Consider the following 57,671-nt stretch of genomic DNA (forward strand, 5'->3'; position numbering starts at 1 on the left):
CTTCATCCTCGGCATCATCACCGTGTCGTTGATCTCCCGGATCTCGCGCACCACCGAGCTGCGCGCCGACCGCATCGTCTTCGACGAAGCCGCCCGCCGGTTCGTCACCGACACCCTCGCCCACGACGAGTCCATCAACGTCATCGCCAATCGCCGCGAGGCCGGCGACGCCGCCGAGTACAGCGCCAAGGAACGCGAACAGCGCGGCACCAACCCGGTACCGGGCCCGGCCGACGTGCTCTTCCTGGAGATCGACGTCGTCGACCCGTCCGACTTCAGTGACACCCTCACCGTCCACGGCGTCGAAGTCGACGGACACCGCATCCTGCGCGCCCAGGCCCCGGCAGCTCCCAACGCCATAGCCGCCATCCTGCTTGCCCTGCGGGACGCCACCGGTGTGCGGCCGCACTGCTACTTCGCCTGGGCCGAAGGCAGCCCCCTGGTGCACATGATCCGCTACTTCCTCCTCGGCCGCGGTGACACCGCCCCCGTCACGCGCGAGATCATCCGCAGCAACGAACCCGACCCCGACCGCCGCCCCGGCATCCACGTCGGCGACTGACACCGCGGCGCGTGGCCGAGGACAGCGACGAGGGAAGAGGGAACCGATGACGCAACCGCACGGCCTCACCCGCGGTCCCTGCGCACCCGGTCCCTCCTCGTTCTCCTCATGGCGGCCCTGGGAACAGCGCCCTGCCACTGGCGGCGGCGCCCCGGTCCGGCGCCGGAGGCGACTCGGCTCGCGGCGCGCACAGCGTGACCACCGTCCCTGGCGGCGCGCACAGCGTGACCACCGTCCCTGGTGGCGCACGGATTGACGCCTGCTGTGCGGGTCCCGAAGCTGGTAGAGGGGCCGGCGGAAGGGACCGTGGTAGTGAGCGGTGGGCAGAGCGGACTTACCCGGCTCCTGACAGCGGCGGAGACTGCGGCGCCGGTGGACGCCGTCGCGGTGGTCGCCGAGGATCTGCGGCGGCGTTTCGGGGCCACGAGAGTGTCGTTCCTCATCGTGGACCTGACGGGGAAGGCGGTGGCGCGGCTGGCTGCTGCCGTCGGAGTGGAGGGTGGGCGGGAAGCGGAGCGGATTCCCATGTTCGGCAGCGTCTACGAGCAGGTGATCCGCACCCAGCGGCTGTATCAGGAGGTGACCGGACAGGGACATCGAGTGATCGCTCCGGTCACCAACCGGGGGGACGCGATCGGACTGCTGGAACTGCTGCTGCCCGCCGATCCCGGGGCCGACGTTCTTGACGAGGTCGGGGAAGCCGCCCACATCCTGGCCTACGTCGTGATCGCCAACGGACGCTTCACCGACCTCTACACCTGGGGCAAACGCTCCCGGCCCCCCACGCTGGCAGCCGAAATCCAGTACCAGCTGCTGCCCCCGTCATTGTCGTGCGAGGCCGCACAGTTCACGCTGTGCGGGAGCTTGGAGCCCTCGGAAGACCTCAGCGGCGACACCTTCGACTACGCGCTGGACCGCGACATCCTGCATGTGTCGGTGACCGATCCCATGGGCCACGACATCGCTTCGGCCCTGGCCGCCACCGTGCTGGTGGGCGCCCTGCGCGGGGCCCGCCGCGCGGGAGCCGGCCTGGCCGAGCAGGCTCAACGGGCGGACCGGGCGCTGGTCGAGCACGGTCACGGTCACGCCACCGGGCAGCTACTGCGCATCAACCTCCACACCGGTCGCGCCCAGTTCGTCAACGCCGGCCACCCATGGCCACTGCGCATGCGGGAGGGGGCCGCGCACGCGATCACATGCCAGGTGGACCATCCCTTCGGGCTGGCGGTGACCGTGCCCCACCCCTATCGGGTGCAGGACCTCGATCTACGCCCTGGGGACCGCTTGCTCATGGTGACCGATGGCATGCTCGAACGCCACGGAGAGGCGGTCGACCTGCTCGCCCTGCTGGAGCGCACCCGCGATCTGCACCCGCGGGAGGCGGCGGCGACACTGACGTCCGCGGTCCGGGACGCAGCCGGGGGCGGGCTCGCGGATGATGCCACCGTGATGTGTCTGGACTGGCACGGCTCCCAACAGACCCAGCGGCACGTCAGCTCTGGCGCCGACACGCGGCAGGCCTCTGCCGGCCGCGTGAAGCAACAGCCCTGACCAGGACGCTGTACCGGACAGTGCCGCGCGCGGGTACGGTTCCCACGCCCTCCGTGGGTGCAGCGAGCCCGTCGGCCGCGGCGGGCTCGCTGCACCCGGCGGTCCCACTTCATGGGCCACCGGTGGTGACGTGAGCGCCGGTCGACCGGTGCCGCCCGCGTGGCCCGGGGCGCCGGTCTCCGCTCGCGGCTCCGGCCGCACCGGGAGGAGCGACAGTGCGGGTTTCGGATGGGCGCTGAGTACCGTGCGCGCCTCCGCGGCCTGATCGTTTTCGGTCAGGGTGCCGGTTCCGCGTCCGCCTGCGAGGCGGTGGACGTCGTCGATCCGGGCCCGAAGGCCCATCGTTTTCCGGCTGCTCCCCTCTGCTTCCCGGGCCCGGTGGGCACGCCGAACGGGGTGGCTGTCCGGTATGGCTTGATCGGATCGCCTGTGCGATAGCGAATCGGCCATCCGTGCGGGCGAGGCCGCCGGCTACCGGGGTGGAATCCGGCCATTACAGGTACCGGGGAGTTTCGCGGTTACCTGATGTAAGGAGCAACGAATTCTGAGAAGCGGTATTCCACCCCGGATTACTCGGTGCGAATTCGCACAACTGATCTCTTGGGCGCTCCACGAAAAGTAAAGAGGATTCCCCGCTTCCGCGCCGTCGAAGCCCCTGACCTCCGGGACGGCTTGAAAACACCAGGGAACCGGTCCAGCCGCTCAGGTATTGTCGTCCAGGCGCTCCGGTGAGGACGGTGGGTGGAGTTCTGGGGGGGACATCCGTGGGCGAGCGGCTCGGTTTCAAGGTCCTGGGACCCCTGTCGGTGACGGCGAACGGCCGTGCGCTCACCGTCGGCGGTGCGCGCCAGCGAACGGTCCTCGCTCTGCTGCTGCTCAACCCTGGCCGGATCGTGCCGGTCGACACCCTCGTCGACGGTGTCTGGAACAGCGGCCCGCCCGCCACCGCCCGCACCCAGATCGCGATCGTGATCGCAGCCCTGCGCAAGACATTCAAGGCCGAGGGCGTCACCGAGGACATCATCGTCACCGCCCACCCCGGATACCTCCTCAGATCCGAGGGCCACGCGGTCGACTCGGTGGACTTCGCCCGGCTGGTCAAGGACGCCGAGACAGCCGTCGAGCAGGGCCGGCACGCCGACGCGGCCGACAACTACGCCCACGCCCTCGCCCTGTGGACGGGCCCCGCCTTCGCCGGCATCGCCAGCCCGGTGGTGGAGGACGAGGCCGCCCGGCTCGAAGGACACCGTCTCAACGCCTACGACGACGCCACCGCCGTCCTGCTGGAACTCGGCAGCCACCAGGACCTCGTACCGGAGTTGGCGGCCGTCGTGCGGGAGCATCCGCTGCGCGAGCGCACCCGGCACCATCTGATGCTCGCGCAATACCGGTCCGGGCGGCGGGCCGAGGCGATGGGCACCTTCCGGGAGGCGCGCGCCCAGTTCATCGAGGAACTCGGCATGGAGCCGGGCCCCGACCTCCAGGAACTGCACGACGCGATCCTGCGCGACGACCCCTCCCTCGCCCCCGCACCGCCGGTCGTCACCACCGACGCGCTGCACTCCGACTCCGTCATCGTCCCTTCCGAACTCCCACCGGACGTCCCCGGCTTCACCGGCCGAGGGCCCGAACTGGCGGTACTGGACCTGCTGGTGGACGGCCGGGACCGGCAACAAGGGCCGGCCTTCGGGCTGATCACCGGCATCGCGGGCGTCGGCAAGACCGGCCTCGCCGTCCGCTGGGCCCACCGGGCCGCCGCCCACTTCCCGGACGGACGGCTCTTCGCCGACCTGCGCGGCTACGACGAGGAACACGAGCCGACCGTCGCCGCCGACGTCATCAGCCGTTTCCTGCGCTCGCTGGGCGTGCCCAGTGACCAGATACCGCCGGAGACGGAGGCGCTCGTCGCGCTGTACCGCAGCGTGCTCGCCGAGCGGCAGGTACTCGTCGTCCTGGACAACGTCCGCTCCTATGCGCAGCTGCGCACCCTGCTGCCCGGCAGCGGGCGCTGTGCCGTGCTGGTCACCAGCCGGGACCAGCTGGAGGAACTGGTCACCTGGCCGCAGGAAGCCCGGGTGCACCTCGGCGTGCTGCCCGAACCGGAGGCCGTGGAACTGCTCGGCCGGATCGTCGGCACCGAACGCATCGCCTCCGCCCGCGCCGACACGGTACGGCTGGCCGAGCTGTGCGACCGGCTGCCGCTGGCACTGCGCATCGCCGCGGCCCGGCTCGCCTCCAAACCGCACTGGACCGTACGCCACCTGGTGACCCGGCTCAACGACGAGGCGCGCCGGCTCGACGAGCTGAGCCAGGGCGCTTCCCGCGTGCGGGCCAGCTTCGCGCTGTCGTACCGCTATCTGCCCGAGGACGCGGCGCTGCTCTACCGGCGGCTCGGCCTGCTCGACGTGCCGGACTTCGCGGCCTGGGTGGGCGGCGCGCTGCTCGACATCGACGTGCTGGACGCCGAGCGGATCATGGAGGACCTCGTCGACGCCCAGTTCCTGGAGGTCGTCGGCGTCGACGCGACCGGCCGGCTGCGCTACCGGCTGCAGAACCTGATGCGTCTCTACGCCCGCGAGCGGGCCTACGCCGAGGAGCCGCCGGACGCCCAGCGGGCCGCCCGCGAGCGCGCTTTCCGCACCTGGCTGACGATCGCGGAGGAGGCCCACCGGCGGGAGTACGGCGGCCATTTCAGCGTTGTGCACAGCGAGGTGGCGCGCCGGCCGGTCGACCCCGTCCACCTCGACGAACTCCTCGACTCGCCGCTGGAGTGGCTGGAGGCGGAACGCCTGCCGCTGGTCGCCGCGGTCGAGCAGACGGCCGCCCTGGGCATGGCCGACCTCGCCTGGGACCTCACGGTCTCGGCGGCGGTGCTCTTCGAGACCCGGCACTACCTGGACGACTGGCGGATCTGCTCCGAGGCGGCGCTGGCCGCGGCCCGCAGGACGGGCAACCTGCGCGGGCAGGCCGCCATGCTCCACCAGCTCGGCGGCGTCGCCCAGTCCTACCGCCGGCTGGAGGAGGCGTACGCCCGCTACAGCGAGGCTCTGGAGTTGTTCGAGCAGGCCGGCGAGGAGCACGGGCAGGCGCTGAACCTGCGCAACCTGTCGATCCTGGACCGGTTCCGCGGCAATCTGGACGTCGCCATGGAGCGGCTGCGGACGGCCCGGGACATCCTGCGCCGGGTCGGCGACACCTCCTCCGAGGCGCACACGCTCGACAACATGGCGCAGATCGAACTGGACCGCGGCGCCACCGAGCCGGCGATGAAGCTGAGCCTCGAAGCGGTACAGCTCATGGAGTCGATCGGCGGTGGCAGCCGGCGCGGCGCCGCCCAGACCCTGCACCGGCTGGGCCGGGTGCATCTGGCCCGGTCGGACTTCGACCTGGCGGAAAAAGCGTTCCGGCAGGTGGTCACGCTGGTCACCGACAAGTCCGACCGGGTGGGGCTCGCCTACGCCCTGCTGGGACTCGGGGAGAGCCGCCTGGGCGCGGACGAGGTGGAGGCCGCCGCGACCACCCTGACGGAGGCGCTGGAGATCGTCGAACACATCGACGCCCCCCTCGTCGACGGCCGGATCAACCTCGCCCTCGGCGACACACTGCGCCGCCTGGGCCGCCACGACGCGGCGCGTGAACGGCTGACCGCCGCCCAGGACGTCTTCGTCCGCGCCGACGCCCCGCAATGGCGCGCGGAGGCGGAACGCGCGCTGGCCCGGCTGGAGAACGAGGAAGGCTGACGCCGGGCGGCAGAGGGGCGGGGAGGGCCGGAGAACCCGGGTCCCCCCAAGTGCCGTTGTAGACGACCGATACCCCACCGATAAGCGGGCTGCCTACGTTCGGCCGGTACCACTGTCAGCCGAAACGTGGAGTACACGATGCCGCCTGTCGCCAAGGCGCCCACCTTCGCCGTGATCTCCGGGGCCCAGGTCCACCGGGTCCTGGCCGGCCGGCACCAGGAGGTGGTGCGTCTGATCGAAACGGCGTACCGCGTCCACGGTGCCGGTGACACCGTCAATCCGCCGTCCTACTTCCTGCGCTTTCCCGACCGGCCGGCCTCCCGCATCATCGCGCTCCCCGCGTCGATCGGCGGCGACATCGGCGTGGACGGCCTGAAATGGATCTCCAGCTTCCCCGACAATGTGGCGGCGGGCCTCCCGCGCGCCTCCGCCGTGCTCATCCTCAACGACCCGGACACCGGCTATCCGCTGGCCTGCCTGGAGAGTTCGATCATCAGCGCGGCTCGTACGGCCGCCTCCGCGGCACTGGCCGCCGAGACCCTCGGCCGGGCCCGCGGGGACCGGCCGCGCCGCGTCGGCTTCTTCGGCACCGGTCTCATCGCCCGGTACATCCACCAGTACCTGGCGGGCACCGGCTGGGAATTCGACGAGATCGGTGTGCACGACCTGTCGGCGGAGCACGCCGCCGGGTTCGCCGGACACCTCGACCGCTCCGGGGCCGGCGGCCGGGTCACCGTGCACGGGTCGGCCGAGGACCTCGTCCGCGGCAGCGACCTCGTCGTCTTCGCCACCGTCGCCGGCACCCCGCACGTCACCGACCCCGGCTGGTTCGGCCACCACCCGCTGGTGCTGCACGTGTCGCTGCGCGACCTGGCGCCCGAGGTGATCCTCTCCGGCGCCAACTTCGTCGACGACGTCGAGCACTGCCTGAAGGCCGACACTTCCCCGCATCTGGCCGAACGGCTGAGCGGAGGAAGGGAGTTCATCGACGGCACCCTCTACGACGTGCTGACCGGCGCGGCCGGTGTGCCCGCCGACCGGCCCGTGTTCTTCTCGCCGTTCGGACTCGGCGTCCTCGACCTCGCCGTCGGCAAGCACGTCTACGACCGGCTGCTCGACTCCGGTGAACTCGCCGTCGAGCAGGACTTCTTCCACGAGCTGCGCCGCTACGGCTGACCATCGCCCGCCACCTTTCGAGGATGGGGTTCACCTGTGACCACACTGCTCGACTCACCGCCCCGAGCGGCCGGTGCACCACGCCGGTCCCTCACCGTCCGCGTCGACGAGACCGTCCTGCCCCCGCACGACCCGCTGGACCTGTACTCAGCCCTGCGTGCCCGCGCCGGCGACGAGGTGTTCCTGCTGGAGAGCCTCGCCGCCCCCGAGGAGGACGGCAACGGCGCCGTCGTCGGCCACGGCCGGCTCGCCGAACTCCAGGTGCACGCCGACCGCGTCACCTTCGACGGAGCCCCCGCCGTCACCGAGGCGCTGCGCGCCGCCGCCGCCGGCCTGAGGCTGGCCGAACTGCCGGACGGGGCCCGCGCCCTGGCCGACGCCGACCAGGTGTGGGAGCTGCTGCGGGCCGCCCAGCGGACGTTCACCGTGGAGACCTCGGCGCCCGCGGACGGATACGCCTTCGGCTTCCTGGCCACCGTCGGCTACGGCGCCGCCTGGCACATGGAACGGCTGCCCGAGCGCACCGTCGACGGCGGGCCCGACCTCGTCCTGACCCTCTTCCGCGAGGTCGTGAGCTACGACCTCGACGCGGGCACCGCCCGCCTGCTCACCGCCCGCTGCCCGGACTTCCCACCCGCCGCGGTCCCCGGACTCATCACCGCCGTCGCCGCCGGGCTGCGCCCGACCGCGCCCGAGCCCGCCCCGCTGCCCGTGGCGCCCACCCCGCGCACGGTCCGTGACAGCACCGACGAGCGGACCTTCCTCGCCCAGGTGGAACGCTGCCTGGCGCACATCGGCGTCGGGGACATCTACCAGATCCAGATCGGTCACCGCATCGACGTGGACACCGAGTTGACGCCGCTGGACGTCTACCGGCGGTTGCGGCACCGCAACCCGTCGCCGTACATGTACCTCGTCCCGCGCGACGGCTCCACGCTCATCGGCGCCAGCCCCGAGGTGCTGTTCCGCACCGAGGGCGACCGGATCGTCATGCGGCCCATCGCCGGCACCACCCCGCGCAGCGGCGACCCGGCGGTCGACGGGCCGCGCATCGAGGCACTGCGGGACAGCGAGAAGGAACGTGCCGAGCACGTCATGCTGGTCGACCTGTGCCGCAACGACATCGGCCGGGTCAGTGCGCCGGGCACGCTGGACGTGCAGCGGCTGATGACCGTGGAGACGTACTCGCACGTCTTCCACCTGGTCTCCACCGTCGAGGGGGTCCTCGCGCCCGGCGAGGACACCTGGTCGGTGCTGCGCGCCACCTTCCCGGCCGGCACGGTCACCGGCGCCCCGAAGATCCGGGCCATGGAGATCATCGAGGAGCTGGAGAGCGAGCCCCGGCGGATGTACGCGGGCGCGGTCGGCCTGGTCGACGTGCGCGGCTGGTCCCGGCTCGCCCTGTGCATCCGCACCATCACCCACGACGGGACGGCGTACTCCACCCAGAGCTGCGCCGGCATCGTCGCCGACTCCGAGCCGCTCGCCGAGTGGCACGAGACGCTGCACAAGATGGGCGCCGCCTATTGGGCGCTGACCGGTGAGGAGCTGCTGCCGTGAAGGTCCTGCTCGTCGACGCCTACGACAGCTTCACCCACATCATCGACCAGTACCTGCGCACGCTGGGCGCCGAGACCGACGTGGTGCGGTCGGGCACCCGCACCCCGGCGCAGCTCGAAGACCGGGGGGCGCAGGCGGTGGTGCTGGGGCCCGGGCCGGGTCATCCGGCCGACTCGGGGCACGTGGAGCTGGTGCACGCCTTCGCCGGGCGGGTCCCGCTGCTCGGCATCTGCCTCGGCCACCAGGCGATCGCCCTCGCCCACGGGGCACGGATCGCCGTCGCCGCCCGGCTCAAGCACGGCAAGACCAGCCCCGTCGCGCACGACGGCGCCGGGGTCTTCACCGGCCTCGGGGACGAGATGACCGCCACGCGGTACCACTCGCTCGTCGTCGAGGAGCCGCTGCCGCGGGAGCTGACCGTGACGGCACGGGCTGCCGACGACGGCTATGTCATGGGTCTGCGGCACCGCGCGCTGGCGATGGAAGGGGTGCAGTTCCATCCCGAGTCCATCACCACGGTGGGAGGAATGCGGCTGCTGGAGAATTTCCTGCGGATGTCCGAACGGGCTGCCGTACCGGTTCCCTGAGGAATTGGATTTATTTCGTGTATGGCCCGTGCGGGCTGTGGGGAGGGTATCCGCAACCCCCGCACGACCCCTGGAATCTATGAGTCCGAATTTCTCACCAACCCATTGTGAACTGCGAGTATATCGTCGTTATTGCTCCGGCAGAGATCGGTGAAGCGCCTCCGATAATCAACTGAAGCCGTAGCTCCGTAATTTTCTCGGTGTCGGGACGGAACGGGTCGGACCGAAACCAGGGAAAACAAATGACGGGGAGACGGAAAATGCAGCTCACGCAGATCAAGAAGTCCGGGATCCAGGCCTTCGTCGTCGCCGCCTTCACGGCCGGCGCCCTGTTCACCAGCGCGGCGGTGGCCGACCAGGCGCACGCGGCTCCGAACAGCGTGGCGGCCGTCACCGAGAGTGTGGACCCGTGGAGCGGCGTGGCGGCAGGCGGCGACGTGGACCCGTGGAGCGGTGTGGCGGCAGGCGGCGATGTGGACCCGTGGAGCGGTGTGGCGGCAGGCGGCGATGTGGACCCGTGGAGCGGTGTGGCGGCAGGCGGCGACGTGGACCCGTGGAGCGGTGTGGCGGCCGGTGGCGATGTGGACCCGTGGAGCTGACGCCCGCGTGGCGCTGGTCCCGGACCGGATGACTGAAGGAGAACCGGAGTGAACGCAAGGACCGCACCGGGTGGGCCGCAACGGTCCTGGCCCGGGCTGCTCGGCTCCGTCCTGAACGGTCGCGACCTGTCCGAGCCGGACACCGCGTGGGTGATGGACCAGGTGATGCGGGGCAACGCCTCCGACGCCCTGATCGCCGGCTTCCTGGTGGCGCTGCGCGCCAAGGGGGAGACGACCGGCGAACTGGAGGGGCTGGTGCGGGGCATGATGGCGCACGCAGTACGCATCGACGTGCCGGGGAGGACCGTCGATGTGGTGGGCACCGGAGGGGACGGGGCGAAGACCGTCAACATCTCCACGATGTCCGCGGTCGTGGCGGCGGGCGCGGGGGCGCGCATCGTCAAACACGGCAACCGCGCCTCCAGCTCCGCCTCGGGCTCGGCCGACGTACTGGAGAAGCTCGGGGTGAGCCTGCGACTGCCTCCGGAACAGGTGGCGGCACTGGCGGAGGAGGTCGGGATCACGTTCTGCTTCGCCCCCGACTTCCATCCCGCGATGCGGCACGCGGCGGTCGCCCGGCGCGCGCTCGGCATCCCCACCGTCTTCAACGCCCTCGGGCCGCTGACCAATCCGGCGGCGCCCGCCGCCCAGGCGGTCGGCGTCGCCGACGCCCGGCTGCTGCCGCTCGTCGCCGGGGTGCTGGCGCGCCGGGGGGTCGACGCGCTGGTGTTCCGGGGCGACGACGGGCTGGACGAACTGACCGTCACCACCACTTCCACCGTCCTCACGGTGGCAGGCGGCACGGTCCGCCGGGAGTCGTTCGACCCACGGGCCCTCGGCTTCGGGTACGCCCCGGTCGAGGCGCTGCGCGGGGCGGACGCCGGATACAACGCGGACGTGGCGCGGCGGGTGCTCGGCGGTGAGCGGGGGCCGGTGCGGGACGCCGTCCTGCTCTCGGCCGCCGCCGCCCTGGCCGCGCTGGAGCCGGCCGGCGGACGGACGGTCACCGAACGCCTTGCCCCGGCCGTCGGCCGGGCCGCCGAGGCGATCGACTCGGGCGCCGCCCGGTACACCCTCGAACGCTGGGCCCTGGCCAGCGGCACCTACGCCCTGACCCCGGCGGCCTGACCGTGGGTCTCCGTACGACCATGTCGCCCCCGGGTCCCGCCGTCACGGCGGGAACCGGGGGCGCGGGGGCCGGGCGGTGCGCGGGGCCGCGGGTCCGGACCGGAGTGCGGCGGGGGCCGTGGCACGCGTCCGGACGGACCCGCACGGGTCCGGTCCGGAGCGGCTGGGGCGGCCTGTCGGGCGGAGCCGCCCGCGGCGGGCCGCGTCACGCGGCTGTGACCCGCTGGGCGACGGGGGTGGACGGTTCCGGGGCCGGTGTGCGGCGGAACCAGGTGAGGGCGGGGGAGGTCATGGCCGTGGTGATCAGGGCCATCAGGACCAGGATGGTGAACAGGTCCGGGCCGATGACGCCCAGTTCCAGGCCGAGGTTGAGGACGACAAGCTCGGTCAGGCCGCGGCAGTTCATCAGCGCGCCGATTGACAACGCGTCCCGCCAGGAACGGCCCGACAGCCGCGCCGCCGCCGTACTGCCGCCGAACTTGCCGAGCAGGGCCACCGCCAGGACCGCGCCGGCCCACAGCCACTGGGTGGCGTCACCGGTGAGCAGCGAGACATCGGTGCGCAGTCCGGTGCTGACGAAGAACAGCGGCAGCAGCACCGGGACGGTGAACGCCCGCAGCCGGGCGGCGGACAGCTCGACCGCCCGGGAACCGCGCGGCATGGCCACGCCGAAGAGGAACGCGCCGAACAGGGCGTGGATGCCGATGCCGTCCGTGACGAAGGCCGACACGCACAGGCCGGCGAAGACGAACACCAGGACCGAGCTCTCCGCGACCTTGCCGGCCTGCCGGGTCAGCCGGGCCAGCACCGGCCGGACCAGGCACATCATGCAGGCCACGAAGACCAGTGACCAGGCAGCCGTGACGGCCGCCTGCTCCACCGAACCGCTGGTGCTGACCGCCGCGACCAGCGCCAGCAGGCACCACGCGCTGACGTCGTCCACGGCCGCGCACGCCATCGCCAGCGACCCGAGGGGAGTGGTGTAGAGGCCGCGGTCGGTGAGGATCCGGGCCAGCACCGGGAACGCGGTGATGCTCATCGCCACGGCGACGAACAGGACGAACGGCAGCCGGTCCACCCCGGCCGGAGCGAACGGGCCGTACATCCCGAGCGCCAGCAGCGCGCCCATCAGCAGGGGCAGCGCGATGCCGACGTAGGAGACGGTGACCGCTGTACGGCTGTGGCCGCGCAGGGCCGACAGGTCCAGCTCCAGGCCGACCAGGAACATGAAGGCGAGCAGGCCGAGATTGCCCAGCACCAGCAGGTGCGGGAGGATCTCCGCCGGGAACAGCCAGTGCTGGGCGGCGGGGGAGATCCAGCCGAGCAACGACGGGCCGAGCAGGATGCCGAGGGTGATCTCGCCGATGACCGGGGGCTGCCCGATCCGGCGGAAGAGCAGCGCGCCGACACGGCACACGCCGATCACCACGGGCACGGCGACGAGCAGGCCGGGCAACGGGTCAGGAGCCGACACGGGCTTCTCCTTCCAGGGGTGGCCGCACGGCGAGCTCGGGTGCGGGCACGGCGGAGGCCGGCGCGGGCCGTGCCTCCGGCGCCGGGGCCGACGCGGCCGCCGACCAGCGGGCGTACCGGCGCCTGCCGTAGAGCAGCGGTGGCCTGCCGTCGGTGTGGGTGACGCGGGTGACCCGGCCGAAGACGGCCGTGTGGTCGCCGACCTCCACGGCGTGCACCACCGTGCAGTCCGCGACGGCGAGCGCGGCCTCCGTCAGGTGCGGCCCCGCGGCACCCAGCGGGAGCCGCCACTCGGCGTGCGCGAACCGGTCGGTGCCGCCGGAGGCGAACAGGTCGGAGACGGTCCGCGCGTCCTCGTGCAGCAGGTTCAGGGCGAAGTGCCCGCTGTCCAGGGCGGCGCGCAGGGTCGGGCCGGCGGTGCGCAGGCAGACCACCAGGGTCGCCGGGTCCAGCGCCACACTCGCCAGCGAGCTGCACGTCATCCCGCGCGGCGCGGAGTCGGTGCCGAGCGCGGTCACCACGCTGACCCCGGAGGGAAAGGACGCCATCAGGGGGCGTATGTCGGTGGAGTCCGGCGCGGCGGCCGGCGCCGCCGAAGGGGTCGAAGTCGTTGAGGGGGTGGTGGTCGAGGGGGTGGTCGTGGTCGTCTCAGCTGTACCAGTCATGCGGTCGGCTCCTGTCGGAAGCAGGATCGGGCCCGGAATCGGGACAGGGATCTGCACGGTGCGGGTCTGGCCCGGCGGGCTGGGGGGTTCGGCGCCGCCGGGCTGATCCGTGGCCGGGGACTACTTGCCGTGCAGGCGGCGCAGGTAGTCGTAGGCGCTGGGCAGCGTGTCCAGCAGGTGCTGCTGCTCCTGCCTGACCTTGTCGAACAGCGGCTGGGCGCCCGCGACGGACTCCGGCTTGTGGGCGAGCGCCGGCAGCGGCGTGTCCGGCTCCAGACCGAGGCCGGCGAAGATGCAGTAATAGCTGCCGTTGGTCCAGAAGTTGCGGAACTCCGCCTCGAAGTTCCCGTAGTACGTGGACTCGTCGGCGACCGGCGAATTGACCGGGAGCCCCGCCTTGTACGCCTCGATCTTCCGCTGGATGTTCTCCGGCAGCTTCAGCTCCTTCTGGGCCTGCCAGAACGGCGAGTCGTTGCGCGGCGCGTAGTAGAAATGCGCCTGGATGAAGTCACGGGTGTCGTCGAACATCACCTCGATCTCCTGGTTGAAGCTGTCCACCAGGGCCGGGTTGAAGGTGCGGTCGGGGAAGTGCTTGGCGAGCTGGTAGATCGCGGCGGTGATGAAGTAGATGCCGGTCGACTCCAGCGGCTCCAGGAAGCACGAGGAAAGGCCTATGCTCACCACGTTGTTGACCCAGGCGCGGCGGTTTCGGCCGACCCGGAAACGAACGTGGTTGAACTGCGTCTTTGCGGGGTCGAGCCCCCACAGTTCACAGAACTCCGTGGTCGCCTCGTCCTGCGACGTGAATCTGCTGGAATAGACGTAGCCGGACCCGAAACGGCCCAGCATCGGAATCTTCCAGGCCCAGCCGGAGGACATCGCGATGGCCGAGGTGTACGGCTCGACCCCGTTCGCCTCGTCGTCGTGCGGCACGGCGGTGGCCACCGCGCTGTCGCACATCAGGTGGTCGCTCATGTCGACGAACGGCTCGCCCAGCGCCTTGTTGATCAGCAGCCCGCGGAAGCCCGAGCAGTCCACGAACAGGTCGGCGTCGAGCACCCGGCCGGACTTGGTGTGCAGGGCCGTGACGTAGCCGCGCCCGTCCTGCTCGACCCGCACCATCTCGTCCTGGACGTGCTCCACGCCCTGCTTGTCGGTGGCGAAGCGGCGCAGGAAGTCGGCGACCAGGGCGGCGTCGAAGTGCCAGGCGTACCGGGTGGACTCGGTGCCGTCGAGCCACTTCGGTGACTTGTTCGCGTCCATCACCGGCGGCTCGCGGAAGCAGGCGTAGTCGAACGGCTCGTCGGTGCGGCCCTCGTGCTTGTTCTTGTACCAGTAGTGGGACAGCGGCGTGTTGTCGTGGTCGGGCAGGATGCCGAACGGGTGGTAGAAGTGGTCCGGCCGGCCGTTGTCCAGCGTGCGCGCCCCGGGCTCACCGCGGCCCGGGGTGCGCCAGTTGACGAAGCGCACGGCCATCTTGAAGCTGGCGTTGCACTCGCGCATCCACTCCTCCTCGGGTATGCCGAGGTAGTCGAAGAGAACGCGGTGCAGATTCGGCACGGTGGCTTCGCCCACGCCGATCCGGGGAATGGTCGGGGCCTCCAGTACCTGGATGTCGACGGTGCCCTGGAGCGCCTTGCCGAGATAGGCGGCGGTCATCCAGCCGGCCGTGCCACCGCCGAGGATGACGACTTTGCGGACGCGGGAGTCGGTGTCGGTCGTACCGATGTCGGTCATAGGGGAGCTCATTTCTCCGGTCGGGTGCGTCTGTGCGCCGTTGTGTGCAGTGACTTTTCATGCTGTCGAGTGCGTTTAATCGCCAGAATCGGCTGGCCCGCTATGCGGCATCTATAGGTGGCCGGAATTGCCGCTTGAGCAGGTTCGTATGGGTGAGGTATAGGCGGCTCGGCGAATCTCGGGTGGTGTCGAAAACCGCCCCGCAACTCCCAGCAGAGGATGGCTGCATCAGATGCCGTACGAAGACGGGAAGGCCGTTGCCCAGGGACCGGGCGGACTTCCCGGCATGCCGCTTGCCGAACTCCGGGGAATCCTCGCCGTGGTGGGGAACACTCCGCTCATAGAGCTGGAACGGCTCGCACCGGACCTACCGGTACGGCTGTTCGCCAAGGCCGAGCGGTTCAATCCCGGCGGCAGCGTCAAGGACCGGTCGGCGCTGTCGATGGTGCTGACCCGGATCCGCTCCGGGGAGCTCGTGCCCGGTCGTTCCACCGTGATCGAGTCCAGTTCCGGGAACCTCGCGATCGGACTCGCCCAGATCTGTGCGTACTTCGGACTGCGCTTCGTGTGCGTGGTCGACGCGCGCACCACCCAGCAGAACCTCGCGATCCTGCGGGCCTACGGTGCCCGGGTCGAGGTCGTCACCGACCCGGACCCGGTCACCGGGGAGCTGCTGCCCATGCGGCTGCGCAGGGTGGCCGAACTGCTGGCCTCGACACCCGACTCGTACTGGCCCGACCAGTACGCCAACCCGCTCAACCGGCAGGCGCACCTGACCACGATGCGCGAGATCGCCGAGGCGCTGGACGGCAAGGTCGACCACCTGATCCTGGCGGCCGGCACCGGCGGCACCCTGGGCGGTTGCGCCGAGTACATCCGGCAGAGCGGCCTGACGACGACCGTGCACGCGGTGGACGCCGTCGGCAGCGTGCTGTTCGGCCGGAGCGCCGGCTGCACCCGGCTGGTGCCGGGCCACGGCGCGTCGATCCGGCCCAAGCTGCTGCGGCCCTCGGACGCCGACCACGTCGTCCACGTCACCGACCTGGACTGTGTGGTGGGTTGCCGCCGGCTCGTACGGCGCGAGGCGATCCTCGCGGGCGGCTCCTCGGGAGCCGTGGTCTCCGCGCTGGACCGCATCGCACCGGGCCTCGAACCCGGCTCCAACGTCGTGCTGATCCTGCCCGACGGCGGAGACCGCTACCTCGACACGATCTACGACGACGCCTGGGTGCGCCGCCACTTCGGCGAGGTCGCCGAGCTGTCGCAGGACACTGACCTGCCGCCCCAACCCGTGGCCGAATCACAGGAGTTGGCGGATATAGGGCACCGATAGCGGCCCCCGCCACCATGAACGCATCCCCGAACACCACCACCCGAGGCCCGCGCGGCCGACACCGATGCACGGAGGCACCCGATGACCACTCAGCTCCCTGCCCTGGACGACGGGCAGCAGGCGGAGATCAAGGAGATCGTCTGCGACATCCTCGAGCTGGAACTCGACGAGGTCACCGACGTCAGTCTGTTCAAGGAGGAGCACGACGCCGACTCGCTGCGCACCATCGAGATCCTCTCCTCCCTGGAGCGGACCTTCGGCATCGCCCTGACGCAGTCCGAGCTCAGCCGGATGGTCAACCTCGCCGGCGTCTACGCCGTGGTCGCCGAGGCGCAGGTCAAGTGAGCGGGGTCGCGACGCCGGGCCGCGGCGGGCGCGGCGCCCGGCACCGGGTGGTCGTCACCGGCCTCGGCGTGGTGACGAGCATCGGTACCGGTGTCGACGCCTTCGCCGCCGGCCTGCGGGCCGGCCGCAGCGGCGCGAAACCGATCGGTGCCTTCGACACCACCGGCTTCGCGTACTCCAACGCCTGCGAGATCACCGACTTCGACGCGGCGGCCTGGCTGGCCGCCCAGTCCCCGGACGACCTGGGCCGGGCCGCGCAGTTCGCGGTCGCCGCGAGCCGGATGGCGGTCGCCGACGCGGGCCTGACCGCACAGCAGGTGCGCGAGGTGCGCTCGCTGGTCTCGGTCGGCACCACCGACGGCGAGTCCCGCGACCTCGACCACCTCACCGCGCTCCAGGTCGCCGAGGGCGAGGACGCCCTCGACGAGGCGGCGGCCCGTCGGGTGTGGCCCGGCCGGCTGTCGGCCGGCATCGTCCGCGAACTCGGCCTGGAGGACGTGGAGACCGTCACGGTGCCCACCGCCTGCGCGGCCGGCAACTACGCGGTCGGCTACGGCTACGACGCGATCAGCTCCGGAGACGTCGAGATGGCGCTGTGCGGCGGCGCGGACGCGCTGTGCCGCAAGACCTTCACCGGCTTCTACCGGCTCGGCACCATCGCACCCGACGTGTGCCGTCCCTTCGACGCCGACCGGCAGGGCATCCTGACCGGCGAGGGCTCCGGAATCCTGCTGATGGAGTCGCTGGAGTCCGCGCTCGCCCGCGGCGCCCGGATCTACGCCGAGGTACTCGGCTACGGCCTGTCCTGCGACGCCAGCCACCCGGTCGCCCCGGACCGGGACTCCATCGCCCGCTGCATCACCGCGGCGCACCGCAACGCCGGCATCGAGGCCACGGACGTCGACTTCATCTCCGCGCACGGCACCGGCACCAGGGCCAACGACGTGACCGAGGTCGGCGCGATCCGGCAGGTGTTCGGCGACACCCTGCCGCGCACGGTCTCCATCAAGTCGATGATCGGCCACACCATGGGCGCCGCCAGCGCCCTCGCCTCCGCGGCCTGCGCGCTGGCACTGCGGGACGGCTTCATCCCCCCGACGATCAACCACCGCTCGACCGACCCCGAGTGCGCGGTCGACTGCGTGCCCAACGAGGCGGTCGAGGCGGAGCTGAGGGTCGTGCAGAACAACGGACTCGCCTTCGGCGGCAACAACGCCGTCCTGGTCCTCGGCAAGTGGGAGCAGGCGGCGTGAGAGCCGGCGGCCGCAATCGTGAGAGGAGTTGACGAGCATGGCGCTCCAGGCCAACGCAGCCGCGCCCCGGCTGGCGATATCCGGCTGGGCCGTGTCCTCGCCGTACGGACTGGGCAGGAAGGGCTTCACCGAGGGCCTCAAATCCGGGCTGCGGGCTGTCGCGCCGGTGGACGCGGCCACCTGGCCGGTCCCCTACCCGGAGGCCGGGCTGATCCCCGGCTTCGACGTCAGGGCCGTCCTCGGCCGCAAGGGCACCCGTTCCATGGACCGGGTCACCGGCATCGCGGCCACCACGGTCGGCATGCTCCTCGACGAGTACGGCACCCGCCTCGCCGCCGACCCGGAGCGCACCGGCCTGGTGCTCGGCACCTCCGGCAGCGTCCAGTCGATCATGGATTTCACCCGGGACGCGCTCACCGGCGACAAGCCCTACCTCGTCGACCCGGCACGCTTCCCCAACACCGTCATGAACTGCCCCGCCGGGGCCAGTGCCATCCGGCACACCCTCAAGGGCCCCAACGTCACCGTCTCCGGCGGCGCCACCACCGCCCTCCTCGCCCTCCAGTACGCCTCCCGGCTGCTGCGGGGCGGACACGGCACGGCGCTGCTGGCCGGCGCGGCCGAGGAGTTCTCCGTACAGCGGGCCCGGCTGGAACGGGTCGCCGACCACGACGGCGCCGAACCGCAGCCGCTCGGCGAGGGCGCCGCGCTCTTCCTCCTGGAGGAGGCGTCGTCCGCCCACGAGGGGGGCCGGCCCGTGCTCGCCTCGGTCCTCGGCTCCCGTTTCCGTGCCTTCCAGGACAAGGGCCGGGCCGGAGCGGCGCTGGAACGCTGCGTCGCCGACGTCCTGGCCGACGCGGACGCCGCCCCCGACGACGTCGAACTGATCGTGCCCGGCAACCCGCCCGGCCAGCTCGGCAAGCAGGAGGAGTCCGCCCTCGACGGGCTGACCGGCAACCGGCTCCCGGTGCGCTCCCTGGTCGGCGACGCCGGCGCGGCCTCCGCCGCCTTCCAGCTCGCCGCCGCGCTGGCCGAGGCGGAGAGCGACCCGAGCCTGGGGGACAGACTCGCCCTGATCACCGCGGCCGACCGCGACGGCACCGTCGGCGCACTGCTGCTGCGGCTCGCCTGAGACACCCGCGGCCGACCGCGACGGCACCCTCGGCGCGCTGCTGCTGCGGCTCGCCTGAGACACCACCCGCGGCCACCCGTCCCGTCACCGAGGAAAGAGGCACGTCACATGTCCGACACACCGAGGCCGGTCGCCCTGGTCACCGGCGGTTCGCGCGGGATCGGGCGGGCCGTCGTGGAGACCCTCGCCCGCGACGGTCATGACGTCGCGCTGTGCTACCAGTCGAACGAGGAGGCGGCCGCGCTCGCCGCCAAGTCCGCCGCCGCGCACGGCGCCCGCACCCTCGCCCGCCGCGTCGACGTGACGGACCGGGCCGCCGTGGCCGCGTTCGCTGCCGAGACCGAGGAGCTGCTCGGACCGGTCGACGTGGTGGTCACCGCGGCCGGGATCGTCCGCGACGGCCACCTGGCGATGATGGCCGACGAGGACTGGGACGCCGTGCTGCGCACCAACCTCGACGGCACCTACAACGTCGTCCGCACGCTCGCCTTCCCCATGCTCAAGCGCCGCCGCGGCACCGTCGTCACGCTCTCCTCGGTCGCCGCCGCGGGGCACGCCACCCAGACCAACTACTCCGCGTCCAAGGCCGGGATCATCGGCTTTACCGCGGCCTTCGCCAAGGAGGCCGGACGCTCCGGCATCCGCGCCAACGCCGTCGCCCCCGGCTTCATCAGCACCGACATGACCGGCGGCCTCTCCGAGAAGCACACCAAGGAGATGACCCGCCGCATCCCGCTGGGCCGCTTCGGCGAACCCCAGGAGGTCGCGGAACTGGTGTCCTTCCTGGCCGGCGACCGCGCCGCCTACATCACCGGACAGGTCTTCGCCGTCGACGGCGGACTGGTCGTCTGAGAACCTCATCCGCCCAAGGGAGTCAGCCATGCCACGCGCCGCCCGGCCGCCGCGGTTCTACTTCAGCCTGCGCAGCCCCTACAACTTCTTCGCGTTGCGCGAGCTGCGCGAGAACCACCCCGGCCTGCTCGACCGGCTGGAGTGGCGGCCCTTCTGGGAGCCCGACGAGACCAGCCGGAAGCTGCTGGCCGAGGCGGGCGCCGAGTTCCCCTACGTCCCGATGTCCCGCGCCAAGCAGTTCTACATCCTGCGGGACGTGCGCCGGCTCGCCGCGGCCCGCGGGCTCACCCTGACCTGGCCGGTGGACGCCGACCCGTGGTGGGAGCCCGCGCACCTGACGTGGTTCCTCGCCGAGCGCCGGGGCCTGGGCCGGGCGTGGGTGGAGCGGGCGGGCCGGGCCCGCTGGCTGGAGGGCCGTGACCTCTGCGACCCGGCCACCGTGCGTGAACTGGCCGTCTCCATCGGCCTGGACGCCGAGGAGGCCGGCGCCGTCACCGACGACCCGGAGATCCGGGCGCAGGGCGTCAAGGCCCTGGTGGACGTGGACCGCGACGGTGTGTTCGGGGTGCCGTACTTCATCCACGGCTCGGAGCCGTTCTGGGGCCTGGACCGGGTCGCCGACTTCGCGGCGACCTTCCCCGAGCACGCCCCGGCACCCCCCGCGGAGAACCGCGAGCCCGCCGAGCCCGGCACCGCCCTCGTCGGCGGCCCCGCCTCCGACCTGAGCCACGCGGGAGGCTGCGGATGACTTCCGCCGTGCGGGCCCTGCCGCTGACCTCGATCCAGGAGGCGATGTGGACCGCGTACCGCATCGCCCCGGACAGCGCCGCCTACAACATCGTGATGCCGCTGCGGCTGAGCGGCCGGGTCGACCCCGCCGCCATGGACGCCGCTGTCACCTCGGTCGGCGAACGCCAGGAACTGCTGCGCTCCGTCTTCGCCGAACACGGCGGACGCCCGGTCCGTATCGCCTCCGACGCACCCGTCGTACGGCTGGAACTGCGGGACCTCGCCGGAATCGACGAGGACGGGCTGCTGCGCGCCGTCGAGGAGGCCGGGGCCCGGCCGTTCCGGCTGGAGTCGGGGACCTTCCGGGTGGTGCTGCTGCGCCGCGCCGACGACGACTGGGCGCTGGTCACCTCCGCCCACCACATCGTCAGCGACTTCACCTCCCGGTGGCTGCTGGTCCGTGACGTCCTCGTCGCCTATGCGGCCCACGCCGCCGGCACCGCCCCCGACTGGCGCCCGTTGAAGGGCTCGTACACCGAGCACGCGGAGGCGGAGCTGGCCCACACCGCCTCCGAGGCCGGGTTGCGGGCCGCCGCCGCCTGGCGGGAGTCGGTCGCCGGATCGGCCCCGGCCGAACTGCCGCTGGACCGGCCACGCCCCCGGGTGCGCTCGCTGCGCGGCGACACCGTCGTCCGGCGGCTCGCCCCCGAGGCCGCCGACGGGATCGGCGCGGCGGCGGGCGCGGCGGGCGTGACACCCTTCGCGTACCTGCTCGCCGTGTTCCAGTCGCTGACCCACCGCTGGACCGGGCAGGACGACTTCCTGCTCGGGGTGCCCGCCTCCAGCCGCTCCGGCCGCGGTCAGCGGGACGTGATCGGCTGCTTCCTCAACACCATCCCGGTGCGAGCCGAGTTCGGGCCCGGCGTCACCTTCCGGGACGCCGCCGCGCAGGCCGGCGAGCGGATCATGCGGGGCATGCTGGGCGTGCGCTACCCGTGCGGCCTGGCCTTCCCGCAGGCCACCCTGTTCCGCGCCGCGCTGTTCCTGGTCCACATGGACCGCATGGAACCGCCGGTGCCCAACGTGCCCCCGGGCCAGGCGGTCGGCCGTGCCATCCCGTACGCCGGGCTCGACATCGCCCTGATCGACGTGCCGCAGCAGGAGGGCCAGCTGGACCTGCTGCTGCGGATCGAGCAGACCCCCGAGGGCGTGACCGCGGTCTTCTCCTACGACACCGACGTCCTGGACCGGACGACCGTCGAGCGGTTCGCGGACGGCTACGAGCGGATGCTCACGGCCGCCGTACGGGACCCGGACGCCCGGATCACCGATGTCGAACTGGCCGCCGACGCCGACCTGGACGCCGTGCTCGCCCTCGGCTCCGGCGAGACCGGCGCCTTCGACGACTTCAACTCCTTCAACTCCTTCAACTCCTTCGACTCCTTCGAGAAGGCATGGGACCACCGATGACCACCACCACGATCGCGGTGATCGGCGCGGGCATCGGCGGACTCGCCGCCGCCGCAGCCCTGCACCGCCGCGGCATCGACGTCCACGTCTACGAGCGGGGCGACACCCTGCGCGAACAGGGCGTCGGCATGCACCTCGGCCCCAACGGCACCCGGCTGCTGACCCGCATGGGCCTGGCCGGGCAGCTCGCCCGGAAGGCGGTGCGGCCCGAGGCGCTGGAGGTCCGCGCCTTCCACGACGGCTCCACGGTGGCGCGGCAGGAGATGGGCGCCGCCTGGGAGGAGCGGTTCGGAGCCCCCTACCTGACGGTGCACCGCGGCGACCTGCACCGGATGCTGGCCTCGCTGCTGCCCGCCGAACGTGTGCACACCGGGCGCGAGCTGACCGGCTACGAGGAGGGCGCCAAGGGCGTCACGCTCCGGTTCGCGGGCGGCGCGGTCACCCGGGCTTCCGCGCTGATCGGCGCGGACGGCGTGCACTCCCTGGTCCGCCGTCGGCTGGCCGGGCCCGAGCGGCCCGTGTACTCCGGCAACTGCGCGCTGCGGGGCCTGGTGGACGCGGCCGCGCTCCCGGACCTCGACCCCGCGCTGATGTACATGTTCGCGGGCCCCGCCGGGCGCGTACTGCTCTACCCGGTCCGTGGCGGACGGCAGTTCACCTATGTCGCCGTCGCCCCGGCGCCCGAGGGGCTCGACGAGTCCTGGACGAGCGCGGCCGGGCCCGCCGACCTCGACGCGACGCTGGCCGGATGGGCGCCGCAGGTGCGGGCCCTCGTCGGCGCGGCGCGGGAGGTGCGCCGCTGGGCGCTGTACGACCGGGCGCCGCTGGAGCGGTGGAGCACCGCGCGCACCACGCTGCTCGGCGACGCGGCCCACCCGATGCTCCCGCACCACGGACAGGGAGCCAACCAGGCCATCGAGGACGCGGTGGCCCTCGCGATCTGCCTCAAGGAGGAGGCATCGGGAGCCGCGGGCATCGCCGCCGCGCTCCGCCGCTATGAAGCGACCCGCCGGCCGCACACGACCCGTGTGCAGTTGGGTTCACGGGACGGACGGCCCACCACAGAGAAGAGGAACCCCTCCATGAACAACAACCGCGACAACACCGGCAACAACAACCGCAACGTCAACAACCAGGCCGCGGACGTGGCGTGGATCCTCGCCAACGACGTCGAGGCCAACCTGAACGACAACAACGTCAACAACGACAACTGGCACAGCAACGCCGCCTGATCGCTGGTCAGCGAAGAATCGACGGCATCCACGAGCCCCCGGCGTCCCTCGGCGCCGGGGGCTCGCCCCTGTCCACGGCGTCTCAGCGGAGCGTATAGGCGGCCGATAAATGCCCGATAGCGCTGCGTTCAACCATGGGCCCACATCTCACCGCGCAGAAGGGACACCTCCATGGCTGAACACATGAGCGACGAAAGTGTGTACCGCGTCGTGCTCAACGACGAGGAGCAGTACTCGATCTGGTGGGCCGACCGCGCCCTGCCCGCCGGCTGGCACGCCGAGGGCACCGAGGGCAGCCGCGCGGAGTGCCTGGAGCGCATCAACACCCTGTGGACCGACATGCGCCCGCTGAGCCTGCGCCGCCGTATGGCCGAGGCCGGCGCCGGCAGCTGATCCGCACCGCCGATCCCGATGGAGGAGAGATCGTGAACGAGCCTGCGAAGTCGGGACGCGTCCCCGGCCATCTGCTGATACTCCCGCTGTTCCGGGCCCAGGCCGCCCGCACCCCGGCCGCACCCGCCGTCGTCCGCGCCGACGGCACCGCCGTCACCTATGCCGAACTGGCCGCGCTCGCGGACCGGTTCGCGGCCGGGCTGCGGTCGGCAGGGGTGCGTCCCGGCGACTTCGTCGGGGTGTGCCTGCGCCGCGGCCCGGAGCTGGTCGCCGCGTTCCTCGGCGTCTGGCTCGCGGGCGCCGCGTACGTGCCGATGGACCCGCGCCACCCGGCGGCCCGCCTGGCGGCGGTCCTCGCGGACACCGGGGACCCGGTCGTCCTCGCCGAGCGGGCCACCGCGGACAGCCTGCCCGGCACCGTCCGCACGCTGACCGTCGAGGGCATCCAGGACATCCAGGGCACCGAGAGCGCCGAGGGCGAACTGCATCACGAGGGAGTGCAGTTCGCGGTCGACGCCGACCGGCCCGCCTACGTTCTGCACACCTCCGGCTCCACCGGCCGTCCCAAGGGCGTGCTCGTTCCGCACGGCGGAATCGCCAACCGGGTGCGCTGGCTGGCACACCGGCACCGGGTGGGCGCGGACGACCGGATGCTGCTGAAGACGACCGTCGGCTTCGACGCCGCCGGCCTCGAACTGTTCTCCCCGCTGATCGCGGGCGGCTCCGTGGTGCTCGCCCCCGAGGGCGCCGAGCGCGACCCGGCCGCCCTGCTGCGGGCCGTCATCGACGGCGGCGTGACGATCCTGCAGGGCGTGCCGTCCGTCTACCGTCGCCTCGTCGAGGAACCCGGCTGGGAACGCGCCGGCGCCCTGCGCCTGCTCTTCAGCGCCGGAGAGCCGCTCCACGCAGAGCTGTGCCGTGCCCTGCACGACCGGGTGCCCGGGGCGGAGATCTGGAACACCTACGGGCCCACCGAGGCGTCCGTCGACATCACCGAGCACCGCTGGGACCCGGCGCAGGACACCGGCGCCGTGCCGATCGGGCGGCCCATCGGCAACATGCGCGTCCTCGTCCTGGACCGGGCCGGGCGCCCGGTGCCCGTCGGCGTCCCCGGCGAACTGCACGCGGGCGGCGTCGGTCTCGCCCTCGGCTACCTCGGCCGCCCCGACCAGAGCGCCGAACGCTTCGTGCCCGACCCGCACCGGGCGGGCGCCCGCCTCTACCGCACCGGCGACCGGGCGCGCTGGCGGGCCGACGGCGTCCTGGAGTACCTCGGCCGCCTGGACCACCAGGTCAAGGTCAACGGCGTCCGGATCGAGCCCGGCGAAGTCGAGGCCGCGCTCGCCGCCCACCCGTGGGTGCGGGCCGCCGTCGCCGCCGGTGTGCCCGACGGCCGCGGAGGACAACGGCTGGTCGCCTGGGTGCAGTCGCGCGGAGAGCCGCTCGGCCCGCAGGAGCTGCGCGCCTTCCTGCGCCACTCGCTGCCGGAGCCGCTGGTGCCGACCGCCTACGTGCCGGTCACCGAGTTCCCGCTCACCCCCAACGGCAAGATCGACCGCTCCGCGCTGCCCGACCCGGCAGACGCCGCCGCCGAGACCCCGCACATCCCGGTCCGCACCCCCGCCGAGCGGGTCGTCGCCGAGGAGTGGATGCGGCTGACCGGCACCCCGGCCGCCGAGATCGGCGCCAACCACGACTTCTTCCAGCTCGGCGGGTCCTCGCTGATGCTCAACCGGCTCGCGGCCGGCCTGTCCCGGGCCGCCGGACGGCACCTCCCGGCGACCGCGCTGCTGACCGCCACCACCGTGGAGCAGCAGGCCGCGCTGCTCACCGCCGGTCGGGCGGCGGACGACACCGCCCTGCCCACGGCGCAGTCCGTGACCCCGGTCGTCCGCGACCCGCACGGCCTGCCGCTTTCACCCGGCCAGCAGAGCATGTGGCTGCTGGACCGGCTGCGCCCCGGCAGCGCCGAGTGGAACGCGCCGGTCTTCCTCACCCTGCCCGCCGAGTACGACGACACGGTCGTACGCGAGGCGCTCAGCGCGCTCGCCGCCCGCCACGAGATCCTGCGCACCCGCTACCTGCTGCGCGGCACCGAGCCGGTGCAGCTCGCCGACCTGCCGGCCGAGTGGGACGTCCGCTTCGCCCGCGCCGACACCGCGGACGAGCTGAACGCGCTGGTGGAGGCCGAGTTCGCCGTCCCCTTCGACCTGGTGCGGGGCCCGGTGCGCCGGGCCCTCGCGGTGCGCGGCCGGGGCACGCTGACCCTGCTGCTGAGCATTCACCACATCGCCTGCGACGGCTGGACCTCCGTGGTCCTGGAGCGCGACCTCAAGGCGCTCGCCGAGGCCTTGCACACCGGCACCGACGCGCACCTGCCCGCCCTGCCCGTCCAGTACGCCGACCACGCCGTCCACCGGCGCGCCCGGCTGACCGACACCTTCCTCATGTCCGAACTCGCCCACTGGAAGGACACCCTGGACGGCATCACGCCGGTCGACCTGCCCGCCGACCGGCCCCGCCCGGCCACCCGGGACGCGGCCGGCGCCGCGCACGTCTTCACCGTGCCGGCCCCGCTCGCCGAGCGGGTCGCCGCGCTCGGCCGCAGCTGCGGGGCCACCTTGCAGCAGACCCTGCTGACCGCGTTCGCCGCGCTGGTGGCCCGGTTCAGCGGCAGCTGGGACGTCCCGGTCGGGGTGCCGGTCGCCGGACGGCACGGCGACGAGGTCGCCGAGGTGGCGGGCTACTTCCTCAACACGCTGGTGCTGCGCTGCGACGCGCCTGCCGGTACACCGTTCAGGGAGGCGCTGGTCCGGGTCCGCGACACCGCCCGTACGGCCTTCGCCCACCAGGAGCTGCCGTTCGACCGGCTGGTGGCGGAGCTGGACGACACCCGCGACCCGGCCCGGACCCCGCTCTACCAGGTGATGTTCGACGTCCACGAGGAGGGCCGCACCGGCACCGCGGTCGACGCCGGTGACGTGGCCGCCTTCCGTGGGGCCTGGCGCACCGCCCGCACCGACCTGACCTTCGTGCTCCAGCGCTGCGCCGACGGCTCGCTGCTCGGCCTCGCCGAGTACGCCACCGCCCTGTTCGACGCGGCCACCGTCGAGCGGCTGGCCGACTGCTGGATCCGGCTGCTGGAGTCGGTCACCGCCGACCCGGACCGCCGGCTGGCCGACGTCGACCTGCTGCCCCCGCCGCTCCGCGCCGAGCTGCTGGGCCGCGGTCCCGGCCGGCCGGAGCCCGGCACGGTCACCGGACCCGAGCAGACCGTCGACGCGGCGATCGCCGCGGCGGCCCGGCGCGCACCGCAGGACACCGCGATCGTGTGCGGCGGCGAGAGGTGGACGTACGAGCGGCTGGAGCGCCGGGCAGAGGCGTTCGCCGCCCGGCTGCGGGCCGCGGGCGCCGGCGAGGGCTCGGTGGTCGCCGTACTGCTCGGCCGCACCCCCGACCTGGTCGCCGCGTTCCTCGGCGCCTGGCGGGCGGGCGCCGCCTACGTGCCGCTGGACCCGGCCGCCCCGGACGAGCGCACCGCGCACGTCCTGGCGGACGCGGCGGCGACGGTCCTGGTCACCGACGGCACGCACGCCGCGCGGCTCACGGGCCGCTTCGAAGGCCGGGTCCTGGACGTGGGCGCGGTCGCGGTCGCGGAGACCACGGCGACCGCCGCCGGTACGCGGCCCGCGCAGCCCGTCCCGGCCGTCGCCGCCGGTACGCGGCCCGCGCAGCCCGTCCCGGCCGTCGCCGACGATCCCTCCCGCCTCGCCTACCTCATGTACACCTCGGGCTCCACCGGGCGGCCCAAGGGCGTCGCCGTCGAGCACGGCTCGCTGCTCACCATGCTGCGCGCCTCCCAGGCCCATCTGGACTTCGGCCAGGGCCCGGACGACGCCTGGCTGGCGCTGGCCCAGGTCACCTTCGACATCTCCTGCACCGAACTGTTCATGCCGCTCATCGCCGGGGGCCGCCTGGTGCTCGCCCGGGAACAGGAGCAACGCGACCACGCGGCCCAGCTGCGGCTGATCGACGAACACGAGGTCAGCCACCTCCAGGTCGCCCCGACCCACTGGCAGCTGCTGCTGGACGCGGGGCTCGGCCGCCGTCCGATCGTCGGCCAGACCGGCGGCGAACCCTGCCCGCCCGCGCTGGCCCGCGAACTCTCGCGCCGCCTGATGCGGTTCATCAACGAGTACGGGCTGACCGAGACCACCATCGCCGCCACCCGCTGGGACGCCGACGACACCGCCACCGGTGTGCCCGTCGGCCGCCCCTACCCGCACGTGACGGCGTACGTCCTCGACGACCGTCTCCAGCCCGTGCCGTACGGCGTCACCGGCGAACTGTGCGTCGGCGGCGACGGACTCGCCCGCGGCTACCACGGCCGGCCCGGCCTGACCGCCGCCGCCTTCGTGCCCGACCCGTACGGCCCCGCCGGGGCACGGCTGTACCGCACCGGCGACCGGGCCCGGATGCGGCCCGACGGCACCCTGGAGTTCGCGGGCCGCGCCGACGGCCAGGTCAAGATCCGTGGTCGCAGGGTGGAGACCGGCGAGGTGCAGGGCGTTCTCGCCGAGCACCCGGCCGTCGCCCAGGCGTACGTCACCGTGCACGGCTCCGGGCCCGAGGCCGCCCTGGTCGGCTACTGGACGCCCGCCTCGGACGCCGAGCCGGCCACCGACGGCCAACTGCTCGACCACTGCGCCCGTCGGCTGCCCGACTACATGCTGCCCGCCTTGCTGGTGGGCCTGGAACGGCTGCCGCTGACCCGGCACAACAAGGTCGACACCGCCGCGCTGCCCGTGCCCGACCTGGCCGCCGCGCTCGCCGACGAGCCGTACAGCGCGCCCGAGGGACCGGTCGAGGAGGCCCTCGCCGCGATCTGGTCCGAGGTGCTGTTCGGCGACCGGGCCGCCCGGCCGGTCGGGGCCCGCCAGGGCTTCTTCCGCATCGGCGGCAACTCGGTCCGCGCGACCCGGGTGATCGCCCGGGTCCAGGAGGAGTTCGACGTCGAGCTGCCGCTGAGCGCCGTCTTCGAGCGGCCCACCGTGCGGGGCCTCGCCACCGCCGTGGAAGAGGCCGTACGCGCCGAGATCGAATCGCTCACCGAGGCCGAACTGGCCCTCGCCCACCGGGAGTACCAGCCGTGACCGCACCCACCGCACCGAACCGGGAAGAGCTGGCGGCCGAACTGCTGCGCCGCCGGCTGGCCGCCCGCGCCGGAGGCCGCCGCGCGGTCCCGGCCGCAATACCCCGCGCCGACCGCTCAAAGCCCCTCGTCCTCTCCGCCGGACAGCGCAGCCTGTGGTTCCTGCACCAGCTCGACCCGGACAGCCCCGAGTACCTGCTGCCGATGGTGTACCGGCTGCGCGGCGCCCTCGACACCGGCGCCCTGCGCCGCGCCTTCGACACGCTGGCCGCCCGCCACGAGATCCTGCGCACCCGGTACGTCCTCGACGGCACCGACCCCCGCCAGGTGATCGACCCGGCCGGCCCGGCGGACTTCGCCGTCGTCCAGGGCGGCGACGGCGAAGGCGACGCCGACGGCCGAGCCGTCGCCTTCGCGGAGGAACAGGCCTCCCGGCCCATCGACCTCGCGGCCGAACAGCCGCTGCGCGTAAGGCTGCTGCGGCTCGCCGCCGACGACCACGTGCTGGTCGCGGTGGTGCACCACATCGCCTGCGACGCGATGACCAGACCGCTGCTGCTGTCCGACCTCTCGGCCCTCTACACGGCCGCCGTCGAGGGCCGCGACCCGGAGGGTGCACTGCCCGAGCCGGCCATCCAGTACGCCGACTACGCGGCGTGGTCCACCGAGCGGGACAGCTCACCGGCCGCGGCCGCCGACCTGGCCTGGTGGCGACAGCGGCTGGCCGGGCTGGCCCCGCTCGGGCTGCCCACCGACCGGCCCCGGCCCGCCGTCCGCGACGGCGGCGGCGCCATGACGCGCTTCGAGGTGCCCGCACCGGTCGCGGAGAGCCTGCGCGGACTCGCCCGGGACGAGGGCGCCACGACTTTCATGGTCCTGCTCGGTGCCTGGCAGCTGCTGCTCGGCCGCTACGCCGGCACCACCGACGTGTGCGTCGGCACCGCCTCCTCCGGCCGTACCCGGCCCGAGCTGCGCCAGATGGCCGGCTACGTCTACAACACCCTGGCGCTGCGCGCCGCCTGGCGGCCCGGGACGCCGTTCCGCCGCTTCCTCGCCGACATCCGTACGGCCGTACCGGCCGCCTTCGACCACCAGGGCACCCCCTTCGACCGGATCGCCGACGAGGTGGAGCCGGAGCGGGACCTGTCCACCACCCCCGTTTTCCAGGTCATGTTCGACCTCGTTTCCGGCGAGGGCGGCCCCGAGGCCCCCGAGCTGCCCGGCGTGACCGTCGCGCCCGTACCGGCCGAGAGCCGCGTCTCCCGCTTCGACCTCACCCTGCACCTGGCCGAACGGCCGGACGGCACCCTGCACGGCAGCCTGGAGTACGCCACCGCGCTCTTCGACGCGTCCACCGCCGAGCGGATCACCCGCCACTACCGGACCCTGCTCGCGGCGATCGCCCGGGCCCCCGGCACCCCCGTCGCCGACCTCGACCTCCTGGACGCCGCCGAGCGCGCCCTGCTCCTCGACGGCCCGGCCGCCCCCGTGGGCACCGGCCGCCCGCTCGAGCTCGCCACCTTGCGCCCGGTCTTCGAGACGATCGCCGCGCAGATGGCGGCCACGCCGGAGGCGCCCGCACTGCGGCACGCCGGCACCACCGTCACCTACGCCGAACTCGACGCCCGAGCCGACCGGTTCGCCCGCCGCCTCACCGAGCTGGGGGCCGGTCCCGAGGCCGTCGTCGCCGTCCTCCTCGACCGCGGCCCCGACCTGGTCGCCGCGCTGCTGGGCATCTGGCGGGCGGGCGCCGCCTACCTCCCGGTCGATCCGGCCCACCCGGACGACCGCGTCGCCCACATGCTGGCGGAGACCGCGACCGCCCTGGCCGTCACCGAGACCCGGTACACCGGCCGCCTGACCGGCGTCCGCACGGTCGTCGTCGACGACCCCGCCGAACGGGCCGCGCTGGAGACGGCCGTCGCCGAACTGCCCGCCGCCCACGACCTGGACCGGCTCGCCTACGTCATCTACACCTCCGGCTCCACCGGGCGACCCAAGGGCGTCCTGATCAGCCACCGCGGCCTCGCCAACTACCTGGGCTGGACGGTCCAGGCGTACGCGAGCGCGGGCACCGGGGGAGCGCCGCTGTTCTCCTCCATCGCCTTCGACCTGGGCGTGCCCGACCTGTACACGCCGCTGATGACCGGGCAGCCGGTGCACCTGCTGCCGCAGGACTTCGACACCGCCGACCTCGGCGACCTGCTCGCGGCAGACGGGCCGTACGCCTTCATCAAGCTCACGCCCGGTCATCTCAACCTGCTGACAGAGCAGTTGAGTCCGAAACAGGTGCGCGGCCTGGCCGGACTCGTCATCGCCGCCGGTGACTCCTTCACCGCCCGGCTCGCCGAGCGGTGGGCGACGGCGGCGGGTGAGGGCGGCACCCGGCTGGCCGCCGAGTACGGGCCCACCGAGATCACCGTCGGCAACTCCGCCTATTTCCTCGAAGGACCGGTACCCACCGAGCTGGTCCCCATCGGCCGGGCCGTCCCGCACACCACGATGTACGTCCTGGACGACCGGCTGCGCCCGCTTCCCACCGGCGTCCCCGGCGAGGTGTGGATCGGCGGCACCGGACTGGCACGCGGGTACGCCGGCCGGCCCGACCTGACCGCCGAGCGGTTCGTGCCCGACCCCTACGGCCCGCCCGGCAGCCGCCTCTACCGCTCCGGCGACCTGGCCCGGGTGCTGCCCGACGGCAACCTCGACTTCCTCGCCCGCGTCGACCACCAGGTCAAACTACGCGGCTACCGCATCGAGTTGGGAGAGATAGAGACCGCGCTCACCGCGCACCCGGCCGTCGCCGAGGCCGTCGCGATCGTCCGCGAGGACACCCCCGGCGACAAGCAGCTCGTCGCCTACCTCGTACCGGCCCCCGGCACCGGCGCCGATGACCTCGACCCGGCCGGCCTGCGCGGACACCTCGGTGCGTCGCTGCCGCCGTACATGCTGCCCTCCGCCTACCTCACCCTGGACGCGCTGCCGCTGACCGGCAACGGCAAGCTCGACCGGCGCGCGCTGCCCGCCCCCGGCCGCGCCGCCAGGGCCGTCGGCGCGCACGTCGAGGCCCGCACCGAGGCCGAGCGGGCCATGACCGCCGTATGGGCGCGGGTGCTCGGCCTGGACACCGTCGGGGTGCGCGACAACTTCTTCGACCTGGGCGGCGACTCGCTGCGCGCGGTCGGACTGGTCGGGGCGCTGCGCGCGGCCGGCTGGGAGACCAGCGTCCGGGACGTCTTCGAGCACCGGACCGTCGAACGCCTGGCAGCGGCCGTCGCCCGCACCGGCGCCCCGGCCCCCGGCGCACCCCGGACCGTCGCACGGTTCGCGCTGATCGACGCCGCCGACCGGGCCGATCTGCCCGCCGACGTCACCGACGCCTACCCGGTCTCGCGCATCCAGGCCGGGATGCTCGTCGAGATGCACGGCGGCAGCGGCGAGAACCGTTACCACAACATCACCTCCTTCCGGATCCGCGACGAACTCCCCTTCGACCCGGCCGCGTTCCAGCGGGCCGCCGACCTGATCGTCGAGCGGCACGAGGTGATGCGCACCTCCTTCGCCCTGGCCGGGTACTCCCAGCCGCTCCAGCTGGTGCACGCCGCCGCCCGCATGCCCGTCGTCCACGAGGACCTGCGTCACCTCCCCGAGGACGCCCGGCAGCAGGCGCTGTGGGACTTCGCCGACCGGGACCGGGCCGAGCTGTTCGACCTGACCCGGGCACCGCTGATGCGGATGGCCGTGCACCTCCTGGACGACGAGAGCTGGTGGCTGTCGATCACCGAGTGCCACCCCGTCATCGAGGGCTGGAGCTACCACTCCCAGCTGATGGAGATGCTCCGCGCCTACCGCGCCCTGCGCACCGGCGGCGAGCCCGACCCCGCGCCGCCCGCGCCCGCCGTCCGCTACGCCGACTTCATCGCCGGTGAGCTGCGCGCCCTCGACGACCCGGCCGACCAGGAGTTCTGGCGCGGGATCGTCGAGGGACACGACAAGTTCACCGTGCCGCCCGGCTGGGCGGGCGACCCCGCGGGACCCGACGAGCGCTACCGCATCGACCTGCCGCTGACCGACCTGGAACCCGGCCTGCGCGCCCTGGCGACCGCCGCCGAGGTGCCGTACAAGAGCGTGCTGCACGCCGCGCACAGCAAGGTGCTGTCGCTGCTGACCCGCTCCGCCGCCTTCCGCGGCGGTATGGTCGCCGACGCCCGGCCCGAGGAGGCCGGCGCCGAGACCGTCTCCGGCATGTACCTCAACTCGGTGCCCTTCCCCTACGAGCGGACCGCCCGCACCTGGGGCGAACTGGCCCGGCAGGTCTTCGCGCACGAGGTCGCGCTGTGGCCGCACCGCCGCTACCCGATGCCCGCGATGCGGGTGCCCGGCGGCGAGACCCACCTGATCGACGTGCTCTTCCACTACCTGGACTTCCACCAGGTCGACACCGAGCTGATCGACATCATGGCCAGCCGCGACGACAGCCCCAACGAGTTCCCCGTCGTCGTCGGCACCCCCGTCCGCGGTCACCTCTCCCTCGCGTCCCGCACCCGCACCCTCTCCCGGTCCGCCGCCGACCGGCTGGCCGGGCTGTACCGCGCGGTGCTCACCGAGATGGCCCGCGCGGGCGCCGACGGCGACAGCACGGGCGCCTTCCCCGACCGTTACGAAAGCGCCCGCCTCAAGGCGCCCGCCCTGCCGCACCCCGAAACCCCGGCCGACGTCCTCGGCGCCTTCGAGGCGCAGGCCGCCCGCACACCGGCGGCCACCGCCCTGCACGGAGAGGACTTCCGCCTCTCCTACGGCGAGCTCGACGCCCGCGCCAACCGGATCGCCCGCCGGCTGCTCGCCCTCGGGGCCGGCGCCGAGACCCGGGTGGCGGTGCTGCTCGACCGCGGCCCGGACCTCGTCGCCGCCCTGCTCGGCGTGTGGAAGGCGGGCGCCGTGCAGGTGCCCCTCGACCCGTGCGCGCCGGACGCCCGGCACGCCGGGACCGCGCCGCGGATCGCCGTCACCCAGCGCTCGTACCTCTCCCGGCTGCCCGCCGCGGACGTGCTGCTCGCCGAGGAAGCCGCCCGCGAGGGCGACGGCTCGCCGCTCGGCCTGCGGCACGACCCGGACCGGCTCGCCTACGTCCTGCACACCTCCGGCTCCACCGGCACCCCCAAGGCCGTCGAGGTCTCCCACCGGGCTCTCGCGCACTACCTCGACTGGGCCGTACGGCAGTACACCGAGGCCGGCCACGGCGGAGCGCCCTGGTTCACCCCGGCCGGCTTCGACCTCGGGATGCCCGCGCTGTACGCGCCGCTGATGACCGGGCAGCCGGTACGGGTGCTGCCGCAGAAGTACGGCACGGCCGAGTTCGGGCCGCTGCTGCTGCGCGGGGCGCCGTACGCGTTCGTCGGCCTGACGCCGGGCCATCTGGCGCTGCTGGAACACCAGCTGACCGACCGGGAACTGGCCGGGCTGGCCGGGCTCGCGGTCTGCGCCGGGGACGCCTACCCCACCGCGCAGGCCGACCGGGTCGCCGCCCGGATCCGCGCCGGCGGCGGGGGCATGGCCCTCGGCGCCGAGTACGGGCCCACCGAGGCCACCGTCGCCGCCACCTACGGCCCCGTGCGCGCCCGGTCCGCGCGGGCCCTGGTCCCGCTCGGCGCCCCGCTGCCCGGCGTCCTGGTCCGCGTCCTCGACGCGGAGCTGCGGCCCGTGCCCGACGGCGTCACCGGCGAGGTGTTCCTCGGCGGCGACGGACTCGCCCGCGGCTACGGCGGCCGTCCCGACCTGACCGCGCTCGCCTTCGGGCCCGACCCGTACGGACTGCCCGGCAGCCGCCTCTACCGCACCGGCGACCTGGCCCGGCGACTGCCGGGCGGACTCCTGGAGTTCGCGGGCCGCACCGACGGCCAGGTCAAGATCCGCGGCCACCGGGTGGAGCCCGGCGAGGCCGAGGCCGCCCTCACCGCCGACCCGGCCGTACGGGAAGCGCTGGTCACGGCCGTCCCGGCCGCCGACGGCGGGAAGCGGCTCGCCGCCTGGGTGGTGCCCGCCGAGGGCCGCACCGTTGAGGTCGCCGCGCTCCGGGACCGGCTGCGCACCCTCCTGCCCGCCGCGCTGGTCCCGGCCGTCGTCGGTGTCGTCGCCGCCCTGCCGCTCACCCCCCACGGCAAACGCGACCGGGCCGCCGTCGTGGCCCGCGAGGCGACCGGCGCGGGCGCGGCACCGTACGCGCCACCGCGCACCGCCACCGAACGGCGGCTCGCCGCGGTCTGGGCCGAAGTGCTCGGCCTCGAACGGGTCGGCGTCGACGACGACTTCCGGGAACTGGGCGGCGACTCGCTGCTCGTGCCGCCGCTGCTGGTCGCCGCCCGCCGCGCGGGCCTCGCCCTCGACCTGGCCACGGTCCTGCGCCACCACACCGTCGCGCGGCTCGCCGCCGCCCTGGACCACTCCGCAACCAGCTAGGGAAGGCTGAACCATGGAAGTCCCCCGCCACGTGCGCCACCTCATCTCCGTCGACGACCTCACCGACCACGAACTGCACCGCGTCGTCGCACGCGGCGCCGCGTTCTCCGCCGGCCTCGCCGACCCGGCCCGCCCGCTGGACGGCCTGGTCACCGGCGTCTACTTCGCCAAGACCTCCACCCGCACCCGGACCGCCTTCTCCTCCGGCGCGCTGCGCCTGGGCGCATCCCTCGTCTCCTACGGGCCCGGCGACCTCCAGCTCAACACCGGCGAGACCACCGAGGACACCGGCCGGGTGCTGTCCGGCATGCTCGACGTGCTGGTGGCCCGCACCGCGGGACCGGAGGAGGAACTGCGCGGCTGGGCGAGCCAGCACCGGATGGCCGTCGTCAACGCCATGAGCTCCGAGGAACACCCCACCCAGGCGCTGACCGACCTGACCACCCTGCTGCGGCACTTCGGCCGCATCGACGGCCTGCGCATCCTCTACGCAGGCGAGGGCAACAACACCGCGGCGGCCCTCGCCCTGGCCCTCAGCCGCTACCCGGGCGTCCACCTCGACCTGCGCACCCCGCCCGGCTACGGGCTCACCTCGTCCGTCACCGCGCGGGCCGCGGCCCACGCCGCGCGCAGCGGCGCCCGGATCACCGAGCGGCACGACATGGCCGCCCTCCCGGGGGCGTACGACGTCATCTACACCACCCGCTGGCAGACCACCGGCACCAGCAAGCCGGACGCGGACTGGCGGGAGATCTTCGCGCCGTTCCAGGTCGGCCCCTGGCTGTGGGACGGCTCGCCCCGCGCCGTCTTCATGCACGACCTGCCGGCCCACCGCGGCGAGGAGGTCACGGCGGACGTCCTGGACGGCCCGGCGAGCATCGCCTTCGCGCAGGCCACCAACAAGATGCACAGCGCCATGGCGGTCCTGGAGCACGCGTGCGCCCCACTGACGGCCCGGGTGCCCCAAAGCGCAGCCGCCCGGTGAGCGGCACCACGGGTCCGGCCACGGACCCCTCGGAGGTGCCGTGGCTGATGACGGAGGAGACGCGCGACGGGAGCGGGAGCGGGGTGGGTACGGTCGACGAGGTGCCCGAGCCGACACCGGGGACCGCACCGGAGCCGGCGCCCGCCGAGTCCGCGCCCCGCCTGCCGCTGCGCCGCAACCGGGACTTCACCCTGCTGTGGGGCGGCGCCGGGCTGTCGCTGCTGGCCGGGCGGGCGACCGCCGTGGCGTATCCGCTGACCGTGCTGTGGGCCACCGGATCGCCGGGGGACGCCGGACTGGTCGGTACCGCGCTGCTGCTGCCCATGCTGCTGATGCAGCTGCCGGGCGGGGTGCTCGTCGACCGCTACGACCGGCGTCGCATCATGATCGGCGCCGGGCTCGGCCAGGCGCTGATCGCCGTCGTGGTGACCACGCTGCTGCTCAGCGGACGCACCTGGCTGTGGGCGCTGCTGGTCGCCGCGTTCGCCGAGGGCGCCCTCGGCGTGCTGCACCAGCTCGCCGAACGGGCGGCCGTGCCGGCCGTCGTCCCCCGCGAGCAGCTGCCCGCCGCGCTCACCGGCAACGAGGCCCGCACGCGCGGTGCCGCCATCGCCGGACAGCCGCTGGGCAGCGGACTCGTCGCGCTCGGCGCCTCGCTGCCCTACGCGGCCGCCGCCGTCAGCCAACTGGCCTCCGTCATCTGCCTGTTCGGAGTGCGAGGCAAGCTCCAGCAGAAACGCACCGGACAGCCGGCCCGGCTCGGCACCGAGATCCGCGAGGGCCTGGTGTGGATGTGGCGGCAGCCCTTCCTGCGGGCCGTGATGACCGCCGTCGCCGTCACCAACGTCCTCTTCCAGGGCCTCAACCTGGCCGTGATGGCGGGCATCCAGGAACGGCACGGCACCCCCTTCGAAGTCGGCCTGGTGCTCTCGCTCAGCGGCGCCGGCGGGCTTGTCGGCGCGATCACCGGCGGCTGGTGGAGCACCCGGTTCCCGCTGCGCACCCTGGTCCTGGGCGGACTGCTCGCCTGGACCGCCTTCATGGTCCCGGTGGCCGCCGCCTTGAACACCCCCGTCCTGCTCGGCGCCCTGTTCGCGGCGAGCGGCTACGTCGGCGGCGTCTTCAACGTCGCCGGCGGGGTCCTCCTCGTCCGGGCCGCGCCCGACCAGCTGCGCGGTCGCGCCAACTCCCTCGCCAACCTGGTGGGTTCGGGCGCCATGGCGGCCGGGCCGGTCGCCGCCGGCTTCCTCCTGGAGTCCACGGACGCCCTGCGCACCGCCCTCGCCCTCAGTGCCGTCATGGCGCTCACGGCACTGGTGGCGCTGGCCTCGCCCGGCCTGCGCAAGGCGCCGTTCCCCGAGCCGGGGGACACCCCCGCCGACGGCCCCGGGAACACCGCCCGAAAGCGCCCCTGAAACCGCCCGGAAACCGGCCCTGACCTGCCGGTTTCCGGTATAGGTCGCCGATAGGGACGTACGCGAGAGTCGTAGCACGCAAAGCAACCGGGCCACCGGCGCGCGATGTGGCCCGACACACCCCGTGAATCCGCCCCTTCCGCCCCGTGTAAGGAGAACGCGCATGACGCTCAACACCCTGGACCGCAGGAGCGCGCTGCGGGCCGCCCTCGGCGTCGCCGGAGCAGCCGCCACGGCGTCTCTCGTCGGCGCCACGCCCGCCGAGGCCCACGGCCGCCGTCGCCACCCGTCCCTGCCGGAGGTCCCGGGCATGGTCGGCGACCGCTGGGCGAACGAGTTCTGGTACCAGTACGACGAGATGTCGTACTACACCCCGTCCCAGGAGATGAAGGACGCGGTCTACGCCATCGTCGAGCCGTTCGGCGGCTTCACCAAGACCTACGACGCCTGGGTCGAGACCCGCAAGAGCGGCCGCTACCCGCGCAGCTTCATGGAGCTGATCAAGCCCAACAAGGCCGCCTTCGAGGTCATCTCGCGCGAGCAGATCAAGGTCTACGACCAGTTCTACGGCCGTGACCCGCGCGGACTGCTCTTCGCCTTCCAGGAGTACGGCCAGGGCACGCTGTTCGACCCGCGCCGCCCGGACGGCCAGAAGGTCCACATGATGAACTACACGCCGCCGTCGCCCACCCACGCCTACCACCGCTGGCACCCGTTCCTGGCCGGCTTCGCGCTCCTCGGCATCAAGCCGCACTACTGGACCCACATCAACCGGCTCGTGGGCGTCGCCTGGGAGCTGCAGTCGCTGGCCCAGCCGATCACGGACCGCAACGACAACCCGCACCTGCCGAAGCGCACCGTCCGCCGCGTCACCGCCAAGTGGATGTGCCGCGACCGCGCCGAGCTGGACAAGGCCTTCGACGTCTGGCCCTTCCCGGTCGACCTCGGCAAGTAGCGGCAAGCAACGGCAAACCCAGACACAACCGGGCAGGGGCGCCCCGTGCGGCGCCCCCACCGGCCCTCATCCCGACTCGGCTCAGTGCATCTCGACCCGGCTCAGCCCCGTCCCAGCGCAGGAGGCACGCTCACCATGCAGGACACTGCCGGCTCCCTCGGATCCTCTCCCCGTATCGGCGTCTGGCTGGTCGGCGCCCGAGGCTCGGTCGCGACCACCGCCGTCGCGGGCGTGGCCGCCATCGCAGCGGGCCTCGCCTCCGCCACCGGATGCGTCACCGAGTCCGCCGACTTCGCGGGCGCCGGCCTGCCGGACCTCGACGACCTCGTCTTCGGCGGCCACGACGTCGTCGACGTGCCGCTGACGGTGAGGGCGGGCGAACTGGCCCACGCGGGCGTCCTGCCCGCCCCGCTCGTCGCCGCGGTGCGCCCCGCCCTGGAGGCCGCCGACGCCGGGATCCGCGACGGCTCGCCGCTGCCCGGCGAGCCCCAGTACACCACCGCGCGCCGCCTCGCGGCCGACATCGACGACTTCCGCACGCGGCACGGCCTGGAACAGGTCGTCGTCGTCAACGTCTCCTCCACCGAGCCGCTGCCCGAGCCCGACCCCGCCTTCCTCGCCCTCGCCGACCTCGACAAGGCCCTCGCCGCGAGCACGGACCTGCTGCCGCCGAGCGCGCTGTACGCGTACGCCGCGTTCCACGCCGGCTGTGCCTACGTCAACTTCACCCCCTCCGCCGGTGCCGCGCTGCCCGCCCTGGAGGAACTCGCCCGGCTGCGCGGACTCCCGCACGCCGGCCGGGACGGCAAGACCGGCGAGACCCTGGTCAAGAGCGCCCTGGCGCCGATGTTCACGCAGCGCGCGCTCCGGCTGCGCTCCTGGTCCGGCACCAACCTGCTCGGCGGCGGCGACGGCGCCACCCTCGCCGACCCCGCCGCCGCGCGCAGCAAGACCGAGTCCAAGCAGCGCGCCCTGGAGGAGACCGTCGGACACGCCGTCGAAGGCGTCGTGCACATCGACAACGTGCCGGAGCTGGGGGAGTGGAAGACCGCCTGGGACCACATCACCTTCGAGGGATTCCTCGGCGTGCGCATGACCCTGCAGTTCACCTGGCAGGGCTGCGACTCGGCGCTGGCCGCGCCGCTCGTCCTCGACCTGGTCCGGCTCGCCGCGCTGGCCCGTCGGCGCGGGGAGAGCGGGGCGCTGCCCGCGCTCGGCTTCTTCTTCAAGGACCCGGCGGCCTCCGCGGAGCACAACCTGACCCTGCAGTACGGAGCCCTGACCGAGTGGGCGGCCACCTCCGCCGAGCCCGCGCGCCGGTCCGAGGTGGCGCGATGACCACCGCCACCGCTCCGCCGCCGGCCGCCGACGCTTCCGGCGCCCCGGCACCCCGGCAGCCGGGCCCCCGCCGCCGAACCCTGCGCGAACTGACCCGTGGCGCCCGCGACACGCTCACGGCGTGCCGCGCGGCGGCCCGGGCGGCGTCGACGGCGTTCCGGACCGCACGGAAGACCGAGACCCCCTCCGTTCCACCCCGCCCCCGGTACGACACCGGGTACCGGCCCCGTTCCGTCGCGGTCCGGCAGCACGCCACCGCGGTCGCCGAGCTGGTACGGGCGCCCGCCGCGCTCACCGTCCCCGGCGACGTACTGGCCGGTGCGCTCAGCGCCGGCCGCCCGGCGGGCGGGCGAACCCTGCTCCTCGTCGCCTCCTCCGTCAGCCTGTACTGGGCCGGCATGGCTCTCAACGACTGGGCCGACCGCGAGGAGGACGCCCGCGAACGCCCCGAACGCCCGGTGCCGTCCGGGCGGATCAGCGCCGGGGCCGCCCTGGGCATCGCCGGCGGGCTCACCGCCGCCGGCCTCGGCCTGGGCGCGCTCGCCGGCGGCCGCCGCGTCCTGCTGCGCCGTACCCTGCCGCTCGCAGCCACAGTGTGGGCGTACGACCTCGGGCTGAAGCACACCCCGCTGGGACCCGTCGCGATGGCGGCGGCCCGTGCCCTCGACGTGCTGCACGGCACCGGCCCCTCACCTGCCGGTCCCGCGCTGCGCGCCGCGGCCACGGTCGGCGCCCACACCTGGGCGCTGACCCGCCTCAGCCGCCACGAGGTGAACGGCACGCCGGGCCGCGAGCCCCTGCTGTCCCTGGCGGTGACGGCGGCGGTGACCCTGGCGGCGACGGCCGGCACCCTACGTGCTCCCGAGCGTCGGCGCCCGAACACGGCGTCCGCCGCGGCGCGGCAGGCGTCGAGCGGCCCGTCGGCCACCGCGTCCGCAGCGGTGCGGCAGGCGTCGAGCGGCCCGTCGGCCACCGCGTCCGCAGTGGTGCGTCACCTCGTCGGCTCCGCTGCGCGGTCGGCCCCCGGCATCGGAACCGACGTGCCACGGCTGCCCGGACGCTCCATCGCCGTGACCGTCCTGACCGCCGCCGTCTACGCGGTCACCTGCGCCCGCGCCCAGTCGGCCGCCCTGCGCGACCCGGACGCCGCGCGGACCCGGGCCGCGGTCGGCGCCGGCATCCACGCCCTCCTGCCCCTCCAGGCCGCCTTCGTCTCCCGCACCGGCTCTCCGAAACTCGCCGCCCTGCTTGCCGCGGTCCTCCCCCAGGCAGCCCGCCTCGCCAGGAAGGTGTCCTCGACATGACGGCCGACCAGGGCCCCGAGCCCGGCACCCGCCCGGCTCCCGCGGATCCCCACCCGGCTCCCGCGGATCCCCACCCGGCTCCCGCGGATCCCCACCCGGCTCCCGTGGATCGCCGTCCGGCTCCCGCGGATCCGGCTCCCGCCGATCCACATCCGGCCCAAGCGGAGCCACACGCGGCCCAAGCAGAGCCACACCCGGCCCAAGCGGAGCCCCTCCGCTTCGCCTACGGCACCAACGGCTTCGCCGATCACCGGCTCACCGACGCTCTCGCGGTCCTCGCCGACCTCGGGTACGACGGGGTCTCGCTCACCCTCGACCACCAGCACCTCGATCCGTACGCTCCTGGCCTGGCGGCCCGCGTCCGGGACGCGGGGCGGGCGATCCGGCGGGCCGGGCTGGCCGTGGTCGTGGAGACCGGGGCGCGCTATCTGCTCGACCCGATGCGCAAGCACCGGCCGACGCTGCTGAGCGCCGAGCCCGAGGGGCGGGCCGCCCGGCAGGAGCTGCTGCGGCGCGCGATGGTCATCGGGGCCGAACTGGGCGCCGAGGCCGTGCACTTCTGGAGCGGTACGCCCGACCCCGGCACCACCCGGGACGAGGCGTGGCAGCGGCTGGAGGAGGGCTGTGCGACGGCCCTCGCCGACGCCGAGCGGGCCGGGGTCCGGCTGGCGTTCGAGCCGGAGCCGGGCATGCTCGTCGCCGACCTGGCCGGGTACCGCAGGCTGTGGCGGGCGCTGGGCGCACCGGACCGGCTCGGGCTGACCCTGGACATCGGGCACTGCCGGTGCCTGGAGCCGTATCCGGAGCAGAGGTGCGTCGAGCTGGCCGCCGACCGGCTGGCCCACGTGCAGATCGAGGACATGCGGCGGGGTGTGCACGAGCACCTGCCGTTCGGGGCGGGGGAGATCGACTTCCCGCCGGTCCTCGACGCGCTGCGCGCGGCCCGGTACCGCGGCCTGGTCTCCGTGGAGCTGCCCCGGCACAGCCACGCCGCGACGGCGACGGCCCGCCACAGCATCGAGTTCCTGCGCGCCGCGGCGGCCCGGACCGCCGTACCCGCGCCCCGCACTCCGCGTGCGCCCGCACACCTCTCGAAGGAGGTCACACCGACATGACCGCACCCACACTGACGCAGGCGCCCGGGGCCGTCCACGACGCCCTGACCGTGCGCACGCTGAAGGAGTCCCTCCTCTCCGTCCTCTCCTCGGACCAGCGGAACCGTTTCGCCCGGGACACCGCCGCCGTCGCCGAACAGGGTGCCGCCGCCCTGGACACCCGCTTTCCCGCGGCCGGCCGCTACTACGGACGCGGCCCGCTGCCCGGCTGGGCCGGCTGGAGCGTGGAGGACGGCATCCGTACCGTCCTGCTGCTGCGGCTGCCGGCGCAGGGCGGCGACCTGGCCGCGGAGGCGGCCGCCCGGTACCACGGCGGCGACGCCGCCGAGCGCCGGGGCGTCCTGCGCGCCTTGCCGTTCCTGCGCATCGGCGCCGCCGGGCTGACGCTCACCGACGACGCTCTGCGCACCAACGACACCCGGCTGATCTCGGCAGCGCTGGGCCCGTACGCGCGCGTCCACCTGGACCAGTACCGCTGGCGCCAGGCAGTACTGAAGTGCCTGTTCACCGGTATCCCGCTGCACCGGGTCGCAGGACTGCACGAACGCCGTGACGCCGAACTCGCCCGCATGGCGCAGGGGTTCGCCGCCGAACGGCGGGCCGCCGGCCGGACCGTACCGGCCGACCTGTGGCTCGTCGCGACGCAGGAAGCCGCGTATGTCACCGCGGACCAAGCCCCGTACGACGCCTGACCTCACCCACCCCGAGCGGAAGCCACGGCCATGCGCATCTTCGATCCCCACATCCACATGACGTCCCGTACGACGGACGACTACAAGGCGATGCACGCCGCGGGCGTCCGGGCCCTGGTGGAGCCCGCGTTCTGGCTCGGCCAGCCCCGCACCCACCCGGCGAGCTTCACCGACTACTTCGACTCGCTGCTGGGCTGGGAGCCCTACCGGGCCGCCCAGTTCGGCATCCGCCACTACTGCACGATCGGCCTGAACCCCAAGGAGGCCAACGACCCGCGCTGCCTGCCGGTCCTCGACCTGCTGCCGCGCTACCTCGCCAAGGACGGCGTGGTCGCGGTCGGCGAGATCGGCTACGACACCGTCACCGACGCCGAGGAATTCGCCTTCGCCCGGCAGCTGGAACTCGCCGCGGAGCACGGACTGCCCGCTCTGGTGCACACCCCGCACCGCGACAAGGCGGGCGGTACCCGGCGTTCCCTCGACGTGGTCCGCGCCTCGGGCATCGACCCGGCCCTGGTCGTCCTGGACCACCTCAACGAGATCACCGTCGGCGAGGTCGCCGACAGCGGCTGCTGGATGGGTTTCTCCATCTACCCCGACACCAAGATGACCGCCGAGCGCATGGTCGCCGTCCTGAAGCGGTTCGGCACCGAGCGCGTGCTCGTCAACTCGGCGGCCGACTGGGGCCACAGCGACCCGTTGCTGACGCGCGCCACCGCCGACGCGATGCTCGCCGCCGGCTTCGACGAGGACGACGTGGACCGGGTCCTGTGGCGCAACCCCGTCAACTTCTACGGGCAGTCGGGCCGCCTGGATCTCGACGGATACAACGAGACCCAGGCCGCCGGCCTGTTCGCGGGCAACTCCGTCGCCCGCGGTGGGAGCTGAGGTCCCCTCATGCGCTTTCGACACCCTGACGGCAGCACCGTCCACCTGGCGTACTGCACCAACGTGCACCCCGCCGAGACCCTCGACGGCATCGTCGGCCAGCTCGCCGCGTACGCCGAACCGGTGCGCGTCGCCGCCGGTGCCCGGCTGATCGGCATCGGCCTGTGGCTGCCCGCCGAGACGGCCGGCGCGCTCGCCGCCGACCCGGCCGGCGTGGCCCGGCTGCGCCGCGAGCTGAGCACCCGCGGCCTGGAGACGGTCACCCTCAACGGCTTTCCCTACCGGGGCTTCCACGCCCCCGTCGTCAAACGGGCCGTGTACTACCCGGACTGGTCGGAACCGGCCCGCCTGGAGTACACGCTGAACCTCGCCCGGGTGCTCGCCGGACTGCTGCCCGACGGCACTTCCCGCGGCTCGATCTCCACCCTGCCGCTGGCCTGGCGCACCGTGTGGACCTCGGCGCAGCGCACCACCGCCGCTCGGCAACTGGACGCGCTGGCAGAGGGCCTGAAGCAGATCGCCGCCGACACCGGCAAGACCGTACGGGTCGGCATCGAACCGGAGCCCGGCTGTGTGGCGGAGACCACCGAGCAGGCCGTGGAAGTGCTGGCCGGCACCGACCCGCAGTGGATCGGCGTCTGCCTCGACGCCTGCCACCTCGCCGTCGCCCACGAGGAACCGGCCGCCGCGCTGGCCCGGCTGCGTGAGGCGGGCATCCCGGTGGTCAAGCTCCAGGCGTCCACCGCGCTGGAGGTCCCCGACCCGGCGGAGACCTCCGTACGCGAGGTGCTGGCACCCTTCGCGGAGCGGCGGTTCCTGCACCAGACCAGGGAGGCGGGCCCGGGCGGGGCGCTGCTGGCCTGTGACGACCTCGGAGGCGCGCTCGCCGGCGCGCTGCCGGGCCGGGCGCCCTGGCGCGTCCACTACCACGTGCCCCTGCACGAGGAGCCCCCGCCGCCGCTGGCCGGCACCCGCGAGGTGCTGCGCGCGACCCTGCGGACGCTGTTCGCGGGGGAGCGGGCGGTCACCGACCACGTCGAGGTGGAGACCTACACCTGGTCCGTGCTGCCCGGCCACCACGACGACGCCCTCGTGACCGGACTGGCCGCCGAAATGACATGGATGCGTGACGAGTTGCTGGCTCTGGGTCTCACGCGGGTGACGTCGTGACCGGCGACCGGACGGGCCGGCAGGTCGCCGTACTGTGCACGGTCGGCCTGACCCGGCGGCTGCTCGACGAGATGCCGCACGTGCGCGCGGTCGGCGAACAGGGCTTCACCGCCCGCCTGGACACCGTCTTCCCGGCCGTCACCGCGACCGTGCAGGCCACCCTGACCACGGGATCGCTGCCGCGCGAGCACGGGGCGGTGGCCAACGGCTGGTACCACCGCGACCAGGGCGAGGTCATGATGTGGCGCCAGCACAACGGGCTGGTGCACGGCGAGAAGGTCTGGCAGGCGGCCCGCCGCCGCGACCCGGAGCACTCCACCGCCTACCTGTGCTGGTGGTGGGCGATGGGCGCCGACGTCGACACCGTCCTCACCCCCCGCCCCGTCTACCATCACGACGGCCGCAAGTCCCCGGACTGCTACACCGTCCCGGCCTCCCTGCGCGACGAACTCACCGTCGCTCAGGGCGACTTCCCGCTCTTCCAGTACTGGGGCCCGACCGCGTCGATCGCTTCCACCCGCTGGGTCGCGGGCGCCGCCCGGTACGTCGTCGACCGCCGCCGCCCCGACCTCACCTTCGTCTACGTCCCGCACCTCGACTACGACCTCCAGCGGTACGGCCCGGACAGCCCGCAGGCCGTCCGCGCCGCGCGGGAGACCGACGCGGCCCTCGCCCCGCTCCTTGCCGACCTGCGGGAGCGCGGCACGACGGTGGTCGCGCTGAGCGAGTACGGCATCACCGCGGTGAGCCGGCCCGTCGACATCAACCGCGCCCTGCGCCGTGAGGGACTGCTCTCGGTTCACACCCAGCGCGGCATGGAGTACCTCGACCCGCACACCTCGCGGGCGTTCGCCGTCGCCGACCACCAGGCCGCGCACGTCTACGTGGCCGACCCCGCCGACGTTCCGCGGGTACGGGACGTGCTGAAGGCACTGGACGGTGTCGACGAGATCTGGGACCGCACCCAGCAGGCCGACCACGGCATCGACCACCCCAACTCCGGGGAGCTGGTGGCGGTCTCGGAACCGGACGCCTGGTTCACCTACTACTACTGGCTCGACGACGCCCGCGCACCCGACTTCGCGCGCGGCGTCGACATCCACCGCAAGCCGGGCTACGACCCCGCCGAGCTCTTCTTCGACCCGTCGATCCCGGCGGTGAGGGCGAAGGCGGCACTGACCGTGCTGCGGAAGAAGGCCGGGATGCGCGCACCGCTGACCGTGGTGCCGCTCGATCCCGGCCTGGTCAGGGGCAGCCACGGACGGCTGCCCTCCGACGACCGGGACGGGCCGCTGCTGCTGTGCTCCGACCCGGTCCAGGAACGGGACCGCTACCACGCCACCGAGGTGAAGGAACTCCTCCTGCGCCTCAACGGACTGGCCTGAGACCGGCCGTGACGAGAAGAGAGGAGGAGAGATGGCATCACTATCGGCCCCGGCCGCCGCGCACATCGATCACGCGGCGGACATCAGCGACGTGTACGTGCCGGAGACGGCACGCACGGTGGTGGCCCGGCTGGGGGAGAACGGTGCGGCACACGTGTGGTGGTGGCCGCTGAACGAGGCCGTGGACCCGGTCGACTTCGCGCTGCTGGACGAGGCGGAACGGGCCCGTGCCCGCCGCTTCCACGCGGCGCGGGACGCGGCGGCCTTCACGACCACCCGGGCGGGCGCGCGCCGGGCGGTGGCGGAACTGCTGGGCGTGGCCCCGCAGTCCGTCCGCTTCGGCCGGCGCATCTGCCCCGGCTGCGGCGACGCCGAACACGGTCCGCCCGCGGTCGTACGGCCGCCCGTCCCGCTCGCGGTCAGCCTGTCCCGCACCACCGGCTGCGGTGTGCTGGCGGTCCGGGCGGGCGACTGGGTGGGCGTCGATGTGGAGGCGTACCGCACGGTGGAGTCCGCGGCACTGGCGGAACTGGTCCTGACGCCGAACGAGCGCGAACAGCTCTTGTCCTTCGCCGAGGGCCCGGAGCGCACCAGGACCTTCCACCGGGCCTGGACCCGGAAGGAGGCGGTCGTCAAGGCGGTCGGCCTGGGCCTGATGGGCATGCCGCTGAACACCCTGGACGTGAACCCGTCCACGGACGGCCCGCTGACCGTGCGTCACGTGCACCGCGAGCGCACCACGACCTGGCACGTCGAGGACCTGCACCTGCCGGGCCCCTGGTCGGCCTCCCTGTCCCGCCCGTCCGCCGGCCCGCTGGGCCCGGTCCACGTCCACCCGCCCGCCTGACCCCCGTATCGACCCGTCGGTACGGCCCAGCCCCCCGGGGAGCGTCCCCCGGCTCCCGGGGCACCACGGTTCCCGGCCCCCGGCCCTCCCCGGCGGAGGCCGGGAACCGTCCCGGTCGGCATCCCCGCGAGGGAGAAACGATGACCCACACCATCGGCACCGGCAGCCCGGTCCTGACCCCGCCCCCCGAACCCCCGCCGGCCCGCAAGGGCCCCCCGCACACCCCGCCCCCCGGTGCCGCTCTGATCGGCGGCGGACTCGCCGCGGCCGGTGCCGCACTGCTGGCCGGCGTGCTCGCCGCGGGCGCCCTGCGCGACTTCCTGGACCGGATGGCCGGCGTCATCGCCCTGGTCGCCCTTTCCGCGGCCGTCGTACTCGGCCTGGCCACCGCCCTGCGCGGACTGCTGCCGCCCTCGGTCCGCTCGCCCGCGCAGCGTCTGCACCGCGCGGTCGGCGCGGTGGGCGTCGGTGCGCTGCTGACCCACATCGGAGTGAAGGTGGCGGGCGGCCGGGTGGACGCCGCGGCCGCCGCGCTCGGCTGGGGCAGCGGCGACGCCCTGGTCGGCCTGGGCACCCTCGCCTGCCACCTCTTCCTGCTCGTCCTCGCCACCGGCATCTGGCGCGGCGTCTTCGCACGACGCCGCTGGATCCGCCCGTTCCGCATCCTCCACGGAGCCTCCTACGCCGCCTGGGCCGCCGCCATGGCCCACGGCCTCACAGCAGGCCGCCCCCCGGCCCCCTGGGTCATAGCCGCCTACACGACCAGCGCGGCGGCAGTGACAGCGACGCTGATCCTCCGCTGGACCCGGGGCCGCACCTGACGGGAACGCAGCCGACCCCGACAACGGGCGCCCCGCCGGTCCGGCCGAAGGCCGCCACCGGCGGGGCGCCGTTGCCGGGGGCGCCGTTGCCGGGAGCGCCGTTGCCGGTCCGGACAGGCCGCCGGCCGCCCGGACCGGCTGCGGCGCCCATGTCCCGGCCGGGGTCACCGGTGAGGCGCACGGCCCGGGGGCGTGGGACCGGACCCCGCCCCGCCCCTGTCCGAGCCACCGCACCCGCCCACTTTCGGACGATCCTCCGCTTCATCGGCTGGAACCCATGCCCCGGTCCACCCGTTCGGCCCCTTCCCATAGGGCAGATATAGATCGGAGGGCCAGATTCGATCCGATGCACTTCCGCTGTCGGCGGAGGCGCTCACGCCCCACGCGACGATGGATGGAGAGGACTGGTCACGCATGATGACCGAGAGGACCAACACCGAGCCGCGCAGCGGCACCGTCACCCGGAGCCACGCCCTGCGGCTGGACGAGGTCAGCAAGGTCTACGGCAGGAACGGCCGTGGCGTCCGGGCCCTCGACGGCGTTTCCGTGGGCATCGAGCGCGGCTCGTTCACCGCGGTCATGGGCCCGTCCGGCTCCGGCAAGTCGACCTTCCTGCACTGCGCGGCCGGCCTCGACAAACCGACCACCGGCCGCGCCTGGATCGGTGACACAGAGCTCGGAGGGATGAACGAGACCCAGCTGACCAAGCTGCGCCGCCAGCGCATCGGCTTCGTCTTCCAGGCGTTCAACCTGATCTCGTCCCTCTCCGTGCGCCAGAACGTCGAGCTGCCCCTGCGGCTGGCCGGCGAGCGCTTGGACAAGCGGTGGCTGGAGGAGATCCTGGCCCGCGTCGGCCTCGGCGGCCGGGCCGGCCACCGCCCCGCCGAACTCTCCGGCGGCCAGCAGCAGCGCGTGGCCATCGCCCGCGCCCTGATCACCCGCCCCGACGTCATCTTCGGCGACGAGCCGACCGGCGCCCTGGACACCGTCACGGCGAAGGAGATCCTCTCGCTGCTGCGGTCCTGCGTGGACGACACCGGCCAGACCGTCGTCATGGTCACCCACGACCCCATCGCCGCCTCGTACGCCGACACCGTCCTGTTCCTCGCCGACGGCCGCCTGGCCGACCGTATGCACGCCCCGACCGCCGAGCGCGTCGCGGACCGGATGACACACCTGGGAGCGTGGGCCTGATGCTGCGTTACGCCTTCCAGACCCTCAGGGCCCGCAAGGGCGGGTTCATCGGCGCGTTCCTGGCGCTGATGTGCGCCGCGGCCCTGGTCACCGCGTGCGGCATCCTCCTGGAGACCGGCCTGCGGGGCACCATCGGCACCGAGCGGTACGCCGCCGCCCCGGTGATCGTCGGCGGCGACCAGAACGTCCACCAGACCACCGTCAAGAAGAAGAAGGGCAAGACCAAGACCAAGCACAAGGCGAAGCCGCTCGCCGAACGTGTCTGGCTGCCCGGCTCCACCGTCACCGCGCTGGAGAAGGTGCCCGGCGCCCGGGCCGTCGTACCCGAGATCACCTTCCCCGCGTACGCGGTCGGCCCCGAAGGCCGCGTCGTCGAGGGCGTCGACGGCAAGCCCTCGTACGGGCATGCCTGGGCCTCGGCCGCCCTCACCCCGTTCACGCTGGTCGACGGCGCCGCGCCGACGTCCGCCGCCGACGTCGTCGTGGACCGCGAACTCGCCGGCCGCACCGGCCTGAAGACCGGCTCGAAGCTCACCGTGCAGTCGACCGACGCCCCCCGCACCTACACCGTCAGCGGCATCGCGGCACCCACCGGCGGCGACCTGAAGCAGCAGACCTCGCTCTTCTTCTCCACCGCCGAGGCCCAGCGGCTCTCCGGCCGCGACGGACAGATCACCGCGATCGGTGTGCTGCCCGCGAAGGGCGTCGGCACCGCCGAACTGGCGGCCCAGGTGAAGAAGGCACTGGACGGCACCACCGCCCAGGTCGTCACCGGCGGCGACCGCGGCCCGGTCGAGTTCCTGGACGCGGCGAAGGCCCGCATCAAGCTCGTCTCCATGGGCGGCGCCATCGGCGGCACCTCGCTGCTGGTCGCGATCCTCGTGGTCGTGGGCACCTTCGCCCTGTCCATCCAGCAGCGCTACCGCGAACTCGCCCTTCTGCGCGCCATCGCCGCCACCCCCAAGCAGGTACGGCAGCTCATCGGCCGCGAGGCCTTGATCGTCGGTCTGCTCGCCGGGGTGCTCGGCGCCGCCGCCGGACTGCCGATCGCGTACTGGCTGCACCACAAGTTCGTCGGCTTCGGCACCATCCCCGACACCCTGGAAGTCACCTTCAGCTTCTTCCCGTTCGCCGCCGCCGTCGGCGCCGCCCTGCTGGGCGCCTGGGCCGCGGCCCGCATCTCCGCCCGCCGTACCGCTCGTATCCGGCCCGCCGAGGCACTCGCCGAATCCGCCATGGAGCGGACCGGCTTCGCCTGGGGCCGCTTCCTCGCCGGAGCGCTCACCCTGGCCGGCGGGATCGTGCTGCTGGCCGTACTGAGCGTGCTGAAGACCGAGCCGGCGTCCACGCCGGTGACCTTCCTGACCGTCGTGGTGCTGGCGGTCGCGGTCTCCCTGCTCGGCCCGGTCATCGCCCGGCTCGCCGTCGCGGTCCTGGGCGTCCCGCTGCGCGCCTCGCGCGTCGCCGGCCACCTCGCCACGGCCAACGTCCGCGCCAACACCAAACGGATGGCGTCCGCGATCACCCCCCTCGCCCTGCTCATCGGCATGGCCTGCACGGTGCTGTTCGTGCAGACCACGATGGGCGACGCCGCCTCGGCCCAGGCCGAGGACGGCAACCGGGCCGACTGGGTCGTCGCCTCCTCCGGCCCCGGCGTGCCCGAACAGGCCGCCGACGCGCTGCGCGCCACCCCCGGCGTCACCGCGATCACCGAGGTGGTCCGTACGACCGTCCGCGTCGGACTCGACAAGTACCCCTCGCAGGGCCTGTCCACGGACGGCCTGCGCAAGAACTGGGACCCGGACGTCAGCGAGGGAACACTGGCCGGCTTCGGCACCGGCAGCGTCGCGCTCAGCGAGGTCGCCGCCGACCACCTCGGCAAGAAGCCCGGCGACTCCCTCAAGATCACCCTCGGCGACGGCACCGTCGTCACCTTGAAGGTGGCCGCCGTCTACGCCCGCGGACTCGGCTTCGGCGACCTGACCATGGCCCACGACCTGGTCGCGCGGCACGTCGACAACCCGCTCGCCTCCTCCGTCCTCGTCCAGACCGCCGACGACGGCACGGCGGGCCGCGAGCAGCTGCAGAAGGCCGTCGGCGCGTTCCCGGGCGTCGGCGTCCTGGACCGCGGCCAGGTCGAGGACCTCCAGGCCGAGGTGCAGCAGAACAACGCCGAGGTCAACTACGTGGCCATGGGGCTGATCATCGCGTTCACCGCGATCGCCGTGGTCAACACGCTCGCCATGTCGGTCTCCGACCGCTTCCGTGAGTTCGCCCTGCTGCGCCTGGTCGGCACCACCCGCCGGCAGGTCATGGGCATGCTGCGCATCGAGTCGCTGGTCGTGGTGCTCATCGCCGCGGCGCTCGGCAGCGGCATCGCCTTCGCCGTCCTGACCGCGTTCAGCATCGGCATGACGGGCACCGCGGCACCCTCCGTCGACCCGTGGATGTACCTGGGTGTCCTCGGCTTCGCCGGCGTCCTGGCCCTGCTGGCGACGGTCGTACCGGGCCGGCTGTCGCTGACCGGCCGCCCCGCGGACGTCATCGGCTCCCGCCAGTGAGGGCACCCCGCCGCGGCACCGACGGCTGAAGGGCCGGCCCCGCGGGGCCGGCCCTTCAGCCGTGGAGCGCCGTCCTGTCCTAGTCCAGAACCGCGCCACCGCCCTTGCGGTCCACCCGGCTACGGCGGTTGTCCAGGTGCGCGTAGACCCGCTCCAGCCAGCGGTCCGCGCCGTCGTAGCGCGGAACGAAGGAGGTACGGCCGTGCACCGCGACCCGGTTGTCCACGACGGCGAAGTCCCCGACCCGCAGCCGGTGCGCCGTCATCGTCTCGACGAACGCGTCCCGCAGCCCGGCCATCGCCGCCTTCGCCGTGTCGTCCAGCGGGTGGGTGGCGGCGAAGTCGATCAGCACGTTGGGGTCCTCCGGGTCGCCCAGGAGCACCGGGTGCGCCGACCGGACGCTGTCGAGGCTGCCGAACGACGGCGGCGGCTCGGTCAGGAACCGCGGCTCGGCGAGCACCCGGCGCGCATCCTGCGACAGCAGCGGCAGCGCGCGGCGGACGGAGGAGGTGCACAGTTTCGCGTCACCGGTCGGGTCCTCCCGTATGCAGAGCAGCCCCACGTAATCGGGCCGGTTGTCGTGGAAGGCGTTCTCCACGTGCAATTCCAGGAGTACCGAACCGGCGTTGCTCTGTGATTCCTCCCGGCCCTTCACCGGCACCACGTTCTGCACCAGGGCGCCGTTCTTCTCGCTCCGGAAAGAGATCACCTCGCCGAGTTGCAGCATCAGCGAGGTGATGACGGAGGCGGCGGTCGTCGGAACGCGCTCGACGGAATTCGGCACACTCGGCGTCGGCGGCAGCGGATCGCCCGCCACCACCGGCAGATTGCGCAGCAGCAGCACCCCGTCCTGGCCCGGATCGTGCCGGAACGCGCGCAGCGTGGCCAGCAGCGTACGAGGCATCAACGAGGAGGCGGCGAGCGCCGCGCCCAGCCACTCGGAGCTGTCGATGAGCGGATGCCCCGGGCCGGTCAGCCGGCGGGCCAGGGCCACCAGCTGCTCCCTTTCCCGTTCGCTGAGTTCATGCCCGGTCACCGTGTTCGACGCGGCCGGACCCAGCATCTGAATCTGAGTCATAGGAGAGATTCCTCAGGTTGTCGGCAATTTCCCGGGCAATTCTGGGAGCCGGTCCTATCGCGCCCCTATGGGCCGTCGGTATAGGCCGTCAATAGTCCTGAGGAGGAGGCTCGAGAACAGTGACCGTACACATCTGAGCACGACTGAACAGCCCGGTCGCCCCGGCGGACGGGTGCGGAAAGGAGACGCGGGACATGACACTTCCACGCGATCGAAGCCGGGCGGAGGCCCCCGGCAGGGCAGAAGAGGAGCCCCGCACCACCGCGGGCAGCACTGCGCGGGTTCGGGGGAGCGGAGGGACGGGATCAGGTGCGGCAGCCGAGGCAGCGGGGGCGCCGGGTGCGACCCGGCCCGGCGAGGGGCTCGGGTCCGGCGAGCGGTCCCGGCCCGGCGGGGACGGCGCCGCCGCTTGGAGCACCTGGCCGGGCGAGGCGGCCGGCCTCCGTGAAACCGGTGCCGCCGGTCAGGATGCCGGCCACGCGGAGGCCCGGACCGCCTCCGGAGGCGCCCACCCCGGCACGGACGTCGACGCCCGCGGCGACGTCGCTCACCGGGGCGGTCGTACCGCCGGCGAGGACCCGTGCCGCGGCGACGACGTCCCCGCAGCTCCCGGCGCTGTCCGCCCCGGCGTGCGCGCCGACGCGGATCCGGGCGCGGGCCCGGCCGCCGCCGTCGACCGGATCATCGCCCGAGGCGAGGCGCACGTGTGGTGGTGGCGCTGCCCCGAGCGGGTCGACCCCGCCGACCTCGCGCTGCTGGGCACGGAGGAGTTCCGGCGTGCCCTCGGCATGCTCGCCGAACGGGACGCCGCCGAGTTCGTGCGCACCCGGGCCGGAGCCCGCCGCGCGCTGGGCGAACTGCTCGACATCTCCCCGGCCACCGCCCGGCTGGGACACCGGCGCTGCCCGGGCTGCGGCGCGGACGACCACGGCCCGCCGCTGCTGGTGCGCCCCGCGCTCCCACTGGCGATCAGCCTGAGCCGTACGGGCGGCTGGGGCGTCTTCGCGGTCGGCGCCGGCCTCGCCATCGGCGTCGACGCGGAGGCGCTGCGCCCGGTGCGCGAGACGCTGTTCGCCGGATCCGTACTGACCGAGGCCGAGCGGTGCCATCTGGACGCCATGGCTCCGGGCCCGGCCAGGCACGCCGCGTTCCACCGGGTCTGGACCCGCAAAGAGGCCGTCGTCAAGGCGGTCGGCGTGGGCCTCGTCGGCACGGAACTGGACCAGCTGGAGACCCAGCCCGACCGGGACGGCCCGCTGCGCGTCACCCACCACGGCATCGGCCGCCCCACCGAGTGGACGGTGGAGGACCTGCGCCTCTCCGACCACCTCGCGGTGGCCCTGGCCCGCGCGGCCGGCCCCGCGGCCCGCGGCCCGGTCCACCTCCACCCGCCCACCGGCACGTGACCCGGCGGCCCGTCCCCGGCCCCCCGGGCTCCGGCCGCTGTCCCGACCGCACTCCGAGAGAGGACGTCACGCATCATGACCACGGAATCCGTCGCACCCCCGGTCCGTCCCGCGGACCTCGACACCACACTCCGCCGGCCCCACACAGGTCACCTGTCCGCTGCCGAGCTGGCCGCGTACTTCGACACCCTCGCCGAGGCCGTCCGGCGGATCGACCCCGGCCCGTCCGCGCCCGGCGGCTGGGAGAACCGGGAGCGGCTGCGGTTCTCCACCTGGGTGCGCGCGGCCTACGAACACCCGCTGTCGGCAGCTGTGTTCGGTCACCCCGACGCCGGTGCGGCCCGTTCCGCGCAGCACCGCCAGGCCACCGAACTCGGTCTGCGCATGGACGTCTCGGGCACCGGTATCCGCCCCGCCCGTCCGACCCCCCACGTCCGCGCCGCCGCAGCCGTGGCCGCGGTCTGGTCGGTCACCGCGCTGGCCGTCACGCAGTCCCCGCGGCCCCCGCGCGAGCGCGTCGTCTCCGACGCCTGGCGGATCGCCCAGGAGATCATCGCCCCGGCCCTGCTGACGGCCGGCCCCGGCTTCACCCGCGCCCGCACCCGCGGGGCGTGGTGACGTGTCCGGCTCACAGGACTCCCCGTACGAGGGCGAAGCCGAGAAGGAGACCGCGTACAGGCACACGCACACGGGCAGCGCCACGTACAGGCACAGGAACAGGGACAGCGACACAGCCGGATCACCCCGCCCCGGTGACGGGCGTGCCCCGCGGTGCCGCGGGCACGAGCGCCGGCGCGGACTCCTGCTCCCCGGGTCCCCGCGGTTCCCACGGGGTCGCCGCCGCGAGCAGCCGTACCAGCTCGTGACAGTGGTACAACGGCCGTCCCTGGTCGTCGAGTCCGGACAGTTCGAGGAGCGCGGCGTCGACGAGGGACTCCAGGGCGTTCTCCGCCCTGTCCTCCGACAGTCCCAGCCGGTCCCCGGCCCACCGCGCGGGGAACGGCTCGCCGTCCGCTCCGCCGAGCGCCCCGAACACCGACCGCTCGACCGCTGTGAGCTGCTCCACCGAGGACCCCAGGACCCGGCTCAGGTCGAGGTCGCCGAAGGCGAGTTCGGCGAGCCGGGCGGCGGGGTCGGCGAGCCGGGCGGCCAGCCGGGCCGCCGTCCAGTGCGGCCGTGCCGCCAGCCGGGCACCCGCGATGGCCAGCGCCAGCGGCAGCCCGCCGCAGTACGCCACCAGGTCCTCGGTCCGGTCCGGGTCCTCCAGCAGCCGCTGCCGTCCCGCGCGGGCGGCCAGCAGATCGAGGCCCGCATCGTCGTCCAGCAACGGCAGCGCGAACGTGTCGCCCGCCGTCACCCGGGCCAGCCGCCGCCTGCTGGTGATGAGGACGGCGGACGGCCCGGCCGGCAGCAGCGGAGCGAGCTGCCGGTCGCCGGAGACGTTGTCCAGCACCAGCAGCAGCCGCCGGCCGGCGGTCCGCGTCCGGTACAGCCGTACCAGCTCGTCCAGATCGCCCGCGGGCAGGTTCGGGTCGCCCTCGCCGAGCGCCCGCAGCAACTGCGCGAGTACGGCGCGCGGAGCCCGCGGGGCGCCGTCCGAGCCACAGAGTTCGGCGAAGAGCAGTCCGTCGGGGAAGTGCTCCCCGTTCTCGGCGGCGGCCCGTACCGCGAGCGCGGTCTTGCCGATGCCGGCCATGCCGGTCACCAGGATGCGCCGCTGTGCGGGCTCCTCGTGCCCCAGCCGCCCCCGCAGTGCCCGCAGTTCGTGCTGCCGTCCGACGAGTTCACCGTCGGAGGCCGGCAGCATCGAGGGCACCGGACCGGTACGCCCGGCTCGCGCCCCGGCGGCCCTCCCGAGCCCCAGCTCGCCGCCCAGCACGGCCTGGTACGTCGACCCGAGCACCTCGCCGGGGTCGATGCCGAGCTGCTCGGCGAGGACGCCGCGCCCCTCGTAGTAGACGTGCAGCGCGTCCGCCTGTCGGCCGCACCGGTACAGCGCGGTCATCAACTGGGCTCGCAGCCGCTCCCGCACCGGGAACGAGGCGACCAGCCCGGTCAGCTCAGCCGTCACCCGCTCGTGCCGCCCCAGCTCCAGATCGGCCTCGATCCGGGACTCCAGGGCGAGCATGCGCTCCTCCTCCAGCGGTGCCAGCTCGGCGTCGAGCAGGTGCTCGGTGACGTTCGCGAGCGCCGGCCCCCGCCACAGCCGCAGCGCCCGGCGCAGCGACTCCGAGGCTTCCTCATACCGCCGTTCCGCCAGCGCCCGCCGGCCGTCCCGTTCCAGCCGCCGGAATTCGACCAGGTCGACCAGGGCGCCGGGAGCGCGCAGCACGTACCCCGGAGGCCGCCGTACGATCTCGACCTCGTCGCCCAATTGCTTGCGCAGCCGGGACATGTACGTGTAGATCTGCGCGCTCGCCGTCGCCGGCGGATCCCAGCCCCACAGCAGTGAGCTGAGCCGCGCGTCGGACACGACCCGGTCCTGCGCCAGCAGCATGGCGGCGAGCACCGTGTGAATCTTGGACCCCGAGAGGGCAACCCGCTCGCCGTCCCGTACAGCCTCCACCGGCCCTAGGACCAGAAACTCCATGGGGCACCCCCCTTCTGGTGCGGCCATTCCTACAGTTGAAGAAGGTAGGAGGCGCCGTTATCGGGGGGTTATCGCCGCAGCGCGGCCCGCTCCCCGGGGCCGTGTGTCGTGAGCCGCCGCAGATCAACCGCCCTTCTGGCCGCCGCTCTTCGCGGGGTCGGCACCGAGCCTGAGCACGCGCCTCCGTCGGCGCCGGCCGGGCCGTCGGCCTGGGCCTCTCCGACTGCCGAGGCTCTGCTGCATCGCCCCCGAGCGGCCACGGGGGCGCACGCCGGGACAGGCCGGTTGCAGGGCAGCACATGGTTCACCAGGGCCCCGCCGCGTGGAGGGCACGCACGCGGCCGCCCCCGGCCCGGGTGACGACGTTCCCGTCGTGACCCGGGGCACCGGGGGCGGCCGCGTGCCGGACGCGGTCCCTTACGGGGCCTGCCAGCTGTGGGGGGCGTGGAAGAGGTCGGGGCGCCAGGTGGTGGTCGAGCCCGGGCGGTCGGGCTCGGCTCCGGGTGTGGTTCTGGGGGCCCGGGCGAGGAAGAGGACCGTGAGGGCGGCGAGTTCCTCGGGTGTCACCGCACCCTTCTCTATGCGTATGCAGGCCGTGGACAGGGCGGTCATGGGGTGGGACCTCCGTCACTGAGGGGGGTTGCCGTGTTTGCGGGCGGGACGGTCGACGTGCTTGGTCCGCAGCATCGCCAGCGAGCTGATCAGCACCTCACGGGTCTGGGCGGGGTCGATGACGTCGTCCACGAGACCGCGCTCGGCCGCGTAGTACGGATGCATCAGCTCCGCCTTGTACGCCTTGACC

Annotated in this window: 43 protein-coding genes (2 of these 43 cut by a window edge); 35 read left to right on the plus strand and 8 right to left on the minus strand. The window is 73.6% G+C overall.

The window, feature by feature from the left end; genetic code table 11:
* The 8 genes from ACZ7EG_RS20610 to trpD form a co-directional block, all read left to right on the plus strand.
* Positions 1-562, plus strand: the 3' portion of a protein-coding gene (locus ACZ7EG_RS20610; RefSeq protein WP_471081837.1) for an APC family permease. It extends 1,394 nt beyond the left edge of the window; 562 of the gene's 1,956 nt are visible here — the last part of the coding sequence; the start codon falls outside the window, past its left edge; its stop codon occupies positions 560-562.
* 312 nt (positions 563-874) lie between these two features.
* Positions 875-2,113, plus strand: coding sequence for a PP2C family protein-serine/threonine phosphatase (locus tag ACZ7EG_RS20615; RefSeq protein WP_471080575.1), 1,239 nt, complete (start codon positions 875-877; stop codon positions 2,111-2,113).
* Positions 2,114-2,877: 764 nt separating this feature from the next.
* Positions 2,878-5,853 (plus strand): AfsR/SARP family transcriptional regulator, encoded by a 2,976-nt coding sequence (locus ACZ7EG_RS20620; protein ID WP_471080578.1) that lies wholly within the window; start codon positions 2,878-2,880, stop codon positions 5,851-5,853.
* Positions 5,854-5,991: 138 nt separating this feature from the next.
* Positions 5,992-7,029 carry a 2,3-diaminopropionate biosynthesis protein SbnB gene (sbnB, locus tag ACZ7EG_RS20625; RefSeq protein WP_471080581.1) on the plus strand — a complete coding sequence of 346 codons (1,038 nt, stop codon included), beginning with the start codon at positions 5,992-5,994 and terminating at the stop codon, positions 7,027-7,029.
* Between the two features lie 36 nt (positions 7,030-7,065).
* The gene (locus ACZ7EG_RS20630; protein WP_471080584.1) at positions 7,066-8,589 is read left to right on the plus strand and encodes an anthranilate synthase component I family protein; all 1,524 of its coding nucleotides are present in this window, start codon (positions 7,066-7,068) and stop codon (positions 8,587-8,589) included.
* Positions 8,586-9,176, plus strand: coding sequence for an anthranilate synthase component II (locus tag ACZ7EG_RS20635; protein WP_471080587.1), 591 nt, complete (start codon positions 8,586-8,588; stop codon positions 9,174-9,176). Before ACZ7EG_RS20630 ends, ACZ7EG_RS20635 begins: the two co-directional genes overlap by 4 nt.
* Before the next feature lie 260 nt (positions 9,177-9,436).
* A complete protein-coding gene (locus ACZ7EG_RS20640) occupies positions 9,437-9,775 on the plus strand; it encodes a hypothetical protein (protein ID WP_471080590.1) in 339 nt (112 codons plus the stop codon).
* A 48-nt stretch (positions 9,776-9,823) separates the two neighbouring features.
* Positions 9,824-10,903 (plus strand): anthranilate phosphoribosyltransferase, encoded by a 1,080-nt coding sequence (gene trpD, locus ACZ7EG_RS20645; protein WP_471080593.1) that lies wholly within the window; start codon positions 9,824-9,826, stop codon positions 10,901-10,903.
* 205 nt (positions 10,904-11,108) lie between these two features.
* Here trpD and ACZ7EG_RS20650 read toward each other — a convergent pair whose 3' ends face one another.
* From ACZ7EG_RS20650 to ACZ7EG_RS20660, 3 genes are all read right to left on the minus strand, one after another.
* Positions 11,109-12,377: a cation:proton antiporter gene (locus ACZ7EG_RS20650; protein ID WP_471080596.1), complete on the minus strand. Its 1,269-nt coding sequence runs from the start codon at positions 12,375-12,377 to the stop codon at positions 11,109-11,111.
* Positions 12,364-13,041 (minus strand): flavin reductase family protein, encoded by a 678-nt coding sequence (locus tag ACZ7EG_RS20655; RefSeq protein ID WP_471080599.1) that lies wholly within the window; start codon positions 13,039-13,041, stop codon positions 12,364-12,366. Before ACZ7EG_RS20655 ends, ACZ7EG_RS20650 begins: the two co-directional genes overlap by 14 nt.
* 120 nt (positions 13,042-13,161) lie before the next feature.
* A complete protein-coding gene (locus ACZ7EG_RS20660) occupies positions 13,162-14,778 on the minus strand; it encodes a tryptophan halogenase family protein (RefSeq protein WP_471080602.1) in 1,617 nt (538 codons plus the stop codon).
* A gap of 286 nt (positions 14,779-15,064) precedes the next feature.
* Here ACZ7EG_RS20660 and sbnA point away from each other — a divergent pair, with 286 nt between their 5' ends.
* The 25 genes from sbnA (at position 15,065) to ACZ7EG_RS20785 (ending at position 51,795) form a co-directional block, all read left to right on the plus strand.
* Entirely contained in the window at positions 15,065-16,111 is a 1,047-nt protein-coding gene (gene sbnA / locus ACZ7EG_RS20665; RefSeq protein ID WP_471081840.1) for a 2,3-diaminopropionate biosynthesis protein SbnA, read from the plus strand.
* A gap of 81 nt (positions 16,112-16,192) precedes the next feature.
* The gene (locus ACZ7EG_RS20670) at positions 16,193-16,456 is read left to right on the plus strand and encodes an acyl carrier protein (protein WP_471080605.1); all 264 of its coding nucleotides are present in this window, start codon (positions 16,193-16,195) and stop codon (positions 16,454-16,456) included.
* Positions 16,453-17,709, plus strand: a complete 1,257-nt coding sequence (locus ACZ7EG_RS20675; protein ID WP_471080608.1) for a beta-ketoacyl-[acyl-carrier-protein] synthase family protein — start codon at positions 16,453-16,455, stop codon at positions 17,707-17,709. Before ACZ7EG_RS20670 ends, ACZ7EG_RS20675 begins: the two co-directional genes overlap by 4 nt.
* Positions 17,710-17,746: 37 nt before the next feature.
* Positions 17,747-18,841, plus strand: a complete 1,095-nt coding sequence (locus ACZ7EG_RS20680) for a beta-ketoacyl synthase N-terminal-like domain-containing protein (RefSeq protein WP_471080611.1) — start codon at positions 17,747-17,749, stop codon at positions 18,839-18,841.
* 108 nt (positions 18,842-18,949) lie between these two features.
* Entirely contained in the window at positions 18,950-19,693 is a 744-nt protein-coding gene (fabG, locus tag ACZ7EG_RS20685; RefSeq protein WP_471080613.1) for a 3-oxoacyl-ACP reductase FabG, read from the plus strand.
* A gap of 28 nt (positions 19,694-19,721) precedes the next feature.
* A complete protein-coding gene (locus ACZ7EG_RS20690; protein WP_471080616.1) occupies positions 19,722-20,441 on the plus strand; it encodes a DsbA family protein in 720 nt (239 codons plus the stop codon).
* Positions 20,438-21,892, plus strand: a complete 1,455-nt coding sequence (locus ACZ7EG_RS20695) for a condensation domain-containing protein (RefSeq protein ID WP_471080619.1) — start codon at positions 20,438-20,440, stop codon at positions 21,890-21,892. Before ACZ7EG_RS20690 ends, ACZ7EG_RS20695 begins: the two co-directional genes overlap by 4 nt.
* Positions 21,889-23,124: an FAD-dependent monooxygenase gene (locus ACZ7EG_RS20700; RefSeq protein ID WP_471080622.1), complete on the plus strand. Its 1,236-nt coding sequence runs from the start codon at positions 21,889-21,891 to the stop codon at positions 23,122-23,124. The genes ACZ7EG_RS20695 and ACZ7EG_RS20700 overlap by 4 nt, the downstream gene beginning before the upstream one ends.
* Before the next feature lie 183 nt (positions 23,125-23,307).
* Positions 23,308-23,517, plus strand: coding sequence for an MbtH family protein (locus ACZ7EG_RS20705; RefSeq protein ID WP_425576637.1), 210 nt, complete (start codon positions 23,308-23,310; stop codon positions 23,515-23,517).
* A gap of 32 nt (positions 23,518-23,549) precedes the next feature.
* A complete protein-coding gene (locus ACZ7EG_RS20710) occupies positions 23,550-28,670 on the plus strand; it encodes an amino acid adenylation domain-containing protein (RefSeq protein WP_471080625.1) in 5,121 nt (1,706 codons plus the stop codon).
* Positions 28,667-35,125, plus strand: a complete 6,459-nt coding sequence (locus tag ACZ7EG_RS20715) for an amino acid adenylation domain-containing protein (protein ID WP_471080628.1) — start codon at positions 28,667-28,669, stop codon at positions 35,123-35,125. The genes ACZ7EG_RS20710 and ACZ7EG_RS20715 overlap by 4 nt, the downstream gene beginning before the upstream one ends.
* A 13-nt stretch (positions 35,126-35,138) precedes the next feature.
* Positions 35,139-36,110, plus strand: a complete 972-nt coding sequence (locus tag ACZ7EG_RS20720; protein ID WP_471080631.1) for an ornithine carbamoyltransferase — start codon at positions 35,139-35,141, stop codon at positions 36,108-36,110.
* A gap of 47 nt (positions 36,111-36,157) precedes the next feature.
* Positions 36,158-37,525: an MFS transporter gene (locus ACZ7EG_RS20725; protein ID WP_471080634.1), complete on the plus strand. Its 1,368-nt coding sequence runs from the start codon at positions 36,158-36,160 to the stop codon at positions 37,523-37,525.
* A gap of 163 nt (positions 37,526-37,688) precedes the next feature.
* Entirely contained in the window at positions 37,689-38,480 is a 792-nt protein-coding gene (locus tag ACZ7EG_RS20730) for a Tat pathway signal sequence domain protein (protein ID WP_471080637.1), read from the plus strand.
* A 135-nt stretch (positions 38,481-38,615) separates the two neighbouring features.
* Positions 38,616-39,818, plus strand: coding sequence for an inositol-3-phosphate synthase (locus tag ACZ7EG_RS20735; RefSeq protein ID WP_471080640.1), 1,203 nt, complete (start codon positions 38,616-38,618; stop codon positions 39,816-39,818).
* Positions 39,815-41,122 carry an SCO3242 family prenyltransferase gene (locus ACZ7EG_RS20740; RefSeq protein ID WP_471080643.1) on the plus strand — a complete coding sequence of 436 codons (1,308 nt, stop codon included), beginning with the start codon at positions 39,815-39,817 and terminating at the stop codon, positions 41,120-41,122. Before ACZ7EG_RS20735 ends, ACZ7EG_RS20740 begins: the two co-directional genes overlap by 4 nt.
* Positions 41,119-42,237 carry a sugar phosphate isomerase/epimerase family protein gene (locus ACZ7EG_RS20745; protein ID WP_471080646.1) on the plus strand — a complete coding sequence of 373 codons (1,119 nt, stop codon included), beginning with the start codon at positions 41,119-41,121 and terminating at the stop codon, positions 42,235-42,237. The genes ACZ7EG_RS20740 and ACZ7EG_RS20745 overlap by 4 nt, the downstream gene beginning before the upstream one ends.
* The gene (locus ACZ7EG_RS20750) at positions 42,234-42,929 is read left to right on the plus strand and encodes an EboA domain-containing protein (RefSeq protein ID WP_471080648.1); all 696 of its coding nucleotides are present in this window, start codon (positions 42,234-42,236) and stop codon (positions 42,927-42,929) included. Before ACZ7EG_RS20745 ends, ACZ7EG_RS20750 begins: the two co-directional genes overlap by 4 nt.
* A gap of 30 nt (positions 42,930-42,959) precedes the next feature.
* Positions 42,960-43,817, plus strand: coding sequence for a TatD family hydrolase (locus tag ACZ7EG_RS20755; protein WP_471080651.1), 858 nt, complete (start codon positions 42,960-42,962; stop codon positions 43,815-43,817).
* A gap of 9 nt (positions 43,818-43,826) precedes the next feature.
* A complete protein-coding gene (gene eboE, locus ACZ7EG_RS20760) occupies positions 43,827-44,987 on the plus strand; it encodes a metabolite traffic protein EboE (protein ID WP_471080654.1) in 1,161 nt (386 codons plus the stop codon).
* A complete protein-coding gene (locus ACZ7EG_RS20765) occupies positions 44,984-46,372 on the plus strand; it encodes an alkaline phosphatase family protein (protein ID WP_471080657.1) in 1,389 nt (462 codons plus the stop codon). The genes eboE and ACZ7EG_RS20765 overlap by 4 nt, the downstream gene beginning before the upstream one ends.
* 31 nt (positions 46,373-46,403) lie before the next feature.
* Positions 46,404-47,219: a 4'-phosphopantetheinyl transferase family protein gene (locus ACZ7EG_RS20770; protein WP_471080660.1), complete on the plus strand. Its 816-nt coding sequence runs from the start codon at positions 46,404-46,406 to the stop codon at positions 47,217-47,219.
* Between the two features lie 140 nt (positions 47,220-47,359).
* Positions 47,360-48,040, plus strand: coding sequence for a hypothetical protein (locus ACZ7EG_RS20775; RefSeq protein ID WP_471080663.1), 681 nt, complete (start codon positions 47,360-47,362; stop codon positions 48,038-48,040).
* 414 nt (positions 48,041-48,454) lie between these two features.
* On the plus strand, positions 48,455-49,234 hold the full coding sequence (locus ACZ7EG_RS20780; protein WP_471080666.1) for an ABC transporter ATP-binding protein: 780 nt from the start codon (positions 48,455-48,457) through the stop codon (positions 49,232-49,234).
* Positions 49,234-51,795, plus strand: a complete 2,562-nt coding sequence (locus tag ACZ7EG_RS20785; RefSeq protein ID WP_471080669.1) for an FtsX-like permease family protein — start codon at positions 49,234-49,236, stop codon at positions 51,793-51,795. Before ACZ7EG_RS20780 ends, ACZ7EG_RS20785 begins: the two co-directional genes overlap by 1 nt.
* Before the next feature lie 79 nt (positions 51,796-51,874).
* Here the strand turns inward: ACZ7EG_RS20785 and ACZ7EG_RS20790 are convergent, their stop codons facing one another.
* Complete coding sequence (locus ACZ7EG_RS20790; protein WP_471080672.1) at positions 51,875-52,873, minus strand: TauD/TfdA family dioxygenase; 999 nt, start codon at positions 52,871-52,873, stop codon at positions 51,875-51,877.
* Positions 52,874-53,178: 305 nt separating this feature from the next.
* Positions 53,179-53,424, minus strand: a complete 246-nt coding sequence (locus ACZ7EG_RS20795; protein WP_471080674.1) for a hypothetical protein — start codon at positions 53,422-53,424, stop codon at positions 53,179-53,181.
* 78 nt (positions 53,425-53,502) lie between these two features.
* On the opposite strand from ACZ7EG_RS20795, the gene ACZ7EG_RS20800 reads away from it, so the two are divergent.
* On the plus strand, positions 53,503-54,279 hold the full coding sequence (locus tag ACZ7EG_RS20800; RefSeq protein WP_471080677.1) for a 4'-phosphopantetheinyl transferase family protein: 777 nt from the start codon (positions 53,503-53,505) through the stop codon (positions 54,277-54,279).
* 75 nt (positions 54,280-54,354) lie between these two features.
* Positions 54,355-54,897 (plus strand): hypothetical protein, encoded by a 543-nt coding sequence (locus ACZ7EG_RS20805; protein WP_471080680.1) that lies wholly within the window; start codon positions 54,355-54,357, stop codon positions 54,895-54,897.
* Positions 54,898-55,018: 121 nt separating this feature from the next.
* Here ACZ7EG_RS20805 and ACZ7EG_RS20810 read toward each other — a convergent pair whose 3' ends face one another.
* From ACZ7EG_RS20810 to ACZ7EG_RS20820, 3 genes are all read right to left on the minus strand, one after another.
* The gene (locus tag ACZ7EG_RS20810; RefSeq protein ID WP_471080683.1) at positions 55,019-56,869 is read right to left on the minus strand and encodes an AfsR/SARP family transcriptional regulator; all 1,851 of its coding nucleotides are present in this window, start codon (positions 56,867-56,869) and stop codon (positions 55,019-55,021) included.
* Positions 56,870-57,286: 417 nt separating this feature from the next.
* The gene (locus ACZ7EG_RS20815) at positions 57,287-57,481 is read right to left on the minus strand and encodes an acyl-CoA carboxylase subunit epsilon (RefSeq protein WP_384167974.1); all 195 of its coding nucleotides are present in this window, start codon (positions 57,479-57,481) and stop codon (positions 57,287-57,289) included.
* Between the two features lie 15 nt (positions 57,482-57,496).
* On the minus strand, positions 57,497-57,671 hold the 3' portion of the coding sequence (locus tag ACZ7EG_RS20820) for an acyl-CoA carboxylase subunit beta (protein WP_471080686.1). The gene runs 1,370 nt beyond the window's last position; 175 of the gene's 1,545 nt are visible here — the last part of the coding sequence; the start codon falls outside the window, past its right edge; its stop codon occupies positions 57,497-57,499.

This window comes from Streptomyces sp. NPDC037100, assembly GCF_055606225.1.

Coding starts and splice junctions, on each gene's coding strand:
- sbnB (WP_471080581.1), top strand. CDS start 5,992: ATGCCGCCTGTCGCCAAGGCGCCCACCTTCGCCGTGATCTCCGGGGCC.
- ACZ7EG_RS20640 (WP_471080590.1), top strand. CDS start 9,437: ATGCAGCTCACGCAGATCAAGAAGTCCGGGATCCAGGCCTTCGTCGTC.
- ACZ7EG_RS20655 (WP_471080599.1), bottom strand. CDS start 13,041: ATGACTGGTACAGCTGAGACGACCACGACCACCCCCTCGACCACCACC.
- ACZ7EG_RS20660 (WP_471080602.1), bottom strand. CDS start 14,778: ATGACCGACATCGGTACGACCGACACCGACTCCCGCGTCCGCAAAGTC.
- sbnA (WP_471081840.1), top strand. CDS start 15,065: ATGCCGCTTGCCGAACTCCGGGGAATCCTCGCCGTGGTGGGGAACACT.
- ACZ7EG_RS20670 (WP_471080605.1), top strand. CDS start 16,193: ATGACCACTCAGCTCCCTGCCCTGGACGACGGGCAGCAGGCGGAGATC.
- ACZ7EG_RS20680 (WP_471080611.1), top strand. CDS start 17,747: ATGGCGCTCCAGGCCAACGCAGCCGCGCCCCGGCTGGCGATATCCGGC.
- fabG (WP_471080613.1), top strand. CDS start 18,950: ATGTCCGACACACCGAGGCCGGTCGCCCTGGTCACCGGCGGTTCGCGC.
- ACZ7EG_RS20690 (WP_471080616.1), top strand. CDS start 19,722: ATGCCACGCGCCGCCCGGCCGCCGCGGTTCTACTTCAGCCTGCGCAGC.
- ACZ7EG_RS20695 (WP_471080619.1), top strand. CDS start 20,438: ATGACTTCCGCCGTGCGGGCCCTGCCGCTGACCTCGATCCAGGAGGCG.
- ACZ7EG_RS20700 (WP_471080622.1), top strand. CDS start 21,889: ATGACCACCACCACGATCGCGGTGATCGGCGCGGGCATCGGCGGACTC.
- ACZ7EG_RS20705 (WP_425576637.1), top strand. CDS start 23,308: ATGAGCGACGAAAGTGTGTACCGCGTCGTGCTCAACGACGAGGAGCAG.
- ACZ7EG_RS20720 (WP_471080631.1), top strand. CDS start 35,139: ATGGAAGTCCCCCGCCACGTGCGCCACCTCATCTCCGTCGACGACCTC.
- ACZ7EG_RS20725 (WP_471080634.1), top strand. CDS start 36,158: ATGACGGAGGAGACGCGCGACGGGAGCGGGAGCGGGGTGGGTACGGTC.
- ACZ7EG_RS20730 (WP_471080637.1), top strand. CDS start 37,689: ATGACGCTCAACACCCTGGACCGCAGGAGCGCGCTGCGGGCCGCCCTC.
- ACZ7EG_RS20735 (WP_471080640.1), top strand. CDS start 38,616: ATGCAGGACACTGCCGGCTCCCTCGGATCCTCTCCCCGTATCGGCGTC.
- ACZ7EG_RS20740 (WP_471080643.1), top strand. CDS start 39,815: ATGACCACCGCCACCGCTCCGCCGCCGGCCGCCGACGCTTCCGGCGCC.
- ACZ7EG_RS20745 (WP_471080646.1), top strand. CDS start 41,119: ATGACGGCCGACCAGGGCCCCGAGCCCGGCACCCGCCCGGCTCCCGCG.
- ACZ7EG_RS20750 (WP_471080648.1), top strand. CDS start 42,234: ATGACCGCACCCACACTGACGCAGGCGCCCGGGGCCGTCCACGACGCC.
- ACZ7EG_RS20755 (WP_471080651.1), top strand. CDS start 42,960: ATGCGCATCTTCGATCCCCACATCCACATGACGTCCCGTACGACGGAC.
- eboE (WP_471080654.1), top strand. CDS start 43,827: ATGCGCTTTCGACACCCTGACGGCAGCACCGTCCACCTGGCGTACTGC.
- ACZ7EG_RS20770 (WP_471080660.1), top strand. CDS start 46,404: ATGGCATCACTATCGGCCCCGGCCGCCGCGCACATCGATCACGCGGCG.
- ACZ7EG_RS20775 (WP_471080663.1), top strand. CDS start 47,360: ATGACCCACACCATCGGCACCGGCAGCCCGGTCCTGACCCCGCCCCCC.
- ACZ7EG_RS20780 (WP_471080666.1), top strand. CDS start 48,455: ATGATGACCGAGAGGACCAACACCGAGCCGCGCAGCGGCACCGTCACC.
- ACZ7EG_RS20785 (WP_471080669.1), top strand. CDS start 49,234: ATGCTGCGTTACGCCTTCCAGACCCTCAGGGCCCGCAAGGGCGGGTTC.
- ACZ7EG_RS20790 (WP_471080672.1), bottom strand. CDS start 52,873: ATGACTCAGATTCAGATGCTGGGTCCGGCCGCGTCGAACACGGTGACC.
- ACZ7EG_RS20805 (WP_471080680.1), top strand. CDS start 54,355: ATGACCACGGAATCCGTCGCACCCCCGGTCCGTCCCGCGGACCTCGAC.
- ACZ7EG_RS20810 (WP_471080683.1), bottom strand. CDS start 56,869: ATGGAGTTTCTGGTCCTAGGGCCGGTGGAGGCTGTACGGGACGGCGAG.
- ACZ7EG_RS20815 (WP_384167974.1), bottom strand. CDS start 57,481: ATGACCGCCCTGTCCACGGCCTGCATACGCATAGAGAAGGGTGCGGTG.